The sequence below is a fragment of the Mycobacterium sp. genome, from assembly GCF_047975165.1.
In the GTDB taxonomy this organism is placed as follows: domain Bacteria; phylum Actinomycetota; class Actinomycetes; order Mycobacteriales; family Mycobacteriaceae; genus Mycobacterium.
The window spans coordinates 1-45,672 of record NZ_JBKECZ010000088.1; the positions used below are offsets into that span (position 1 = coordinate 1).

The 45,672-nt window shown below is 68.3% G+C and carries 43 protein-coding genes and 1 pseudogene; 28 read left to right on the forward strand and 16 right to left on the reverse strand.

The window, feature by feature from the left end; genetic code table 11:
* The 3 genes from ACK5M9_RS09180 to ACK5M9_RS09190 form a co-directional block, all read right to left on the reverse strand.
* A partial coding sequence (locus ACK5M9_RS09180) for a PPE family protein (RefSeq protein ID WP_416892860.1) occupies positions 1-708 on the reverse strand: 708 nt, incomplete at its 3' end.
* Positions 709-831: 123 nt separating this feature from the next.
* Positions 832-1,725 carry a nicotinate-nucleotide--dimethylbenzimidazole phosphoribosyltransferase gene (locus tag ACK5M9_RS09185; RefSeq protein WP_416892861.1) on the reverse strand — a complete coding sequence of 298 codons (894 nt, stop codon included), beginning with the start codon at positions 1,723-1,725 and terminating at the stop codon, positions 832-834.
* A 56-nt stretch (positions 1,726-1,781) separates the two neighbouring features.
* Entirely contained in the window at positions 1,782-2,414 is a 633-nt protein-coding gene (locus ACK5M9_RS09190) for a DUF3043 domain-containing protein (RefSeq protein WP_416892891.1), read from the reverse strand.
* 226 nt (positions 2,415-2,640) lie between these two features.
* Here ACK5M9_RS09190 and ACK5M9_RS09195 point away from each other — a divergent pair, with 226 nt between their 5' ends.
* Positions 2,641-3,717 (forward strand): glycerate kinase, encoded by a 1,077-nt coding sequence (locus tag ACK5M9_RS09195; RefSeq protein ID WP_416892892.1) that lies wholly within the window; start codon positions 2,641-2,643, stop codon positions 3,715-3,717.
* 83 nt (positions 3,718-3,800) lie between these two features.
* Complete coding sequence (locus ACK5M9_RS09200; protein WP_416892862.1) at positions 3,801-4,157, forward strand: HesB/IscA family protein; 357 nt, start codon at positions 3,801-3,803, stop codon at positions 4,155-4,157.
* Between the two features lie 63 nt (positions 4,158-4,220).
* Here ACK5M9_RS09200 and ACK5M9_RS09205 read toward each other — a convergent pair whose 3' ends face one another.
* A complete protein-coding gene (locus ACK5M9_RS09205) occupies positions 4,221-4,844 on the reverse strand; it encodes a hypothetical protein (RefSeq protein WP_416892863.1) in 624 nt (207 codons plus the stop codon).
* A 240-nt stretch (positions 4,845-5,084) separates the two neighbouring features.
* Between ACK5M9_RS09205 and ACK5M9_RS09210 the strand changes: the two genes are divergently transcribed.
* Positions 5,085-6,074: a carbohydrate kinase family protein gene (locus tag ACK5M9_RS09210; protein ID WP_416892864.1), complete on the forward strand. Its 990-nt coding sequence runs from the start codon at positions 5,085-5,087 to the stop codon at positions 6,072-6,074.
* A gap of 153 nt (positions 6,075-6,227) precedes the next feature.
* On the opposite strand, the gene asnB is transcribed toward ACK5M9_RS09210, so the two are convergent.
* Entirely contained in the window at positions 6,228-8,228 is a 2,001-nt protein-coding gene (gene asnB, locus ACK5M9_RS09215; RefSeq protein ID WP_416892865.1) for an asparagine synthase (glutamine-hydrolyzing), read from the reverse strand.
* 246 nt (positions 8,229-8,474) lie between these two features.
* On the opposite strand from asnB, the gene ACK5M9_RS09220 reads away from it, so the two are divergent.
* The 4 genes from ACK5M9_RS09220 (at position 8,475) to ACK5M9_RS09235 (ending at position 11,679) form a co-directional block, all read left to right on the forward strand.
* On the forward strand, positions 8,475-9,497 hold the full coding sequence (locus ACK5M9_RS09220) for a cytochrome c oxidase subunit II (protein WP_416892893.1): 1,023 nt from the start codon (positions 8,475-8,477) through the stop codon (positions 9,495-9,497).
* 8 nt (positions 9,498-9,505) lie between these two features.
* Entirely contained in the window at positions 9,506-9,925 is a 420-nt protein-coding gene (locus ACK5M9_RS09225) for a cytochrome c oxidase subunit 4 (RefSeq protein ID WP_416892866.1), read from the forward strand.
* A gap of 180 nt (positions 9,926-10,105) precedes the next feature.
* Complete coding sequence (locus ACK5M9_RS09230) at positions 10,106-11,038, forward strand: MmpS family transport accessory protein (RefSeq protein WP_416892867.1); 933 nt, start codon at positions 10,106-10,108, stop codon at positions 11,036-11,038.
* A complete protein-coding gene (locus ACK5M9_RS09235; RefSeq protein WP_416892868.1) occupies positions 11,038-11,679 on the forward strand; it encodes a DUF2561 family protein in 642 nt (213 codons plus the stop codon). The genes ACK5M9_RS09230 and ACK5M9_RS09235 overlap by 1 nt, the downstream gene beginning before the upstream one ends.
* A 189-nt stretch (positions 11,680-11,868) precedes the next feature.
* Here ACK5M9_RS09235 and ACK5M9_RS09240 read toward each other — a convergent pair whose 3' ends face one another.
* The 4 genes from ACK5M9_RS09240 to ACK5M9_RS09255 are packed head-to-tail and all read right to left on the reverse strand — an operon-like array spanning position 11,869 to position 16,211.
* On the reverse strand, positions 11,869-13,515 hold the full coding sequence (locus ACK5M9_RS09240) for a cytochrome b (RefSeq protein ID WP_416892869.1): 1,647 nt from the start codon (positions 13,513-13,515) through the stop codon (positions 11,869-11,871).
* On the reverse strand, positions 13,512-14,699 hold the full coding sequence (locus ACK5M9_RS09245) for a ubiquinol-cytochrome c reductase iron-sulfur subunit (protein ID WP_416892870.1): 1,188 nt from the start codon (positions 14,697-14,699) through the stop codon (positions 13,512-13,514). The genes ACK5M9_RS09240 and ACK5M9_RS09245 overlap by 4 nt, the downstream gene beginning before the upstream one ends.
* Positions 14,696-15,559, reverse strand: coding sequence for a c-type cytochrome (locus tag ACK5M9_RS09250; RefSeq protein WP_416892871.1), 864 nt, complete (start codon positions 15,557-15,559; stop codon positions 14,696-14,698). The genes ACK5M9_RS09245 and ACK5M9_RS09250 overlap by 4 nt, the downstream gene beginning before the upstream one ends.
* A 40-nt stretch (positions 15,560-15,599) precedes the next feature.
* Positions 15,600-16,211, reverse strand: coding sequence for a cytochrome c oxidase subunit 3 (locus ACK5M9_RS09255; RefSeq protein WP_416892872.1), 612 nt, complete (start codon positions 16,209-16,211; stop codon positions 15,600-15,602).
* 143 nt (positions 16,212-16,354) lie between these two features.
* On the opposite strand from ACK5M9_RS09255, the gene trpD reads away from it, so the two are divergent.
* Entirely contained in the window at positions 16,355-17,446 is a 1,092-nt protein-coding gene (gene trpD / locus ACK5M9_RS09260; RefSeq protein ID WP_416892894.1) for an anthranilate phosphoribosyltransferase, read from the forward strand.
* Here the strand turns inward: trpD and ACK5M9_RS09265 are convergent.
* A pseudogene (locus ACK5M9_RS09265) lies at positions 17,384-19,369 on the reverse strand (DEDD exonuclease domain-containing protein); the annotation flags it as partial. The gene trpD and the pseudogene ACK5M9_RS09265 sit on opposite strands and share 63 nt — an antisense overlap.
* Before the next feature lie 163 nt (positions 19,370-19,532).
* Between ACK5M9_RS09265 and ACK5M9_RS09270 the strand changes: the two are divergent.
* The 4 genes from ACK5M9_RS09270 (at position 19,533) to pimB (ending at position 23,157) form a co-directional block, all read left to right on the forward strand.
* Complete coding sequence (locus ACK5M9_RS09270; protein ID WP_416892895.1) at positions 19,533-19,802, forward strand: hypothetical protein; 270 nt, start codon at positions 19,533-19,535, stop codon at positions 19,800-19,802.
* Positions 19,803-19,976: 174 nt separating this feature from the next.
* Entirely contained in the window at positions 19,977-21,131 is a 1,155-nt protein-coding gene (gene ripC / locus ACK5M9_RS09275) for a peptidoglycan hydrolase RipC (protein ID WP_416892873.1), read from the forward strand.
* A 47-nt stretch (positions 21,132-21,178) separates the two neighbouring features.
* A complete protein-coding gene (locus ACK5M9_RS09280; protein ID WP_416892874.1) occupies positions 21,179-22,018 on the forward strand; it encodes a hypothetical protein in 840 nt (279 codons plus the stop codon).
* Positions 22,015-23,157 (forward strand): GDP-mannose-dependent alpha-(1-6)-phosphatidylinositol monomannoside mannosyltransferase, encoded by a 1,143-nt coding sequence (pimB, locus tag ACK5M9_RS09285; RefSeq protein ID WP_416892896.1) that lies wholly within the window; start codon positions 22,015-22,017, stop codon positions 23,155-23,157. The genes ACK5M9_RS09280 and pimB overlap by 4 nt, the downstream gene beginning before the upstream one ends.
* Positions 23,158-23,333: 176 nt before the next feature.
* Here pimB and ACK5M9_RS09290 read toward each other — a convergent pair whose 3' ends face one another.
* Positions 23,334-25,136: an AMP-dependent synthetase/ligase gene (locus tag ACK5M9_RS09290; RefSeq protein WP_416892875.1), complete on the reverse strand. Its 1,803-nt coding sequence runs from the start codon at positions 25,134-25,136 to the stop codon at positions 23,334-23,336.
* Between the two features lie 190 nt (positions 25,137-25,326).
* On the opposite strand from ACK5M9_RS09290, the gene ACK5M9_RS09295 reads away from it, so the two are divergent.
* From ACK5M9_RS09295 to ACK5M9_RS09315, 5 genes are all read left to right on the forward strand, one after another.
* Positions 25,327-25,716, forward strand: a complete 390-nt coding sequence (locus ACK5M9_RS09295) for a polyketide cyclase / dehydrase and lipid transport (protein WP_416892876.1) — start codon at positions 25,327-25,329, stop codon at positions 25,714-25,716.
* 129 nt (positions 25,717-25,845) lie between these two features.
* Entirely contained in the window at positions 25,846-26,280 is a 435-nt protein-coding gene (locus ACK5M9_RS09300; RefSeq protein ID WP_416892877.1) for an SRPBCC family protein, read from the forward strand.
* The gene (locus ACK5M9_RS09305; protein ID WP_416892897.1) at positions 26,277-27,557 is read left to right on the forward strand and encodes an ArsA family ATPase; all 1,281 of its coding nucleotides are present in this window, start codon (positions 26,277-26,279) and stop codon (positions 27,555-27,557) included. The genes ACK5M9_RS09300 and ACK5M9_RS09305 overlap by 4 nt, the downstream gene beginning before the upstream one ends.
* Positions 27,554-27,976 (forward strand): hypothetical protein, encoded by a 423-nt coding sequence (locus ACK5M9_RS09310; RefSeq protein ID WP_416892898.1) that lies wholly within the window; start codon positions 27,554-27,556, stop codon positions 27,974-27,976. The genes ACK5M9_RS09305 and ACK5M9_RS09310 overlap by 4 nt, the downstream gene beginning before the upstream one ends.
* A 97-nt stretch (positions 27,977-28,073) precedes the next feature.
* Positions 28,074-28,841 (forward strand): lysophospholipid acyltransferase family protein, encoded by a 768-nt coding sequence (locus tag ACK5M9_RS09315; protein WP_416892878.1) that lies wholly within the window; start codon positions 28,074-28,076, stop codon positions 28,839-28,841.
* A 152-nt stretch (positions 28,842-28,993) separates the two neighbouring features.
* Here the strand turns inward: ACK5M9_RS09315 and ACK5M9_RS09320 are convergent, their stop codons facing one another.
* A complete protein-coding gene (locus ACK5M9_RS09320) occupies positions 28,994-30,271 on the reverse strand; it encodes a glycosyltransferase 87 family protein (RefSeq protein ID WP_416892879.1) in 1,278 nt (425 codons plus the stop codon).
* Positions 30,272-30,330: 59 nt separating this feature from the next.
* On the opposite strand from ACK5M9_RS09320, the gene ACK5M9_RS09325 reads away from it, so the two are divergent.
* From ACK5M9_RS09325 to ACK5M9_RS09335, 3 genes are read left to right on the forward strand one after another with little or no spacing between them, the layout of a single operon-like run.
* A complete protein-coding gene (locus tag ACK5M9_RS09325; RefSeq protein WP_416892880.1) occupies positions 30,331-30,822 on the forward strand; it encodes a polyadenylate-specific 3'-exoribonuclease AS in 492 nt (163 codons plus the stop codon).
* A gap of 36 nt (positions 30,823-30,858) precedes the next feature.
* On the forward strand, positions 30,859-32,247 hold the full coding sequence (locus ACK5M9_RS09330; RefSeq protein ID WP_416892881.1) for a class II 3-deoxy-7-phosphoheptulonate synthase: 1,389 nt from the start codon (positions 30,859-30,861) through the stop codon (positions 32,245-32,247).
* 55 nt (positions 32,248-32,302) lie between these two features.
* On the forward strand, positions 32,303-32,707 hold the full coding sequence (locus tag ACK5M9_RS09335; RefSeq protein WP_416892882.1) for an Rv2175c family DNA-binding protein: 405 nt from the start codon (positions 32,303-32,305) through the stop codon (positions 32,705-32,707).
* A gap of 21 nt (positions 32,708-32,728) precedes the next feature.
* Here the strand turns inward: ACK5M9_RS09335 and ACK5M9_RS09340 are convergent, their stop codons facing one another.
* Positions 32,729-34,288: an alpha-(1->6)-mannopyranosyltransferase A gene (locus ACK5M9_RS09340; protein ID WP_416892883.1), complete on the reverse strand. Its 1,560-nt coding sequence runs from the start codon at positions 34,286-34,288 to the stop codon at positions 32,729-32,731.
* A 4-nt stretch (positions 34,289-34,292) separates the two neighbouring features.
* Positions 34,293-35,342, reverse strand: a complete 1,050-nt coding sequence (locus tag ACK5M9_RS09345; protein ID WP_416892899.1) for a polyprenyl synthetase family protein — start codon at positions 35,340-35,342, stop codon at positions 34,293-34,295.
* 236 nt (positions 35,343-35,578) lie between these two features.
* Here ACK5M9_RS09345 and ACK5M9_RS09350 point away from each other — a divergent pair, with 236 nt between their 5' ends.
* The gene (locus ACK5M9_RS09350) at positions 35,579-36,469 is read left to right on the forward strand and encodes a mycobacterial-type methylenetetrahydrofolate reductase (RefSeq protein ID WP_416892884.1); all 891 of its coding nucleotides are present in this window, start codon (positions 35,579-35,581) and stop codon (positions 36,467-36,469) included.
* Between the two features lie 52 nt (positions 36,470-36,521).
* Here ACK5M9_RS09350 and ACK5M9_RS09355 read toward each other — a convergent pair whose 3' ends face one another.
* Together ACK5M9_RS09355 and ACK5M9_RS09360 are read right to left on the reverse strand one after the other, a co-directional pair.
* A complete protein-coding gene (locus tag ACK5M9_RS09355; protein ID WP_416892900.1) occupies positions 36,522-37,136 on the reverse strand; it encodes an LppM family (lipo)protein in 615 nt (204 codons plus the stop codon).
* Between the two features lie 164 nt (positions 37,137-37,300).
* Positions 37,301-37,936 carry a GNAT family N-acetyltransferase gene (locus tag ACK5M9_RS09360; protein WP_416892901.1) on the reverse strand — a complete coding sequence of 212 codons (636 nt, stop codon included), beginning with the start codon at positions 37,934-37,936 and terminating at the stop codon, positions 37,301-37,303.
* A gap of 293 nt (positions 37,937-38,229) precedes the next feature.
* Here ACK5M9_RS09360 and ACK5M9_RS09365 point away from each other — a divergent pair, with 293 nt between their 5' ends.
* From ACK5M9_RS09365 to ACK5M9_RS09395, 7 genes are all read left to right on the forward strand, one after another.
* Positions 38,230-38,634: a DUF3040 domain-containing protein gene (locus tag ACK5M9_RS09365; protein ID WP_416892885.1), complete on the forward strand. Its 405-nt coding sequence runs from the start codon at positions 38,230-38,232 to the stop codon at positions 38,632-38,634.
* Positions 38,635-39,036: 402 nt separating this feature from the next.
* Positions 39,037-39,468 carry a division/cell wall cluster transcriptional repressor MraZ gene (gene mraZ / locus ACK5M9_RS09370; RefSeq protein ID WP_416892886.1) on the forward strand — a complete coding sequence of 144 codons (432 nt, stop codon included), beginning with the start codon at positions 39,037-39,039 and terminating at the stop codon, positions 39,466-39,468.
* Position 39,469: 1 nt separating this feature from the next.
* Positions 39,470-40,663, forward strand: coding sequence for a 16S rRNA (cytosine(1402)-N(4))-methyltransferase RsmH (rsmH, locus tag ACK5M9_RS09375; protein WP_416892887.1), 1,194 nt, complete (start codon positions 39,470-39,472; stop codon positions 40,661-40,663).
* The gene (locus ACK5M9_RS09380; RefSeq protein WP_416892888.1) at positions 40,660-41,802 is read left to right on the forward strand and encodes a hypothetical protein; all 1,143 of its coding nucleotides are present in this window, start codon (positions 40,660-40,662) and stop codon (positions 41,800-41,802) included. Before rsmH ends, ACK5M9_RS09380 begins: the two co-directional genes overlap by 4 nt.
* Positions 41,799-43,775, forward strand: a complete 1,977-nt coding sequence (locus ACK5M9_RS09385) for a peptidoglycan D,D-transpeptidase FtsI family protein (protein ID WP_416892889.1) — start codon at positions 41,799-41,801, stop codon at positions 43,773-43,775. The genes ACK5M9_RS09380 and ACK5M9_RS09385 overlap by 4 nt, the downstream gene beginning before the upstream one ends.
* Before the next feature lie 80 nt (positions 43,776-43,855).
* Complete coding sequence (locus tag ACK5M9_RS09390; RefSeq protein ID WP_416892902.1) at positions 43,856-45,424, forward strand: UDP-N-acetylmuramoyl-L-alanyl-D-glutamate--2,6-diaminopimelate ligase; 1,569 nt, start codon at positions 43,856-43,858, stop codon at positions 45,422-45,424.
* Positions 45,421-45,672, forward strand: a 252-nt coding sequence (locus ACK5M9_RS09395; RefSeq protein ID WP_416892890.1) for a Mur ligase domain-containing protein, incomplete at its 3' end; no start/stop codon positions are given. The genes ACK5M9_RS09390 and ACK5M9_RS09395, both read left to right, overlap by 4 nt.

Sequence of the window (45,672 nt, forward strand, 5' to 3'; positions counted from 1 at the left end):
ACCACCGAGAGGAACAGGATCAAGGGGATCATTGCCAAAGCCGCCGAGGGTAGCGCCGGTGGCGATGTTCTTCGGAAGCGGCAGGTTGTTGTTACCCATGCCGAGGTTGCCGACACCTTGGTTGCCCGCACCCAAGTTGGTCAAGGCGGCTTCGGCGCTGCCGACCGCGGCGCCGATACCGGGCAGGCCCTGCAGGGCTTGGCTCCAGGAGGCGAGTTGCCCGGCCGCGGCCGAGGCGCCGCCGTAGTAGCCGAACATCGCAGCCACATCGGCGGCCCAGAATTCTTCGTAGATGCCTTCAGCGGCGGCGATCATGGGTCCGTTGAGGCCCAGGAAGTTCGAGCGCACCAGCTGCACAAACGCGTTGCGGTTGGCGGCGATCGCCTCGGGGTTGATCATCGCGGAGCGGGCGGTTTCGAACGCGCTGGCCACCGCGTTGGCCTGGGCGGAGGCGCCCAGGGCACGGGTGGAGGCGGCTTCCAGGAAGGCGGTGTAGGGGGCGGCGGCGTTGGCCATGGCGGCCGCGGCCGGGCCCTGCCAGGCCTGGCCGGTCAGGTTCGAGGTGACCGAGGAGAAGGAGCTGGCGGCCGAGCCGAGTTCCTCGGCCAGGCCGTTCCAGGCTGCGGCCGCTTGCAGCATCGGCGCCGAGCCGGCCCCGAGGAGCATCCGCAGCGAATTGATCTCCGGTGGCAATCCCACAAAACTCATGTTGGTTTCTTCCCCTAAGTCGCAAGTTCGTTCGTGGCGTAGGCGACTCTACCCGACTCCGGACGGAACGGGCCACGATTTCGGAAAAATGTGGTGCCTTCGAGGAAAATGCCAGGTCAACGATCAATATTGGCCCCATGAGGCGGCCGTCGAGGACGCCGCCGCCACCGCGGCGCGCAGGATCGGCAGTGCCACCGCCGCGCCAACACCATGGCCGCGCATCACAGACAGGTCGAGGACCGGCTCCAACGCCAAAGCGTCCAGCGCCAGGGAATGACCGGGCCCGCCGGCCCGGTGCCCCGCCTGCCACCACTGCCGCGCACCGGGCGCCAGCTTCTCGGCGACCAGTGCCGCGGCGGTGACCGCCATATCGTCGAGCAGCAGCGGGGTGCGGCGGATCGCGGCCTGCGCGCAGAAGCCCGCCATCGCGGCGACGTGGGCGCCGGCGCAGGCATCCAGCAACCCGACCGGATCGTCGAGCACCGGCGTCGCCTGAAACAGCGCGTCGCGCACCGCCGCCGTCCGGCGCGACCAGCCGGCATCGTCCACACGGTGACCGGCCCCGAAGCCGATTACGGCGACCGGCTCGGTGTTCGTCAGTGCGGCCACCAGAGTCGCGGCGGCAACGGTGGTGCCGGTGCCCGGGGCGCCTGCGATGAGCAGGTCGGCGCCCGCATCGACCTCCTCGTCGGCAATCCGCCGGCCCGCGCCGATGGCGCGAATCGTCTCCTCCCGGGACTCCTCGGATCGGGGCTCCGACGGGAGATCCGCTCCCAGGCCCGCGACCCGCACGGTCGCGCCGCCGAGGTGCGCCAGAGCGTCGATCAGCGTGGTGTCGTGACCTTCGCCGAACAGCACCACCCGGGCACGCTCGAACTGGTGCGGCGGGTGTTGCCCCTGGCAGGCCGCCACCCACACGGCCAGGTTCCCGAGCCTGCCCAGGGTGCCCGAGGCCTGGGCCGGGCCGGCGGGGGTGCCCTGGACGTCGGGGGACCCTACGGCCGGAAACCCGATCACGACGGCATCGTCGTCACGGCGCATGCCGGGGCGGGCGGCCGGGGGACGGCTGTCGGCTATCCGACACGGCTGCCACGCTCGACGTCGGGGCGGGGTGTTCGCATCCGGCGGATCTGCGAGGCCCGGCCCGCCGCATAGATGCCCAGCTTCCAATGACTTTCGGTGTTGTCCGGGAACTTCGCGTCCACCAGCTTGCCGACCTTGCGGCCGAGCACGATCCCGTCGATGGTCATCAGCAGCATCAGCAGCATCATCACCGGCGACATGTAGAGCTCCAGTCGCGGCATACCGAACATCACCGCCAGCAGCAACAGCGCCGCCGGCATGAACAACCCGAGCAGGTTGCGCCGGGCGTCCACCACGTCGCGGACGTACCGGCGCACCGGGCCCTGATCGCGCGGCAGCAGGTAGCGTTCGTCGCCGGCCATCATGCGTTCGCGGCGCTCGGCCATGCGTTCGCGGCGCTCTGCCTTGGCGGCCCGGCGCTCGTCGCGGCTGAGTTTCGGTCCGGCCAGGGACTTGCGCCGCGCCCGGGCCTGCGCGGACGTCATCGGAGCCGGGGCGACCGGGCCCTTCCTGGTCTGCCGGGCAGCGCTGCGCTTGGGGGTCGGCCGGCCCTTGGGGCTGGTGGCCCGGGCCTTCGGGGCGGCTGACTCGCCGGCACCGGCAGCCTCGCCCGGCGCCACCACCGTGTTGTCGCCGTCGGCGCCGTCGTCGGATTCCTTGTTGCGGCCCAGCAGTTTCACAGCAGCCAGGTTACTTCGCCCAGGCGTGAAGATGGACCGGACACCGCATCGTGGCAAGCCGACGCGCGGCCCCGACGCGGCTGGACCTACGCTGGCGGTGATGAACGGTTCGGGGGGGTCCGACGAGGCTGCTGGCGGCTTGGGACCCGGCAGCCTACAGCTACCGCCGATGCGGATGCTGGTGGCCCCGGACTGCTACGGCAGCAGCCTATCGGCGGTGGACGCCGCGGCCGCCATCGCCACCGGCTGGAGCCGCTCCCGGCAGGCGGACTCGTTCATCGTTGCGCCGCAATCCGACGGCGGCCCCGGCTTCATCGAGGTACTGGCCCGGCGCATCGGAGGACTGCAACGGCTGCCGGTATGGGGGCCGCTGGGCGCCGGTGTCGACGCCGCGTGGGTATTCGACGCCGACACCAGGACCGCCTACCTGGAATGCGCGCAGGCCTGCGGACTGGCGCTGCTGGGCGGCGACCCGACGCCGCAGACCGCGCTGCACGCCCACAGCCGCGGAGTCGGCCAGCTCGTCAACGCCGGCCTGGCAGCCGGGGCGCGCCGCATCGTGATCGGCCTCGGCGGCAGTGCCTGCACCGACGGCGGAGAAGCCATGCTCGACGAGCTCGGCGGCATAGACGCGGCCCGCCGACGGCTGGCCGGCGTCGAGGTGATCGCCGCCTCGGACGTCGATTACCCGCTGCTCGGGCCGTGGGGTGCGGCCAGGGTCTTCGCACCGCAGAAGGGTGCGGACGCCGAGACGGTGGCGCAGTTGGAGGCTCGGCTCCAGGAGTGGGCGCTGGTGCTGGACACCGTCGGCGGCCGGGACGTCAGTGCCGAACCCGGGGCCGGTGCCGCCGGTGGTATCGGCGCCGCGCTGCTGGCAGTCGGCGGCCGCTGTGAATCCGGGGCCGCGATCTTTGCCGAACTCACCGACTTCGCCAGCGACCTGGCCGAGGCGGACATGATCCTCACCGGGGAAGGGCGCTTCGACGAACAATCCCTGCACGGCAAAGTCGTCGGCGAGATCGCCGCCGCCGCCCGCCGCGAGGGGATTCCGGTCATCGTGCTGGCCGGGCAGGTGGAGGTGGACAAATTCACCACCCGCACGTCGGGAATCATGTCCGCACAGGCCATGTCCGAATACGCCGGATCGGTGCGATTGGCGCTGGCCGACGCGGCTAACCAATTGATGGGGCTGGCCTCGGAGGTGGCGGCGCGGCTCGGGAATACCGGGCCGCCGGGGTACCGTTGAACCGGTTGCGAAACGATCGCGCGCGGGGGCGACGACGAGTTCCCGGCGCTCAGGCAGGTAAGGACAGGCAGGTAGGAATAGCAATGACGGTGCAGAATGAGTCGACCGCCAAGACCCACGGTGTGATCCTGACCGAGACCGCCGCCACCAAGGCGAAATCCCTGCTGGACCAGGAGGGCCGCGACGATCTGGCATTGCGGATCGCGGTCCAGCCGGGCGGCTGCGCCGGCCTGCGCTACAACCTCTTCTTCGACGACCGGACCCTGGACGGGGACCTGACCGCGGACTTCGGCGGCGTGACGCTGACCGTCGACCGGATGAGCGCCCCGTATGTGGACGGCGCCTCGATCGACTTCGTCGACACCATCGAAAAGCAGGGCTTCACGATCGACAACCCCAACGCCGGCGGTTCGTGCGCCTGCGGGGACTCGTTCAACTAGAGCGGTTGGCGCACGTCCGGCTCGGGTCCGCCGGGGGAGTTGACGCCTGCCTGGCCATTACGCCTAGTGTGGCCGAGCGGTGCGCAGTACGTACGAACACACCAGGGTCTGCCCGTTCTGGGACAGTACCTGCGCGATGCCCTGCAGGTCGGGGCGAGACGGTCCGCCGGAGACGGGTGTAGCGGTCACCGTGAAGAGCACCTGGGCCTGGTACTGCGACAGGTAGACGATCTTGTCGATCGAGGTGACCTCGACAGTCGAGAACTGCTTGCGGAAGGCGTCACTGCTCAACTTGGCCAGCGCCTGGTCGGAGCGCTTGTCCTTGACCGCGCCGGCCATTCCGCACAGCGCGTTGTCGATGATGACGCCGGTGTCCTTGTTCGCCAGGGCGTCCAGGTAGGACTGGATGGCGGACCGGGCCGCCCCGTCGGAGAAGCCGCCGGTATTCGGCCCATTCGCGCGGATTCCCAAGACGATGGCCGCGATGACGGCGGCCACCAGTGCGGTCGCCAGCAGAACGCCGATGAGCAGGCGTTTCGGCTGGCGCTGCGGGTAGGCCACCGGTGCAGGGGGGGCCTGGGGGGCCTGGGGGGCCTGGGGTGCCTGGGGTGTCGGGGGCCCCGGATAGGGCCGGCCGGGGTAGGGGGGGCCGCCCGCCGCGTCTCCCGGGGGGTACGGACCTGCCATGTTCGTTCTCCTACCCTGGTCGGTGAGACGGCATCGGTCGGTGAGACGGCATCCGCGCGGACACCCCTGCGCGGACATCCCGGCTGCGCGTGAACCGGATGAATGCTGTAGGCAGGCTAGCGCACGTGCTGCCGCCGGAAGCGCTTTCGGGCTGCGGCTACTCCCCGGGCGCCGCGCCGGCGTCCATGAGAGGCTTGACGGCCTAGGCGTATTGGCTAGGCGGACAAGGACGGAGATTCAGTGACCATAGCGGTAACCGGTTCGATAGCCACCGATCATCTGATGCGCTTTCCCGGCCTTTTCTCCGAGCAGCTGCTGCCCGAACACCTGGCCAAGGTTTCGCTGAGCTTCCTGGTCGACGACCTCGTGGTGCACCGCGGGGGAGTGGCCGGCAACATCGCCTTCGCCATCGGTGTCCTCGGCGGCGACGCCGTGCTCGTCGGCGCGGCCGGCACCGACTTCGCCGACTACCGGGACTCGCTGCAGTCCCACGGCGTCAACTGTGACCACGTGCTGATCTCCGCCACTGCGCACACGGCCCGGTTCACCTGCACAACCGACGACGCCATGGCCCAGATCGCCTCGTTCTACCCGGGCGCGATGTCGCAGGCCCGGGAGATCGAGCTCGCCGATGTGGTGTCGGCCGTCGGCGCCCCCGAGCTGGTGATCATCGGCGCCAACGATCCCGAGGCGATGGTCCGGCACACCGATGAGTGCCGCACCCTGGGGTTGCCCTTCGCCGCCGACCCGTCCCAGCAACTGGCCAGGCTTTCCGGCGACGAGATCAAGCAGCTCATCGGCGGCGCCGCCATCCTGTTCTCCAACGACTACGAGTGGGACCTGCTGCTGTCCAAGACCGGATGGTCCGAAGCCGAGGTGATGGCGCAGATCGGGTTGCGGGTCACCACGCTGGGCAAGGACGGCGTCGACATCGTCGACCCGGACGGAACCACGGTGCGTGTCGGCGTTGTCCCCGAGACCAGCCAGACCGACCCGACCGGCGTCGGCGACGCATTCCGTGCCGGGTTCCTCACCGGGCGCAGCGCGGGCCTGAGCCTGGCGCGGTCCGCCCAACTGGGGTCGCTGGTCGCGGTGCTGGTGCTCGAGTCGACCGGAACCCAGCAGTGGCACTGGGACCGTACGGCCGCGGTGGCCCGGCTGGCCGGCGCCTACGGCGACGAAGCGGCCGCGGAGATCGCCGCGGTGTTGCCCCAGAGTTCGCGAGCGTAACCTGGCTGCGATTTCGAGCCCCGGATTTCGCACTGGCGTTACGCTCGCGGCGGGTGGTGGCCGGCGGCCGACTGCCGGGGGCCGACTGCCGACGGCCGGGGGCCGGGGGCCGGGGGCCGGGGGCAGGGGGCGGGCCGGCGGCCAGCGGCAACGCTACAGCTCGACCGGGTAGACCGGTTCGCTGATCCGCGGCACCACACTGTTCTCCACGAAGATCGCATGCCAGAGCATGAAGATCAGCACCGTCCACAACCGGCGGCTGTGATCCGCGCCGCCGGCCCGGTGCTCGTCGAGCATCCGGTGCACCGCGGGCAGGTCGACAAGGTGTCCGGCCTGCGAGGAGCCGACCATCCCATAGGCCCACTCCAGCAGGTCGCCGGCGCGCAGCCAATGCCGGATCGGAACCGGAAACCCCAGCTTCGGCCGGTTGAGGACGTGCGCGGGAACGATGGGTTCCAGCGCGCGGCGCAACGCATATTTGGTGGTGGCCCGGGTGATCTTGGCCCGATACGGCAACCGCGACGCCACCGCGAACACCTCGGGGTCCAGGAACGGCACCCGCAGCTCCAGCGAGTTGGCCATGGTCATCTTGTCGGCCTTGACCAGGATGTCGCCGCGCAGCCAGGTGAACAGGTCCAGGTGCTGCATGCGGGCCACCGGATCCCAGCCGGAGGATTCGGCGTAGATCGGGGCGGTGACGTCGGTGTGGGTCCAGTCCGGGCGGAATCCGGGCAGCACCTCGCGCAGTTGCGCGTCGGAGAAGCTGCGGGCATTGCCGTAGTAGCGCTCCTCGAGCGTCAGCGATCCGCGGTGCAGCAGGCTCTTGCCCCGCATCCCCTGCGGCAGCGGCCTGGACATTGTGCCCATCGACCGGCGCACCGGCCCGGGCAGGTAACCGAACGGCTTGAGCGACAACGGCTCCCGGTAGATCGTGTAGCCGCCGAACAACTCGTCGGCGCCCTCGCCCGAGAGCACCACCTTGACGTGTTTGCGGGCCTCGCGGGCGACGAAGAACAGCGGCACCAGCGCCGGGTCGGCAACCGGTTCATCGAGGTACCAGACGATCTCGGGCAGCGCGGCGACGAATTCCGTCTCGCTGACCACCTTGGCCACATGGCGGGCCCCGATGGCTTCGGCGGACGCCGCCGCGACATCGAGCTCGGAGAAGCCCTCTCGCTCGAAACCGGTGGTGAAGGTGATCAGGCGCGGATTGTGGCCGATGGCCAGAGCGGCGATCGCGGTGGAGTCGATCCCGCCGGACAGGAACGATCCGACGGTGACATCGGCGCGCATGTGCTTGGCCACCGAATCGTGCAGCACCGCGGTGATCTCGTCGTAGCGGGCCTGCTCGGAGCCCGCGGTGATCGGCACCGCGGCAAAGCGCGGCCTGAAATACCTGGTGATCACCGGGTCGCGGCCGGGCCGGACCGTTGCGTAGCAGCCCGATTCGAGCCGGCGGATTCCCAGGTGCAGCGTCTCGGGTTCGGGCACGTACTGCAGGACGGTGTAGTGCTGAACCGCCCGGCGGTCGATCGCGTCGGGGCCGACGTCCACCCCGATCAGGTCGGCGATATCCAGCAGGCACTTCTTCTCGCTGGCCACCGCGGTCCCCCCGGGACCGGTCGCGGTGAACAGCGGCTTGATCCCGAACGGGTCGCGCGCGCAGAACAGCTCGCCGGTGACGGTATCCCACACCGCGAAGGCGAACATGCCGCGCAGCCGAGGGAGGATATCGGCGCCCAGGTAGTGGTAGCCGGCGACGATGGCCTCGCCGTCCCCGTCGGTGGCGAACACGGCGCCGTGCCGGTCGCGCAGTTCGGCGCGCAACTCCAGATAGTTGTAGATCTCGCCGTTGAACACCAGCAGGTAGCGATCCGGCGTCTCCGGCGGCCCCCAGCGCAACGGCTGGTGCGAATGCGCGATGTCGATGATGGACAACCGGTTGAATCCGAACGCGACGCTGCTGCCCGAACTCTCGGCGCCCGGGTCGGTCCAGGTGCCCGGCTCGTCCGGGCCGCGGTGGCGCATCAGCGGCAGTGCGCCGGCAATCGCGGCGTCGACCCGGTCGCTGCCGGTGGCGGCGCCGGACTCAGCCGACCCGTCGGGGCCACCCGGCCCGTCCGGAGCCGCGACGAACGCCAGCAGTCCACACACGGCGCCCCAGTATGCCGCACCGCCGGTCGCCCACCGAATCCAAGCGATTTGGGCGCGAGGCAGCCCAATCGTCGCCCTCGCAGGCTAGGTGGTCTACGCTGCGTAGTATTCAACAAACGAATTAGCCAGCGGCCAGCCGGCCCAGCTTGTGATAACGGAGGCGCCAACGTGACACCTCGCGGGTTCGATCGTTCGCACAGCTTGCCTCAGCGCAGTTCAGGGGAGCATTTCGGCGGTGTGCGGGCGATGTCCCGCCGGCTGCGGCCCCTGGTGTTCGTCGCCACGCTGGGCGTGCTGGCAGTCACCCTGAGCGGATGCACCTGGCAGGACGGGCTGGCGCTCGGCTGGCCCAGGGGCATTACCCCGGAGGCCCAGCTCAACCGGCAACTGTGGATCTCGGCGGTGATCGCATCCCTGGTCGTCGGCGCCATCGTGTGGGGGCTGATCTTCTGGTCGACCACCTTCTTCCGCAAGAAGAAGAACGACACCGAACTACCGCGGCAGTTCGGCTACAACCTGCCGCTGGAGCTGGTGCTCACGGCCATTCCGTTCCTCGTCATTTCGGTCCTGTTCTATTTCACCATCATCGTGGAGGACAGGATCATCGACCTGTCCAAGGATCCCGAGGTCGTCGTCGACGTCACCGGGTTCCAATGGAATTGGAAGTTCGGATACCAGCGCGTCGCCTTCAAGGACGGCACCTTCAACTACGACGGGGCCGACGAAGCCAAGAAGCTGGCGATGACCTCCAAGCCGGAAGGCAAGGACAGCCACGGCGAGGAACTCGTCGGCGCCGTGCGCGGGCGCAACTCCGAAGACCGGACCTACATGAACTTCGACAAGGTCGAGACCTTGGGAACCAGCGACGAAATTCCCGTCCTGGTACTGCCGGCCCACAAGCGCATCGAGTTCGAGATGACCTCGGCCGACGTCGTCCACGCCTGGTGGGTGCCGGAGTTCCTGTTCAAACGCGACGTGATGCCCAATCCGGCGGCCAACAACTCGATCAACAAGTTCCAGGTCGAGGAGATCGTCAGGACCGGGGCGTTCGTCGGGCACTGCGCCGAGTTGTGCGGCACGTATCACTCCATGATGAACTTCGAGATCCGCGTGGTAGAGCCGGCTGACTTCGTCGCCTACCTGCAACAGCGAATTGCCGGCAAGACGAATGCGCAAGCGCTGGTGGCGATCAACCAGCCGCCGCTGGCGGTGACCACCCACCCGTTCGACGCCCGCCGCGGCGAATTGGCCCCGAGCCCACGAGGTTAGGACAACCCATGCACATCGAATCCAGGATATTCGAGTTCGTCGCCTTATTCTGCGTGGTGATGACCGTGGTCTACGGAGTGCTGACCGCAAGGTACGCCACCGGAGGCGTGGAGTGGGCGGGTACGACCGGGCTCGCGTTGACCGCCGGTCTGGCGTTGATCATCGCGACCTTTTTCCGGTTCGTCGCACGTCGACTCGACACCCGCCCCGAAGACTATGATGAGGCCGAAATCAGTGACGGCGCAGGGGAGTTGGGTTTCTTCAGCCCGGCGAGCTGGTGGCCGCTGCTGGTCGCGCTGGCCGCATCGGTGACGGCGGTGGGATTGGCGCTGTGGCTGTACTGGCTGGTTTTCGCGGGTGCGGTGATGGTCCTGGGTGCGGTAGCCGGATTCGTCTTCGAATACTACGTCGGAGCCGAGAAGCACTGAGTTGATCTGAAAAGGTCACAATCCGGGCATCAGTTGCCCATCGGTCCGTTCGCCGGGGCGCCTGTGTCCAGGCCTGTTGGGTAGGGTTTGCCGAGGCACCATAGGTAACCGACCGCGCACGCGAGGACGCCACAGCGAAGCCCCGCGCGCCGGTCGGGCAGATGGACAGGGTAGGCAGACATGAGTGGGCCGCATCCGCCGGGACACGAGCCCGACTCGCCGGACGAGTTGGCCGACCCCGGATCCACCGGGGACGACGCGGGTGCGGGGGATGCGGGGGGCGCGGGGGACTATCCGGCTCCGACGACTGAAACGGAGGCGTATTCGCGTGCGTATTCGGCTCCGGAATCCGAACGGTTCGTCAGCGGTGCCTTCCTGCCGGCCGATCTGGTCCTCTACGACTACGACGAATACGAGGACTTGCGTCGCCACAGGGAGGCCTCCGCCCCTCGCTGGCCCTGGGTGGTCGGCGTCGCCGCGATTGCCGCCGCGATCGCCCTGGTTGCCGCGGTGTCAATACTGGTGACCAAGGGAGATCCCGGCAAGCTCGCCGGCCCCGGCGAGACGGCGGTGTCGTCGCCGCCACCATCGCAGGGTGAGATGCAGGACGAGATCACCCCCACCGAGGAACTTCCCCTGACACTTGAGCCGCCGCCCGAGCCGCCCAACGAACCCCCACCACCACCTGAGAGGCCGACCGAACCCGTGCCGCCGCCACCCCCGCCACCACCAGCCCCGGCTCCAGCCCCAGCCCCCCCGGCGGCTGCGCCCCCAGCCCCAGCCCCAGCCCCAGCCCCAGCCCCGGCCCCGCCTCCACCGGCGGCAGCTCCGAAGCCGACCGGACCCCGCAGAGTCACCTATTCGGTAACCGGCACCAAGGCCCCGGGCGACATCATCTCCGTGACCTACGTCGACGCCTCGGGCCGGCGGCGGACCCAGCACAACGTCTATATCCCGTGGTCGATGACGGTAACCCCGATCTCGCAATCAGATGTCGGTTCGGTGCAGGCAACCAGTATGTTCCACGTCAGCCGGCTGAATTGCTCGATCGTCACCAGTGATGGAACGGTGCTGTCGTCGAACACCAACGATTCCCCGCGGACAAGCTGCTGATGGTCGGCAGGTATTCGGCATACCGGCGGGGGACGGATCCCGTCATCGATCCGGAAGTCCTCGACCGTGTGATGGTCGGGGTCTGTGCGGCGATCTGGCTGGTGCTGGTCGGAGTCAGCGTGGCCGCCGGCGTTGCCCTTGCCGACCTTGGCCGCGGGTACCATACGACACCGCGAAGCACGGCCACCTCCTGGGTGCTGTATGCGGTGATCGTTGTCTCCGCCCTGGTCATCGCCGGAGCGATCCCGGTGTTGCTGAAGGCCCGCAAGATCACCCCGGAAGGGCCGGTCGTCCGGTCGAAGGCGTTACTGGGTAGCGGGTCCGCCAGGGCGGCGGTGAAGCGTGCAGAACCCGGCACGGCCGAACCGGCGCGCGGCGAACCCGGCAAGGCTGCCGGTGCACCGGACCAATGGTCGGGCGAGGCAGTCGACCGGGTGTGGATGCGTGGAACCGTCGCGCTCACCGCCGTGCTGGGGGCCGCGCTGACCGGTGCGGCCCTGGCCACCTACTTCATGGCTGCGGGCAAGGACGGGGCTTCGTGGGTGAGCTATGGCATCGCCGGTGCGATCGCCGTGGGGATGCCGGTGACCGAGTGGTTCTACGTGCGCCAGCTGCGTCAAGGGCAGGCAGGGCGGCAGTAGCCAAGCCGGTGGGCAAGCCGCGCCCGCTTGCTCGCGAGCGTAACGCCAGGGCGAAATTCGGAGCGCGAAACCGCAGCCCCGTTACGCTCGCGAACGCCTCGTGCCCGGCGCCCGGCGCCCGGCGCCCAGCGCCCAGCACGCGGCGCCGAGCGCCCGCCGCCCAGCGCGCGGCGCCCTGGCAGGTAGCGCCTAGCTTCCCTCGCCGTTGGTCGAGTCGTCGTCCTGGCGGTCCCGCAGTGCGGTGAGTGCGCGTTGTTCGGCGGAGTGGCTTGCCTCGCGCAGCGCCGCATCCTGGGACTTCGGGTCCGCGGACAGGAAGCTGCCACTCCCTGGGGAACCGGCCGAACCCAGCTTGTTCATTCGCTTGGGCACCGGTGCACCCTGGTACTCGAGCGGGATCGGGTGGCCGTGCTCGTCGACCGGCCCGAGTGGCTGGTGCAGTTCGATGTAGGCGCCGTGCGGCAGCCGCTTGATGATGCCGGTCTCGACGCCGTGATCGAGTACCGCGCGGTCGCTGCGCTGCAACCCGACCGCCCACCGGTAGGCGATGAAATACACCAGCGGCGGCAGGATCACCATGCCGATTCGCCCGATCCAGGTGGTCGCATTCAGCGAGATGTGGAACTTGAATGCGATGATGTCGTTCATCGCGGCCAGTGTCAGCAGCATGTAGAAGCTGATCGCCATTGACCCGATCGCCGTGCGCACCGGCACGTCGCGGGGCCGCTGCAGCAGGTTGTGGTGGGCGTGATCGCCGGTGAACCGTGCCTCCAGGAACGGGTAGGCGGCCAGCAGGCCGAAGACCAGCCCCATGATCACCGCCACCCATACCGGAGAGGGAATGGTGTGGTGCCCGATGTAGAACTCCCATGCCGGCCAGATACGGGCCAGGCCTTCCGTCCACATCATGTAGAAGTCGGGCTGTGAACCGGCGGACACCTGAGATGGCTTGTAGGGGCCCAAGTTCCAGATCGGGTTGATCTGCAGCAGACCGCTCATCAGCCCGAGCACACCGGTGATCGCCGCGAAATAGGCGAGGGACTTGACCGCGAACACCGGCATCACCCGCACGCCGACCACGTTGTGCTCGGTGCGTCCGGGACCGGGGAACTGAGTGTGCTTCTGGAACCACACCAGCGCCATGTGCGCGCCGATGAGCGCCAGGATTATCCCAGGAATCAACAGGATGTGCATGGCGTATAGGCGGGGAATCAGGATCGTGCCGGGGAAGTCTCCGCCGACCAGTGCCCAGTGCAGCCAGGTGCCGATCACCGGCATGCCCAGCGTGATCGAGGACAATGCCGCGCGCAGCCCGATGCCCGACAGCAGGTCATCCGGCAGCGAGTAGCCGAAGTAGCCCTCGAACATCGCCAGGATGAGCAGCAGGGTTCCGATCACCCAGTTGGCTTCGCGGGGGCGGCGGAAGGCGCCGGTGAAGAAGATGCGTGCCAGGTGCACCATGATCGCCGCGGCGAACATCAGCGCCGCCCAGTGGTGGATCTGACGCATGAACAAGCCGCCGCGGACCTCGAATGTGATGTCGAGTGCAGACTCGTAGGCCCGGGACATCTCCACACCGCGCAGCGGCTGGTAGACACCGTTGTAGGTGACCTCGGCCATCGACGGGTCGAAGAACAGTGTCAGATAGACGCCGGTTAGCAGCAGTATGACGAAGCTGTACAGGGCGATCTCACCCAGCAGGAACGACCAGTGCGTCGGGAACACCTTGTTGAACTGGCGACGCAGCGCCCCGGCCGGGTGATACCGGGTGTCGATGGCGTTGCCCTGGGCGGCCAGGACATCTCCGATTGTCGTGGGACTGCCCTTAGGACTCATGTTGTGCGCTCCCAGAATGCCGGTCCGACAGGTTCGATGAAGTCGCCGTTGGCGACGAGGTAACCATTGGAGTCGATTGTGATGGGCAGCTGTGCCAACGCACGGGCTGCGGGACCGAAGATCGGCTTGGCGAAATGCAGCGCGTCGAACTGCGACTGGTGACAGGGGCAGAGAATCCGGTAGGACTGCTGCTCGTAGAGCGAGGACGGGCAGCCCAGGTGCGAGCACACCTTGGTGTAGGCGAACAACTCACCCCAGTTGAAGCTCTCCTGCCCCTGGCGCTTGACCACGCGGTCCATGTCGACCGGCTTGATCCGGATGAGCATCACCGGGTTGCGGATACCCATGGCGACCTCTGACAGCTTTTCGTGGGACTCCACCGTCGTGCCGTCACCGTCGGATTCCCGCCACGGGAACACCGTCTCCATGCCGCCGGCGTCGAGGTCTTCGGGGCGCATCTTGACGAACGGGGGGCCGCCGTAGGCGCCGGTGGCGCGGGCGAGATAGATCGTTTCGCCGTGGTATCGCGGCGTCCAACCGGATGTCCACAGCACGGCTTTCATGCCGTCGGCAGTCTTGACGACGGGCTTCCACGGGTTCTTGATGATGCCGCCGGCGAACGCGGCCAGGGTTCCCAGGCCGAACGCGCCCAAGCCGACCCCGAACGATAATCCGATGAGCTTGCGGCGGCCGACGGTGGAACTCTCGTAGGCGTCGGTCAGGTTCGCCACGATCGTCCTGCGATCGATCTCTGGGGAGTTGCCGTCGTGGCGCTCCTGGATGGTGATCTCTTCGGGGATGAAGCGCTTCTGGAACAGCACCGCGCCGATGGCCAGTGACAGCACGGACATCCCGAAGGTGACACCGTAGAGGGGAGTCGCCAGCGTGTACCACAGGCTTCCCGACTCGCCGAGGCCCTTGTATTCCCACGGCCAGAACAGGAAGACCAGTAGGAGCGCGATACCGAACACGCCTGCCAGCAGAAGCCAGCGGGCAACGGAACGCTCGGCGCGCTTTTCGGCTTGGGTGCCTTCGCCGGGCCAGCGCGTCTCCTTGTAGGCGATGTCGACACCGTCGATCTCGCCGCCCAGGGCCAGCAGTTCGTCGTTGGACATCGCCGCCAGTGCCGCCTCGTCGGGCAGGCCCCCCGCCGGGGTTGTTCCGCCGTGCATGTCCTCGCTCATGTGCGCGCCCCAATCCACAGTGCCAGCCCGATGGCAGCGACTATGCCGATGATCCACACCGCCATGCCTTCCGGTGCCGGTCCGAATCCACCGAGTCCGTAGCCGCCCTGGCTACGCTCCTCGGAGACGGTCCGGACATAGGCGATGATGTCCTTCTTGGCGTCGAAGGAGAGCTGGCGGTTGGAGAACTTGGGCATGTTCTGCGGCCCGGTCAGCATCGCCGTGAGGATCTGCTCCTCGTTGGCCGGCCCCAGGTCCGGTGCGAACTTCCCGGATGACAGCGCCCCGCCTTTGCCGGTGAAGTTGTGGCAGGAGGCGCAGTTGAGGCGGAAGAGGTCGCCGCCGCGGCCGAGGTCGTTGCCGCGCAGCGACCGCATGGCAAGGCTGCCGTCGGCGTTGCGCGCGACCGTCGGGCCGCCGCCGTTCGCCTGAATGTAGGCGCCCAGCGCGTCGGTCTGCGGGCCGTCGAAGATCGGTTGCTTGCGCGGCTCCTGGGCCGTCTCACCCATCGCGGGCATCCGTCCGGTGGACACCTGGAAGTAGACCGCCGCCTCGCCGACACCGATCAGGCTGGGCCCGTGGTCGGGAATCCCCTGCAGGTTGGCGCCGTGGCAGGAGATACACGAGGTGTCGTAGAGCTGCTTGCCGGTGCGCAGCAGGGCCGATCCCGACTCGTCGGCGACAGCCACCTGGGGCGTAGGTGTCAGCAGTGCCGCCAACCCGCCGGCCATGGTCAGCGCGCTCAACAGCAGTACTGCGCTGGACAATCGTCGTCGAAGGCGCCGTCGAGCGCGGTCATGACGCGGCATTTTCGGCTGGCTGCACCGCCGGCCGGATCCGGTGAACCCCAGTTTCGTCAACTGAGCACTCCTGTTCTCGGGCCTGTCTGGAGAGGGCTGGCTAACGGATGAAATAAATCACGGTAAACAGTGCGATCCACACGATGTCAACGAAGTGCCAGTAGTAGGACACGACGATGCTCGCGGTGGCCTGTGCGGGGGTGAACTTACTCATGGTGGTGCGGATCAGAAGGAAGACGAAGGCGATAAGTCCGCCGGTGACGTGCAATCCGTGGAAGCCGGTCGCCAGATAGAACACGCTGCCGTAGGCGCTCCCGGGAATGGTCGTGCCGTGCGAGATCAGGTGGTAGTACTCGTAGGCCTGGCCGATGACGAAGAACAGTCCCATCAGGAACGTGATCACATACCAGCGGCGCAGCCCGAACACGTCGCCGCGCTCGGCGGCGAACACGCCCATCTGGCAGGTGAATGACGAGGCGATGAGCACCAGCGTCACCGGAACCGCCTGGTAGAGGTTGAGTTCGGTCGGCGGTGGCGGCCAATTCCCGCCAGCCTGCGCGCGCGCTGTGAAGTAGAACGCGAACAGGCCCGCAAAGAACATGAGTTCGCTGGAGAGCCACACGATGGTGCCAACGCTGACCATGTTGGGGCGGTTCAGGGAATGAACTCGTGAGGTAATCGCGGTACCCGAAGTCCCTACAGCACTCGTCACATCCGCAAGTATGACGTGTTGTAGTTGACAATCTCTACCCGGGGCGCGAAATCAATTTTGGCGTGTTGGGCCCGGGGAACCCGGCGAGGGTGGCGATCCCGCCGTTTCGTGGGACCATCGGCGGCGTGGCTCCCTGTTCCGAGATGTCGCCCGAGGGTCCGCCGGCGCCGACGTGGCCGCAGCTTCTGGGACGGTTGACCGGGCGCCGGGACCTGGCTCCCGGCCAGGCCGGCTGGGTCATGGACCAGATCATGACCGGCGCAGCCGGGCCGGGGCAGGTCGCCGCGTTTGCGGTCGCAATGAAGATGAAGGGGCCCACCGCCGAGGAAGTCGGCGAATTGGCGAGCGTGATGCTCGACCATGCCCGCCCGCTGCCGGCCGGGGCGCCGCGCGGCGGCTCCGGCGGCTCCGGCGGCTCGGTCGACGCCGTCGACATCGTCGGTACCGGCGGCGACGGAGCCGACACCGTCAACCTGTCCACCATGGCCGCGATCGTGACGGCCGCAGCCGGCGTGCCGGTGGTCAAGCACGGCAACCGCGCGTCCTCGTCGCGGTCCGGCGGCGCGGACACGCTGGAGGCTCTCGGGGTGCGCATCGACCTGGACCCGGACCAGGTGGCCCGCAGCCTCGACGAGGTGGGAATCGCGTTCTGCTTTGCGCCGCGATTCCACCCCTCGTTCCGGCACGCCGCGGCGGTGCGCCGGGAAATCGGCATACCCACGGTGTTCAACCTGCTGGGACCGCTGGTCAATCCCGCGCGTCCCCGCGCCGGACTGATCGGCTGCGCATTCCCCGAGCTCGCCGAGGTGATGGCCGGGGTGTTCGCCGCGCGCGGATCCAGCGTGCTGGTGGTCCACGGTGACGACGGCCTGGACGAACTGACCACCACGACGACCAGCACCATCTGGCGGGTGCGCGAGGGTGCCGTGGATCGGCTGAAGTTCGACCCGGCGGAGTTCGGCTTCGCCCGCGCCCGACCGGACGAGCTGGGCGGTGGCGACGCTGCGGCCAACGCGGCCACGGTACGCGCGGTGCTGGCCGGCACCCCCGGGCCGGTGCGGGACGCCGCGGTGCTCAACGCCGCGGGGGCGCTGGTGGCGCACGCAGGACTAGCCGGCCGTGTCGAGTGGGTGCCGGCGTGGGAGGACGGTTTGCGCCGCGCCCGGGACGCCATCGACAGCGGCGCGGCCGAACAACTGCTCGCGCGTTGGGTACGGTTCGGCGAGCAACTCTGAGTCGGTCTGCTGGTAGGCCAGCTTCGCCGAGCGGGCGGTGGCCGCCCACGTCGCCCACGCTCCGGCCGAGCGCAGCGGCGATGCCCACCCCGCGTCGGACACGCCGGCGCCGGTGACCCCCACGATGCGCACCCCCGGCGCTGTCAGCCAGCGGGCGATCAACGCCGTCTCTTCGACCAGTGCCCCCGCGAGTGGACCTGGCGTCGGCAGGATGGTGTGGGCGCCGGCGCGGATGGCGTCGACGACGGGCATCGGCGGCACCCCCGCGGGCGCGGCGCCCGCCGCCGCGAGCTGGCCGTAGCGGATGACCGCGAGCTGATAGCCGCCGGCGGTGTTGAGATCGCCTGTGCCGCCGGGCTTGGCGGCGATGATCTCCGGTAGCGCGGCCAGTGACTGCAATTGCTGTCCGCGCCATATCATTTCGACGGCGGTGGCGATCTGGTCGCGGAGACGGGCGGCGCTCTCGTAGCGGCAGTTCCCGGCCAGCAGGCCGACCTGCTCGACGGCCGCGGCAACCGCGGCGTTGTCGGTGCCGTCGATCAGTGCCGCGGCCCGCCGGGGCGCTTGGGCGTATTGCGCGGCCGTCACGTTCCGGGCGCCCGGGCAGGGTGACACCTCCCGTTCGGGGCAGGCGGGACCGTGGACGGCCGACTTCCCAAGGCGTTTCGTGCACGTCCGCACCCCGGTGAATCGGGCGATCAGGGCGGCGGTTCCGGCGGCGTCGGCACGGGACCGGAACGGTCCGGCGACGGTGTCGTGGCTGCCGGTCCGCTGCGGGTTGCGGACCACCGAGAAACGGGGGAACGCCTCGTCCGTCAGCACCACCCACCACCACCGGTGCGGAAATCGCGACCGGCGGTTGTACGGCGGCGCGTGGGCCGCGAGCAGCCGTAGTTCGCGCACGCCGGCTTCGAGCCCGTGCGCGCACACGACGTGGTCGACCCGCTCGGCAAGGCCGACCATTTCCTTCATCCGGGTGCGCGGGTCCGCGCCGTTGAAGTATTGGCTGACCCGGCGCCGCAGGTCGACCGATGTCCCGATGTACAGCACCTCACCGGAGGGGCCGCGAAACAGGTAGACGCCGGGCCGGTGCGGCAGGCCCTCGGCCAGCACCCGCTTGCGGCGCTGGGCCGGGGTTACCCCGGGTAGATAGCCCTGTAGGTCGGTGAAGGTGTCAATGCCCTGGTTGCCGACTCGTTCTATCAGAGCGTGCAGGACTTCGACGGTCGCTCGGGCGTCGTCGAGCGCACGGTGGGTGGGTTGGGTCGCCACGGCGAACAGCCGGGACAAGTCGGCCAGGCGAACGCTCGGGGCTTCCTCCCGGCTGAGTACCCGGCGCGCCAACTTGACCGTGCAGAGCACCCGGGGGCGGGGCCAGCGCAGGTGACAGCGCTCGGCGGCGGCCCGCAGGAAACCGATGTCGAAGCCGGCGTTGTGAGCAACCAGTACCGAATCGCCGGCGAACTCCAGGAACATCGGCAGCACCGCATCGATTGCCGGGGCGTCGCACACCATCGCCGTGGTGATCCCGGTCAGTCGGACGATCTGCGGCGGAATGCTGCGTTGGGGGTCCACCAGGGTGGCGAATTCGCCGAGGACCCGGCCGCCGCGCACCTTGACCGCTCCGATCTCGGTGATGGCGTCGGGGGAGGTCGCTTTGTTGCCGGTTGCCCGTCCGCCGGTGGTCTCCAGGTCGACGACGACGAAGGTGGTCTCGCGCAGCGGCAGCTCTTCGCGGGCTTCACTGCCGTCCAGCCCGGCGAAGGAGTCGTCCCACCCGCCGAAGCTGAGTTGAGTCCCGCCGGTCTGGTCCATGGCGGTGACGTTAGGCGTGGGCGCCGACAGCGAGCGATTCCCACGCCGGGTTGCACTCGCCGCGCCGGGTTGCTCTCGTCGCACCGGGTTGCCGACGGAACCGGACATGTCGGTGCCCGCGGCTAGCCTGCGGGACGAGCCGGACTTGAGTGCCGGACAGGCCCGGGGACGGACCCGGACTGGTGACGCACGCGCCAGGGAAAGGCACGCGCCAGGGAGAGGATCGATTCGTATGGAGTTCAGCAGCAGCGTTGAAAAAACTGGTGACGGCCTGTCCGGCCCGTCCGGCGCAGCGGGCCTGTCCGGCCCGTCCGGCCCAGCCGGTCAGGGGGAACCGCTGGTCATCGACTGCGACAACTGTGCGGCACGCGGCCCCGGCTGCCGCGAGTGCGTGGTGACTGTGTTGCTCGGCGCGCCCGAAACGCTTTCCCGTGATGAGCAGGTCGCGCTGGAAGCCCTCGCCGAGGTCGGCTTGGCGCCGCGACTGCGCCTGGTCCCGATCCGACACGCCGGGGCACTCGCGCCGAAAGGTGTTGCCTGATAGGTCGTGTAGGGTCGACGGCGGTACGAAACCCCCGGGATCACCGAAGATCTCCGTGGCGCAGCGGAATGGCCGAATTCTGGCCAAATTCTTAGTCTTCTCGCTTGGACAAACTTCGATACCATTTCGTAATCTATTTGAGACCTAAACCAGCTCGACGTACCAGCTCGACGTATGAGCGTCGATGGCAGTTTAAGGAAGCAAATCTTGAATCTCGAAAGTCTGCGCTCGATCGCGCGCGCCACCAAGCGGTCCGCCCTCTGTTCGTTGGCGAGCCTGACGGTGCTGTCCGGTGTTTCCGCCGTTGCCCTGGCCGATCCGGCACAGGACACGCTGGCGAAACTCAACGAGTTGTCGCGGCAGGCGGAGCAGACCACCGAGGCGATGCACAGCGCGCAGCTCGACTTGAACGAGAAACTGGCGGCTCAGCAGGCCGCAGACCAGAAACTGGCCGACGACCAGGCCGCGCTGGAGGCCGCAAAGGCGCGATTGGCCACTTTCCAGACCGCGGTCAACAAGGTTGCCGCCGCCACCTACATGGGCGGCCGAACCGACAGCCTGGATGCCATGCTGACCGCCGAGTCCCCGCAGCGGCTGATCGACGGACTGTCGGTGCAGCGAGTGATGGCCCGTCAAATGTCCACCCAGATGGCCGGTTTCAAGGTCGCGGGCGTGGAGGCGGCCAAGGCCGAGGAGGTATCGGCGCAATCGGCCGCCGAGGCCAAGTCGGTAGCCGAGCAGGCCGCTGCGGTGCGAGCCGGCCTCCAACGCAAGCAGAGCCAGCTTCAGGTGCAGATTGCCGTCGTGAAGTCGCAGTACCTCGCGTTGACCGCTGAGCAGCGCACGGCACTCGCCGACCCGGGGCAGGTTCCTGACGAAGGTGCGGTTCAGACGTTGGCCGCCCCAGACCCCATGCTGCCCTGGATGCCACCGGAACCCGCCGGCATCGCCGGAGGGCCCTTCGACGGCCCCGGATTCGGCGGTGACCGCGATGCCGTCGTGCAGGCCGCACTTGCCCAGATCGGGACCCCCTACGTGTGGGGCGGCGCGGCACCCGGCGGATTCGACTGCTCCGGTTTGGTCATGTGGGCATTCCAGCAGGCGGGAATCTCGCTGCCGCACTCCAGCCAGGCGCTGGCCCATGGTGGGCAGCCGGTGTCGCTGAGCGACCTGCAACCCGGTGACGTGCTGACGTTCTATTCCGACGCTTCCCATGCCGGCATCTACATCGGGGACGGGATGATGGTCCACTCGTCCACCTTCGGTCAGCCGGTCCGGGTGGCGCCGATGGATGCTTCCGGACCGATTTACGACGCCCGCCGCTACTGACCGCCGACCGTCCCGCCGAGGCGCCGCGACGGCGCCGGCTGGCCTCGGTGCTCGCGTGCTCGTTAATAGGTGAGCTGATAGCAGGCTTAGCCCTTCGGGCTGGGCCTGCCCGCGAGGAATCGGCAGCTCTTGAGCGCCTGGCACCGACATCCCAAACCGAGACGATATCGCTGGCCGGAGACCGTCTCGTGCGATTGGTCAACGGTGGCGGGGCCGATACCGGCCATCTGCTGTCGCGGGTCGCGGCAACTTTGGACTCGGCGGTCTCGGCCGTCGACGGTTTCTGGGGAGCGCAGTGGCCACGTCAGATCACGGTGATCGCTTCCGGCTCCGATGAACAGTTCCGGACCGTCGCCGGGGGCGGTTCCGCGCAGCAGTGGTCGGACATCGCGGCAGTGACCGTGGCCGACAGCGTGGATCCGGTCAACCGGACGATGACCGGCGCTCGGATCCTGTTCGCCCCGGGTGCAGCGACCATGGACGACTCCTCGCTGCGCATAGTGTTGACGCACGAGCTGTTTCACTACGCTGCCCGGGTGGACACCGCCCTTGATGCGCCGCGCTGGCTGACCGAAGGTACCGCTGATTTCGTTGCCAGGCCCCGCGATGCGCCGTCGATGGCTGCACGTTCTTATGCGTACACGCTGCCCTCGGACAGCGAGCTGGACGCCGCGGGTGCGCAGCGTTCGCGCGCATACGACCGGGCGTGGTGGTTCGCGCGATTCGTCGCGGACTCGTACGGCCCCGCCAGGCTGCGGGAGCTCTACGTCGCGGCGTGCGGGCGCGGGCACCGGGAACTGCCCGGCGCGGTCGAAGCGGTGCTGGGTGTCGACACCGCCGTCCTGCGGGACGGCTGGGAGCGGTGGATGAAGAGAGCGGCCTGGTGAGCCGGGTTCTGTTGGTGACCAACGACTTTCCTCCCCGGCGCGGCGGTATTCAGTCCTATCTCGCAGAGTTCGTCAGCCGGCTGGTCGACGACGGATCGCATTCGCTGATGGTGTATGCGCCGAAGTGGAAGGGCGCACCGGAATTCGACGACGAAGCGCAGGCGGCGGGATACCGGGTCGTGCGGCACCCCGGCACGCTGATGCTGCCGGTCCCCTCCGTCGACACCCGGATGCGCAGCCTGATCGCCGAGCACGGCATCGATACCGTCTGGTTCGGTGCCGCGGCACCGCTGGCCCTTCTGGCGAGGCGGGCCCGGCAAGCCGGTGCGAGGCGGGTACTGGCGAGCACCCACGGCCACGAGGTGGGCTGGTCGATGCTTCCCGGGGCGCGATCGGTGCTGCGCCGGATCGGCGATGACACCGATGCGGTGACGTTCGTCAGCCGCTACACGCGATCCCGGTTCGCCCCCGCGTTCGGGCCTGGGGCGACGCTGGAGTACTTGCCGCCGGGCGTGGACAGTGGCCGGTTTCGGCCAGACCCCGCCGCCGGTGCCGAATTGCGCACGCGGTACCGGCTGGGGGAGCGGCCGACGGTGATGTGCCTGTCGCGGCTGGTGCCGCGCAAAGGGCAGGACATGCTGATCAGGGCATTGCCGTCGATTCGGCGCAGGGTCGCCGGTGCGGCGTTGGTGATTGTCGGGGGCGGGCCCCGCCTGGACAACCTGCGTACGCTGGCGCGAAATGGTGGCGTGGGTGACCATGTGACGTTTACCGGTGGAGTTTCCGGTGACGAGTTGCCGGCTCACTATGCGATGGCCGATGTGTTCGCCATGCCGTGCCGCACGCGCGGCTCGGGCATGGACGTCGAGGGCTTGGGGATCGTGTTCCTGGAGGCTTCGGCGACGGGGGTGCCGGTGATCGCCGGCAGGTCCGGCGGAGCGCCGGAAGCGGTACTCGACGGTAAGACAGGTTTGGTGGTCGATGGCACCTCGGTGGCCGAGATCGCGGACGCAGTCACCGAGCTGCTGACCGATCGCGACCGCGCGGCTGCGATGGGGGCCGCTGGGCGGGACTGGGTGAGAACAGAGTGGGGTTGGGACGCCCTGGCCGCGCGGCTGGCCGATCTTCTGCGCGGCTAGCCGGTATGGGGGGCCGGGGGCCGGGGGCCGGGGGGCCGGGGGCGGCAGTGGCGTCGACTCTGCGCTGAGGGCGTGGTCCACTCGCACTTTTGCGCCACCAGTGCAGAGTCAGCGGGGGAGGCTCGCGCCACCGGGGTGGCGCGCCTTGTCGCCGGGCGCCTTGTCGCCGAGCGGGGTCAGTCCTTCCGGTAGATCGCCTCGATCTCCGAGGCGAACTTCTGAGCCACCACTTTGCGCTTGACCTTCATCGTCGGCGTCAGCTCGCCCGTGTCCTCGGTGAAGTCGACGGGCAGGATGCGGAACTTGCGGATGGACTCGGCATGCGACACCTGAAGATTGGCGTGTTCGACGGCGGTATCGATCGCACTGAGCAGGTCCGGATCGGTGGTCAAGTCGGCAACGGTGGTGCTCTCCGGCTTGTTGTTCTGCAGCTTCCAGCCGACCAGGGATTCTGGATCGATGGTGATCAGCGCACCGATGAACGGTTGGGCGTCCCCGACGACCAGCGCCTGACTGATCAGCGGGTGCGCGCGCAACTGATCCTCCAGAACCGCGGGTGCGACGTTCTTGCCGCCGGCGGTGACGATCAGTTCCTTCTTGCGGCCGGTGATGGTGACGAAACCGTCCTCGTCGATAGCACCGAGATCCCCCGTCCGGAACCAACCGTCGGTGAACGCCTCGCGGGTGGCCTCCTCGTTGCGCCAATAGCCGCTGAACACCACCCCACCGCGTGCCAGGAGTTCCCCGTCTTCGGCGATTCGCAGGCTGTTGCCCGGCACCAGTTTGCCCACGGTCCCGATCTTGATGCCGTCAATCTGGTTCACGGTGACCGCCGCGCTGGTCTCCGTCAGGCCGTAGCCCTCGTAGATGGTCACTCCGACACCGCGGTAAAAATGGCCCAACCGGGCGCCCAGCGGTGCGCCGCCCGAGACCGCCGCTCGGCAGTCACCACCGAGGGCGGCCCGCAGCTTCTGGTAGACAAGCCGGTCGAACAGCGCATGCTTGGCGCGCAGAAGCACCCCGGGCTTGCCGCCGTCCAGCGCCCGACTCCAATCTTCGGCGGTCTGAGCAGCCGCCTTGAAGATGTTTCCCTTACCGCCGGCGGCGGCATTCTGCTCGGCGGTGTTGTAGACCTTCTCGAACACCCTCGGCACCGACACCACCACTGTCGGTTTGAATACCGCGAGCATGGGCACCAGGTTCTTGACATCGCTGGTGAATCCTGTGGTGACCTTGTTGGTGAGCGCCGCCAGCGTCAGGGCGCGGGACAGCACGTGGGCCAAGGGCAGGAAGACCAGAAATCGCTGTCCCTCGGTCAGCAGTGTCGGCAGGCATTCCTTCGTGCCGCGTATTTCGTGCAACAGGTTGGAGTGCGTCAGCTGGCAGCCCTTGGGGCGGCCCGTGGTGCCGGAGGTGTAGATCAACGTCGCCGGATCCTCGGACCTCAGCACCGCCTGCCGCGCGGTCAACTCCGCCTCAGCCACCGATTCGCCGGCCTCGGCCAGGGCCTCGAGCGCCGTCACATCCGGCCCGTCGATCGTCAGCGTCCTGCGCAGCGCCGGCAACTCCGTGTCCAGTGCGGTGATCATCGCGGCGTGCACGGGGGTTTGCGCGATCGCCACTACCGCTTCGGAGTCGCCCAGCACCCAACGCACCTGTTCGGCGGAGGAGGTCTCGTAGATGGGGACCGTGACCGCACCGATCGCCAGAATTGCGAGGTCGATAATCGCCCATTCGTAGCAGGTTGCCGAAAAGATCGATACCCGGTCGCCGGCCTGAACCCCCAGCCCGATCAAACCCAGTGCGGCGGAACGAATCTGGCCCGCCGCGTCCGCACACGCAACGTCGACCCACACGCCGTCCACCAGGCGCTGATAGATGACATAGTCGGGATCGTTGCGTTCGTGTTCGAACACCACCGCCGCGACGTTGTCGCGCTCGCCGACGTTGAAACGAGCGGGGATACTGTACTGGCGCATTTTTCGGACCTCGCTTGACCTAAGACGTTCTGCACGGGCGGGCTCTTCGTGGTCTGGCTGACAACCCCCAGCCTAGTGTGGCCGTGGGGGCCGACCGGAGACGGCTGACCGCAGGATGACCCGGGTGGCCGTGGGGCCGCGGACGGGCCTTACCGCCCACCGCGCCCACCGGGTATGTGAAGCTGGAATCGTGCACAGCATTCAGATCGCCGACCAGACCTACGTGGCTGCTGATGGTGCGCGTGTAGGGACGGCGATCGCCGATCAGGAAAAATGGCAGCTGTGGTGGCCCGATCTGCGGCTGCGGGTCACCGAGGACCGCGCCGACAAAGGCATCAGATGGACGGTGGCCGGCGCTTTGATGGGCACCATGGAAGTTTGGCTGGAGCCGTCGTTACAAGGGGTGGTGCTGCACTATTTTCTCCACGCGGAGCCCGCAGGGGTTTCGTCTGCCGAGCTCGCCAAGCTCAACCTGGCGAAAATGACACACCGCCGTCGGGTTGCGGGCAAGAAGATGGCGTTCGAGGTGAAAACGGCTCTGGAGGCCTCGCGGCCGGTTGGCGTTGCGCCGACGATTTGACCTGGTCAACGAAGGCCTCAAGACTGGCGTGCGGGAGTACCGCTTCTGCCGGGCCGTGGAGGCGGCGGGGCGGGTATTCCGGCAACCGATCGGGGCCTCCCCGCGCAGTACGGAAAGGGACAGCTACCAGTGGCCGATAAGACCGAGCAGACGATCTACATCGATGCCGACCCGGCCGAGGTGATGAAGGCGATCGCCGACCTCGAGTCTTACCCGGAGTGGATCAACGAATACAAGCAGGTCGACGTCCTTGACACCGACGACGCCGGCTATCCGAAGAAGGCGCGAATGCTGATGGACGCGACCATCTTCAAAGACACCCTGATCATGAACTACGACTGGCCGACGGACCGTCAGTCGGTGAGCTGGGTCCTGGAATCCAGCTCGCTCCTTAGGTCCCTTGAGGGCTCCTACATCCTCACGCCCAAGGATGCCGGCACAGACGTCACCTACCAGCTCGCCGTCGATCTTGCCATCCCGATGATCGGGATGCTCAAACGCAAGGCGGAGCGCAGGTTGATCGACGGCGCCCTGAAGGATCTCAAGAAGCGAGTCGAGGGCTGACGGGTCCGCACGGCCCCGCCCCCGGCCCGGCCCCCATCAGTCTTTTCGTCGGCAAAGGCGGGGTAGGGAAGTCCACCCTGGCATCGGCCACCGCGATTCGTGACGCCGGGGCGGGTTCGCGGGTGTTGCTGGTATCCACCGACCAGGCCCATTCGCTGGGCGACGTGTTGGGTATGCCGGTTCCGCCTACCGGTGCGGGCGAAGCCGTCAGAGTGCTGACGGATCTGGAAACCGCCGGCGGCGAGGGCGGCGGCGGGCTCCTCGACGCCATGGCGCTGGACACGCTGGCGCTGCTGGAGAGCCGGTGGCGCGAGGCGGTCGAGGCGGTAGACGCGCAGTTCCCCGACTCCGAACTGAGCGACATTGCACCCGAAGAACTTTCCGCACTGCCGGGGATTCAGGAAGTGCTCGGTTTGCACACCGTTGGTGAACTGGCCGCGTCCCGAAGATGGGACCGGGTGGTGGTCGACTGCGCTTCGACGGCCGACGCCCTTCGGATGTTGACACTCCCGGCAACCTTCGGGTTGTACGTCGAACGGGCATGGCCCCGGCACCGCAGGCTCAGCATCGCAAGCGAGGACAGCCCGTCGGGCGCCCTGGTGGATCTGCTGGAACGCATCAACGTCAGCATCGACCGGCTGGCGTCGCTGCTGGCCGACGGCGACCGGGTCCGGGCGCATCTGGTGCTCACCCCCGAGCGGGTGGTCGTCGCGGAGGCGACACGAACTCTGGGGGCATTGGCCTTGGCGGGTGTGCGCATCGAGGAGTTGCTGGTCAACCAGGTGCTCCTCCGCGACGAGGAATACGAATATCACGCGTTGCCCGACCATCCGGCGTTCTGCTGGTACGCCGAACGCATCGCGGAGCAGCAGGCGGTACTTGAAGAGCTCGACGGCGCCATCGGCGACGTTGCACTGGTTCTGGTCGGACATCAGGCGAGTGAGCCGGTAGGCGCCAAGGCGCTCGGTGGCCTGCTCAGTGGCGCCCAGCTGCGCGGCGGAGCCGACCCGCCCGGCCCACTGCGCCCCGTTGTCGACCGGGAGTCGGGTTCCGGGCTGGACGCGGTGTACCGCATGCGGCTCGCGGTGCCCCAACTCGATCCCGGCTCGCTGACGTTGGGACGATCCGGCGATGACCTGATCATCGGCGGCGGCGGTGTGCGCCGACGGGTTCGGTTGGCCTCGGTACTGCGGAGGTGTACGGTGCTGGACGCACAGTTGGGGGATAATGAGCTGACAGTTCGTTTCCGTCCAGATCCGGAGGTATGGCCCAAATGAGTGGGGTGCATCCCGACCTCGGCGCAGAATTGCGCCAGCTTGCGCAGGTGATCCTGGACGGTTTGGATCCCAGCCTGCGCGCCGCCGCCGCCGTGGCATCGGGCGCAGGTGCCGGCAAGTGCCAGCAGGTCTGGTGTCCGGTGTGTGCGTTGGCCGCCGTGGTCAACGGTGAGCAGCACCCGCTGGTGAATGTCATCGCCGATCACAGCGTCGCACTGATGGAATTGATCCGCGCCATGGTCGACGACACCGGCACCGCGGCTACCCAGCCACCGCGCGACGAACCGGCCGAGGCGGGTTCGGACGCCGACGCTGCCGGTGGAAACGCCGGTGAAGACAGCGGCGCCGGTGCCAACGGCAGTCTTCGCGCAACCGTGGGAGCCCGCTATCAGGCCATTCCGGTCAAGCTGCAGGCGTAAGGCATCAAAGGCCCTTCGCGGGCGAGGTGGTTGGAAGCCCGACTGGGTGGGTACAGTAAGCGCTGACACCGGTGGGCGACGGGCGAGAGGGAGGGCCATGTGGTACTACCTATTCAAGTACATCTTCATGGGTCCGCTGTTCACCCTGCTTGGCCGTCCGAAAGTCGAAGGATTGCAACACATCCCGAGGTCCGGTCCGGTCATCCTGGCCAGCAATCACCTCTCGGTCGCCGATAGTTTCTACCTGCCGCTGGTCGTGCGCCGGCGGATCTGGTTCCTGGCCAAGGCCGAATACTTCACCGGCACCGGGATCAAGGGCTGGATCAACCGCTGGTTCTACACCGTGTCGGGTCAAGTGCCGATCGACCGCACCAATGCCGACTCTGCGCAGGGAGCCCTCGATGTCGCGGAGCGGCTGCTGGGTGAGGGGCGGCTGCTGGGCATGTACCCGGAGGGCACCCGTTCGCCCGACGGCCGGCTCTACAAGGGTAAGACAGGTCTGGCCCGGCTGGCCCTGCAGACCGGGGTGCCGGTGATTCCGGTCGCGATGATCGGCACCAGCACCGTCAATCCGCCCGGGAAGAGGATGCTCCGGTTCGGCCGGGTCGGCGTACGATTCGGCAAGCCCATGGACTTCTCCCGCTTCGACGGGCTGGCCGGAAACCACTTCATCGAGCGCGCCGTCATCGACGAGGTGATGTATGAGCTGATGGGCTTGTCCGGGCAGGAGTACGTCGACATCTACGCCGCGAGCCTCAAGAACCCCGGCCCCGGCGCCGCCGCTGTCCCCGGCGGCTCAGGCTCGGGCGAGCCGGCGCCGGCTGCGGCTGACGCCACCCGCATCCCCGAGACTCGGGCCGGCTAGCTCAGGCGACCGGGACCGGTGTGCGTTCGGGTTCCGTCGAATCCGGGGCAGGCGGCCGCGAGTCGTTCGCGAGCGTAACGTGGCTGCGATTTTGCGCTCGGGATTTCGCCGTGGCGTTACGCTCGCGAGCAAGCTCGCTGTCCCCGGCTAGCTCAGGCGACCGGGACCGGTGTGCGTTCGGATTCCGTCGAATCCGCCGGCGCGACTCGGGCGGCGATGGTCGCACCGGCTGTCACGATGAATGCCAAGCCCCACCACACGTAGGACATGCCCAGCAGCTGGCGCCACCAGGATGCCGCCGTCTCATGGTGTTTGGGGAGCAGGCCGATGGGCGTCCACTTCATCAAAACGAGGCCGGCGACGGCGACGAGGCCCAGTGGCCGGTTGCGGCGTCGCCAGGCCAGCACCCCCGCGATCAGCACCGCGGGCAGCATCCAGACCCAGTGGTGTGACCAGGAAACGGGTGACACCACCAGGCCGAACAGGGCGACGCAGATTACCGCCACCTCCGGCTCGCCGGCGCTCAACGCCCGGCGCATCGCCCAGATGGTCACCGCCAGCACCAACAGGCAGGCCGCCACCCACAGCGGGAAGCGGTCGTGATCCTCCAGGCCCAGCCGGGCCAGTGCGCCCGCGATATTCTGGTCGGTGTTCAACGCCGCCTCGCCGATGCGGTCGGTGTGCCGCAGCGTGTGCGTCCAATACTCCCAGGAGTCGCGCCAGGCCAGGGCGAACCCGGCCAGCGTCGCACCGGCGAAGGTCCCCAGCGCGATCAAGGTGGCCCTGGTGTCCCGGCGCAGCAGGAAGTACAGCCCGAACACCGCCGGGGTGAGTTTGAGCGCGATGGCCAGGCCCAGCAGCATGCCGCGGGGCCAGGGGGTGCGACGGGGGAAGCAATCGGCGATCACCATGGCCATCAGGACGGCGTTGATCTGGCCGAAGGCGAAATTGGAGTTGATGGGTTCGGCCCACAGTGCGGCGGGGGCGACGATGACCGTGGCCAGCCACAACCGGCGCTGCCAGGCCGGGCCGGGCAGCAGCCTGGAGTTCTCCCACACGTCCAGCCGGGCCAGCACCAGCGTCACTGTCACCAGCAACGCCACCAGAGTCAGCGCGGTGATCGCGATACTGGCCGCCGGCATGCCCAGCCAGGCGAATGGGCTGAACACCACCGCTGCCAGCGGAGGATAGGTGAACGGCAGGTCCACGATCGGTGTGTGGAACACCACATCGCCGGTGTACAGCGGATGCCCGTCCAGCCAGGCCTTGCCGCCCATCTGATAGACGTCGATGTCGATGCGGTACGGAATATGGCCGAACAATTTCCAGCACACATAGCCCAGCCCGGAGCCCGCGACGAGCCAGAGCAGGCACCACAGGGAAGCCCGCCCGAGTCGACTGCCCACCTCGGGCGACTGCCGGTTACTCATGTCGCAGCCAGCCTAGTCGTTTTTGCCGGTGTGCATCGCCGGCGCACTATGCTGCGCCGGTGCGGTACTTCTACGACACCGAGTTCATCGAGGACGGCCGCACCATCGAGTTGATCTCGATCGGGATGGTCGCCGAGGACGGCCGCGAGTACTACGCGGTGTCCACCGAATTCGATCCCGAACGGGCGGGCCCCTGGGTGCGTTCCCACGTGCTGCCCAAACTTCCGCCGCCCGCATCGCAGCTGTGGCGCCCACGCAGCCGGATACGTGCCGACCTCGAAGAATTCCTGGGTGTCGACACGTCCGACGGCATCGAACTGTGGGCCTGGGTGGCGGCCTACGACCACGTCGCTCTCTGCCAATTGTGGGGTCCGATGCCGGCTCTGCCGAAGGCGATACCTCGATTCACCAGGGAATTGCGGCAGCTGTGGGAAGACCGCGGCGCTCCCCGGTTGCCACCACGATCGCCGGACGCCCACGATGCCCTCGTCGATGCGCGGGATCAGCTGCACCGCTTCCGGGTGATCACCGCCGAGCAGCGTTCGCCCTGATCAGGGCGGGCGCGCAGCCGCAGTTACCATGGACCGATGAACTGGACCGTCGACATTCCGATCGACCAGCTGCCGCCGTTGCCGCCGCTGCCCGCCGATCTGCGTGTCCAGCTGGACGAGGCATTGGCCCGGCCGGCCGGCCAGCAGCCCAGCTGGGATCCCCAACAGGCGGCGGCAATGCGCACGGTGCTCGAAAGCGTGCCGCCGGTGACCGTGGCTTCCGAGATCGTGCGGCTGCAGGACCAGCTGGCCCAGGTCGCCCGCGGCGAGGCATTCCTGCTCCAGGGCGGCGACTGCGCCGAGACGTTCACCGACAACACCGAACCCCATATCCGGGGCAACATCCGCACCCTGCTGCAGATGGCCGTCGTACTGACCTACGGCGCCAGTCTGCCGGTGGTCAAGGTGGCGCGCATCGCAGGTCAATACGCCAAACCGCGGTCGGCCGACATCGATGCGCTGGGGCTGAAGTCCTACCGCGGGGACATGGTCAACGGCTTCGCCCCCGACGCCGCGGTGCGCGAACACGACCCGTCGCGGCTGGTGCGCGCCTACGCCAACGCCAGCGCCGCGATGAACCTGGTGCGCGCGCTGACCTCGTCGGGCTTCTCCTCGCTGCATCTGGCGCACGACTGGAACCGCGAGTTCGTCCGGACCTCGCGGGCCGGCGCCCGCTACGAGGCCTTGGCCGGCGAGATCGATCGTGCGCTGCGCTTCATGACCGCCTGCGGTGTGGAGGACCGCAACCTCCAGGCCGCCGACATCTACGCCAGCCACGAGGCGCTGGTGCTCGACTACGAGCGCGCCATGTTGCGTCTGTCGCAGGTCGAGGACGGCGAGCCGCAGCTGTTCGATCTGTCGGCCCATACCGTCTGGATCGGGGAGCGGACCCGCCAGCTCGACGGTGCGCACATCGCGTTCGCCGAGGTGATCGCCAACCCGATCGGCGTCAAGATCGGCCCGACGATGACCCCGGAGCTGGCGGTGGAGTACGTCGAACGTCTCGACCCGCACAACAAGCCGGGACGGCTGACCCTGGTGAGCAGGCTGGGCAACAGCAAGGTGCGCGACCTGCTGCCGCCGATCGTCGAAAAGGTCCAGGCGGCCGGGCACCAGGTGATCTGGCAGTGCGACCCGATGCACGGCAACACCCACGAGTCGTCGACGGGCTACAAGACCCGGCACTTCGACCGGATCGTCGACGAGGTCCAGGGCTTCTTCGAGGTACACCGCGCCCTGGGCACCCACCCGGGGGGAATCCACGTCGAGATCACCGGCGAGAACGTCACCGAATGCCTCGGCGGGGCACAGGACATCTCCGACTCCGACCTGGCCGGCCGCTACGAGACGGCCTGCGACCCGAGGCTCAACACCCAGCAGTCGCTGGAATTGGCCTTTCTGGTCGCGGAGATGCTGCGGGATTAGCGTCCGCTCGGCGTGAGCGGAGGGTGTCGGTTCAGCAGGACTTAGACTGGTACTTGTGGGCAGCATCCCGGTCGGCGACGACGTTCTGGACCCCGACGAGCCGACGTACGACCTGTCCCGGGTCGCGGAATTGCTCGGCATACCTGTGAGCAAGGTGCACCAGCAACTGCGAGACGGCCACCTGGTTGCGGTGCGCCGGGCCGGTGGCGTGGTGGTTCCGCAGGTCTTCTTCGCCGAGTCCGGGCAGGTGGTCAAACCCCTGCCCGGCTTGCTGACGATCCTGCACGACGGCGGCTACCGAGAAACCGAGATCGTGCGGTGGCTTTTCACCCCGGATCCCTCGCTGACCCTCACCCGCGACGGGTCGCGCGAGGCAGTGAGCAACGCGCGCCCGGTCGACGCGCTGCACGCACATCAAGCCCGGGAGATCGTGCGGCGCGCCCAGGCTATGGCGTATTAGCAGGCGTATTCAGTAGGCGTATCAGCACCCCGCGCCGGCCGGCTCCCGCGGCTGCTCCTCCGGCTCCGGTTCGCGGGACAGCCCACGCCAGGCCCAGACCGCGAAAGCCGTCGCCAGCCCGACGTGCAGCCAGGAGTACATGCCGTGGGAACCGTCCGGCTTGAAGATCACCATGACCCACGTGGAGAGTCCGGCGATGACGGCCATCGCGCTGCGTGATTGCGCCAGCGGGGAGACGATGGTCAGCGGCCACGAGTAGTACCAGGGCAGTGCGGCGGGTACGAACAGCACCACGACCAGCATTGCGCAGGCGATTCCGGCCAGCGCGTCCCGGTCGTCGCGGCGGAACCGCCACCAGAGGGCCGGCAGCGACAACGCGATGACGGCGACCCCGATGAGCCGTGTGGTCTGCAGCAGGGTGTAGAAGTCCAGCGTGAACCACCCGTTGAAGAAGGCGTGGATCAGGTTGGCGGCCGCCGTCGGCACGGTGAGCCAGTTGATGATCTTCACCGAACCCGCCAGCGCGGTGAGCCAGCCCAGGCCCACGCCGGCCACCCACGACAGCACCGCGAACCCCACGACGCAGATCATCAGCGAGGACACCGCAGCGGCCACGAAGGCCGGAAGCGGCCGCCAGCCCCGGTCTGCCCGCAGTTGGCGCATCCATACCCAGCACAGGAATGGCAATGCGAGCCCGGCGGTGGCTTTGACCGCGATCCCGACGGTGAGTGTCGAGATGCCCGCGACGGGGTGCCGTTGCAGGGTCAGCGCGATGCCCGCCGTCATCAACCCCACCATCAGCATCTCGTTGTGCACCCCGCCCATCAGATGGATGAGTACCAGCGGGTTGAGAACACAGATCCACAGTGCCTTGGCGCCATCGGCGCCGACATGGCGTGCCACCCGGGGAGCGGCCCAGATCAGCAGGGCAAGACCGGGCAGCATGCACAATCGCAGCAGTATCGTGCCGGCAACCACGTTGTTGCCGACCACCGTGGTCACCAGCTTGGCCACCAGGATGAATGCCGGACCGTAGGGCGCGGTGGTGATCGTCCAGATCGGGCTCACGTCGTCCAGCAGCGAATTCGGATTGCCGACCGGACCGACCGCGTAGGGATCCAACCCGTCGCGCAGCAGCGCCCCTTGGGCCAGGTACGAGTAGGTGTCCCTGCTGAACACCGGCGCCGAGAGCAGCAGCGGCGCCAGCCAGTAGGCGGTGGTGGCTCGCATGGTGAACTCACTTGCCCCGTCGCGCAGCAGTATCCGGCCCAGGCGCAGCCAGGCGATCAGCATCAGGATCACGCCGGTCCACAGCACGATCGATGCCAGCACCAACCCGTGGCCGAAACGCAGCCAGGACAGGTGCATCGATTCCAGCGGCGGGTCGTGCTGGCGGGTGCTGCCCCCGCCCACAGCGCCCATCGTGATCAGTACGGCGGCCAGGAATCCCAGGTGAGCCGGACCGGCCTCGGGAGAGGTCCAGAACCGGACCAATCGTGAAACATGGTCCCGCGCCCTGTCTTTCAGAACATAGTTGGTGTCTGCCGTGTCAGCGACGGAGATCGGATCGGGGATGTTCATCGGCTCAGGCGGACCGGTCGGTGGCGATCCGGGCCAGCTCGGCCAGGCCGGTCTTGGCGCTGCGGCTGATGGGTGCGCAGTCCAGCGTGGCCAGCGCCCGCAGGGTCAGCTCCGCGATCCGGGCTTCGGCAGCGGCCCGTGCGCCCACCCCCTCGATGATCTCTCGCAGCCGCAGGACTTGGCCTTCGCTCAGATCGGTGCCGACAGATTGGCGCAACCGTGCTGCGGCCGCGGGGTCGGAGTCCTCGGCGAGCCGGGTTGCCTCGGCCAGTAGCACGGTGCGCTTTCCCGAGCGCAGGTCGTCGCCGGAGGGCTTGCCGGTGACCGCGGGGTCACCGAAGACTCCGAGTATGTCGTCGCGCAACTGGAACGCCACCCCGAGATCGGTCCCGAACTTTTCGAAGGCCGCGATGACGTCGGGTCTGTCGGCGGCCGCGGCCGCGCCGAACTGCAGTGGCCGGGTCACGGTGTAGCACGCGGTCTTGTAGTTGGCGACGGTCATCGCCCGGGTGACCGATTCGTCCCCGCTGACCTCGGCCAGGACGTCGAGGTACTGGCCCCCCAGCACCTCTGTGCGGATGTCGGACCACACCCGCTGCACCCGGTCGCGCGCCGAGGCGCCCAGCCGGGCCCGTGCGACGATGTCGTTGGCCCAGGCATGGGCGATATCGCCGAGCAGGATTGCCGCCGACACGCCGAACGGGTCGGCCGCTCCGCGCCAGTTGTGCTGCCGGTGAACGGCTGCGAAATGCTGGTGGGCGGTCGGTCTTCCGCGGCGGGTGGCCGAAGCATCGATGACATCGTCATGTATCAGCGCGAAGGCATGCAGCAGCTCCAGCGCGGAAAACAGCAGCAGCGCTTCGGGTTCGGGTGGTTGCTCGGCCACCGCGTCCCAACCCCAGTAGGCGAAGACCGGCCGCAGTCGCTTGCCCCCGCGCAGGGTGAAATTTTCCAGCCAGGTCGTCAGCGCGCCGTAGTCACTTCCGAGATAGCCGGATTCGCTGCGGCGGACCTGCAGGTACTGTCGCAGCTGGTCGGTGACCGCTTCGGCCACCCCTGCCACTCCCGGCACGCCGGCTGCCCCGGCCGCCCCCGCCGCCCCGGCAGATACCGGCGCAGCCGATGCTGGCTCTGCATTCAGGCTCAGCGCGGCACCCCTTTCTGCGCGGCATCCCTTGGCCCGACAGTGTATGCCGCGTGGGAGCTCGCCCCTATGCTGTGGTGGGGGTCTGGGCGCGGTGCGGGTGGCCGCCGCCGCAACTGGGAGCCGGCTGAAAGAGAAGGGGCAGTGTGACGCTCAACACCATCGCGCTCGAACTGGTGCCACCCAACGTCGAGGACGCTGCCGAGCGGGTGTTGCAAGAGGCGCACAAAGTGACGCGGTATTCGGCCGAGTCCGGCATCGCAGGGCGGATCCGCCACGTGATGATCCCGGGCATGATCGCCGAGGAGGACGATCGTCCGGTGCCGATGAAGGCCAAGCTGGACGTGCTGGAATTCTGGCAGGCCATCAAACCTGAGCTGCCCGGTGTCGGCGGCCTGTGCACCCAGGTCACCGCGTTCATGGACGAACGGGCTCTGAGCGCGCGGCTTACCGAGCTGACCGGGGCGGGGATGCAGGGAGTGGTCTTCGTCGGGGTGCCGCGCACCATGAACGACGGGCAGGGCTCCGGGGTGGCGCCCACCGACGCGCTGTCCCGCTATCGCGATACCGTCCCCAACCGCGGGGTGATCCTCATTCCCACCAGGGACGGCGAGCATGCCCGGTTCGATTTCAAGTGCAGGCAGGGCGCGACCTACGGCATGACCCAGTTGCTCTACTCCGACTCGATCGTGGGATTCCTGTCGGACTTCGCAAAGAACACCGACCACCGGCCCGAAATCCTGCTGTCGTTCGGCTTTGTGCCCAAGATCGAAAGCAAGGTCGGTCTGATCAACTGGCTGGTTCAGGACCCCGGCAACGAGGTGGTCGCCGCCGAGCAGGAGTTCATCAGGACGCTGGCCGCGAGCGAACCCGCGCACAAGCGGCGGCTCCTGGTCGACCTGTACAAACGAGTGATCGACGGAGTCGCCGAACTGGGCTTCCCGTTGAGCATCCACCTGGAGGCGACCTACGGTGTTTCCGGGGCGGCCTTCGAAACCTTTGCCGAGATGATCGACTACTGGGCACCCACTCCGTAGGGTTGGGCCGGCTGGCCGCCGCAGGGTTGGGCCGGCCCGCCGGCTATGCGTCCTAACCGCTGATTCGAGGGGAGCGGTCCCGGCTGTTCCAGGCCAACGCGGCCACCACCCCGGCGGCCGCAATCGCGAGGATGGCCATCCAGATGCTCGCCCCGGTGAAGGCCCGGGTATTGGGGTCGGCATAGTGGGACTGCGCGGTCATGGTGCTCACCACGCCGGGTCGGAGCTTCCACTGCACGACCTCGGGCTCGATACGGTCGCCGTTGCTGGACGTGACTTCTCCCGGGAACGACACAGTCAACTCGACGTCGGCATCGGGATCGGTTACCGACGTCAGATCCACGCGACCTTCCAGTATCACCAGGCTGCCGTTGCGGCGCAGGGAAAGATCGGTGCCGACCGCGTCGGGGTTCAGGTTCGCCAGCTGCGGGAGTTCGGAGAAGGTCAGGTCGGAAAAGACCGCTTGCGAGCCGACATAGCCGTTGCTGTCGTAGTTCGAGATGGCGATCTTCTCACTGAACGGCAGGTTCGTGTCCAGATGCGGACCCGGGTCTTTGTCGCTGCTGGGTTTCGAGGCGGCGACGATTTCACCGGACACCAGGTCATCGGGGGATATCGTGAGCGACACCCGGGCCCGCAGGCAGCCGGTGGCGAGCGGAACCAGCATCAGCAGCAGGACCGCGACCAGTAGGCGGCGCCCGGCTGGACCGCCGCGGATGCCGGAGCGCTGGGTCGCCGGTGGGGAAGGGTTGGCACGCACCAGGTCATCGTGCCAGATGCGGTGCGCAGATGCGTCGTGCCATCCCCATTGCCGGGCCGGGCGCAGCCGGGTCACAACGGCAGCGCCCGGCCCAGAATGGCGAATGGCCTGGGGTCGCCGGTGAAGTGGAGGCCGCGGATGACGTCGGTGAAGCCGAGTCGCCGGTACAACCGCCAGGCCCGGTTGGTTTCGGCGCCGGTCTCCGGCGTGGACAGCAGGACGGTGGCCTCGGCGCGTTGTGCGAGGAGCCGGCGGGCCAATGCCTCACCGACGCCGCGGCCCTGGGTCCGCGGGTGAATGTGCAGCTCGGTGAGTTCGAAGTAGCCGGCCATCAGCCGTTCGGCTGCCGGCGACGGAAAACCGCGTTGATGCAGGCCGGAAACAACCTGTTGGCGCCACCACTGGCCGGGTGCGCCGGGGTAGCCGTAGGCGATGCCGACGAGCGGAGCGCCGGCCAGCTCGGCCGCCGGCGGGGTCTGCCCGGTGGGGCCGGTGGTTGCGGGGTGGGTGGGTTCGGCTTGGGCGGATCCGACATCGACGGCGGCGACGGCCTGCCAACCCGGGCGCCGGGCATGTTCCAGCCACATGCCGGCCCGCTGGTTTTCGGTGCCCCGCGGGTAGCGCATTGCGTCGACGTACACGCTCAGTGCGTCGTCGAGGCGGCGCTCCATCTCGCTCGGCGGGAAATCGACGAGGAATATCGCCAACGTGCGTTGTCCTCTCATCGATTGACCGGCCGGGGCTGGTCTGTGCGCGTGCGGTCGTTCCAGTATCCGGTTCCCTGTGCGGGGGCGGGCCGGTGCCCGGTATGACCTATCGCACCCAGTGTCGCAGTGCTGCCGCAGGCCTTTTGGTCGCTGGGGCCGGTGCCGCGATAGAATCGCCGACAAAGCAGTGGTACAGCGGGAAGTCACCTCGTATCATCGGAGTTGGCTGCCCGACGGCGGGTACGCACGTGTTATCGCTTGCGATGTGACAGTGTTTCGGCAAGGAGGGACGAATGCCACTCTCCGATCATGAGCAGCGGATGCTCGACCAGATCGAGAGCGCGCTCTACGCCGAGGACCCCAAGTTCGCGTCCAGTGTCCGCAGCGGCGGCATGCGGACGCAGAGCGCGCGCCGGCGCCTGCAGGGCGCGGCGCTTTTCGTCGGCGGCCTGGGGTTGCTGGTATGCGGGGTGGCCTTGAAGGGCGCGTGGATCGCCGGTTTCCCGGTCCTCAGCGTCGTCGGCTTTATCGTGATGTTCGCCGGGGTGGTGTTTGCGGTCACCGGTCAGCGACTGCCCGGCGGTTCCGGCAGCGGGGGCTCAGCGCCGGAGATGCCGCGCCAGCGTCGTTCCAGGGGCAGTGGGGGATCGTTCACCAGCCGGATGGAGGATCGGTTCCGTCGGCGCTTCGATGAGTAGTTCCGACGGGTAACCGAGCGCGCAACGAAATCGCGGGGCAGCCGGTAGCCGGTAGCCGGTAGCCGGTAGCTGACCTGTGCTGCCCCGTTCTCTTGTTGGGGTCTCCCCGATTGCGCGGAAAATGCGCGTTGAGGCCGTCTCGTGGCGTAGTTGTTGCGAAGTTGTGCCCGATTTCCCCCACATGGCCCCACCGGGTTGTCAGGCCCTGCATAAATCACTATGAGCAGGTATTTTCTGTCTTTCGCGATGCGCTGGTTCAATGCCATCTGTCACTCTGATCCCACGGAGAGCCGGTGGGAGACACTCCGACACTCGCTGCAGGGGTTGAGTTGGGGGAAAGTGGGGGATCGTGGGGTATGGTGGCCGAAGTGTTCGGGTGAGCTGAAAGTTGGAGGTGCCGCGGTGTTTCTCGGCACGTACACACCCAAGCTCGACGACAAGGGGCGACTCACGTTGCCCGCCAGATTTCGGGACGCATTGGCAGGGGGGTTGATGGTCACCAAGAGCCAGGATCACAGCCTCGCCGTCTACCCGCGGTCGGAGTTCGAACAGCTGGCGACGAGGGCGAGCAAGGCACCCCGAAGCAATCCGGAAGCTCGGGCGTTCCTGCGTAACCTCGCCGCCGGCACCGACGAGCAGCACCCCGACGCGCAGGGCCGGATCACGTTGTCCGCCGACCACCGCCGCTACGCGGGCCTGTCCAAGGACTGCGTGGTGATCGGAGCGGTCGACTACCTCGAGATCTGGGACGCGCAAGCCTGGCACGACTACCAGCAGCTCCACGAAGAGAACTTCTCCGCGGCCACCGATGAAGCACTCGGCGACATTTTCTGAGGTGCATGCCGGTGCACCGTGGTCTCTGCCCGAACCGACCCTGGCGTACTTCCCCAACGCCAGGTGCGGGCTTTCGGACAGGGGCCTCGGTGCACCGGAGGTGCCGCGGGTAGGCCGGAAGGTCCGGCAGTGCAGCCCCGGCAGGGGAGGTATCGAAGTGCGTGACCGCGGGGCCGCCGACCCGGCGGCGGGGCCACCCTTCGGTCACCTGCCGGTGCTGGCGCGTCGGTGTTTCGAATTGCTCGCCCCGGCGCTCACGCGGCACCGCGCCGACGGCTCGGGGGCTGTTCTGGTCGATGCCACGCTCGGTGCGGCAGGGCACGCCGAGCTGTTTCTGGGCGAGTTGACGGGCCTGCGACTGATCGGGCTGGACCGCGACCCCACCGCAATCGACATCGCCCGCCGCAGGCTGGCGCCGTTTGCCGACCGGGTCACCCTGATATCGGCCCGCTACGACGAAATACCCGCGGTGCTTGCCGAATCCGGCTACCGCGCAACCCAATCGGTCGCAGCCATCCTGTTCGATCTCGGCGTCTCCTCGATGCAGCTGGATCGAGCCGATCGCGGCTTTTCCTACGCCAAACCCGCTCCGCTGGACATGCGGATGGATCCGGCGTCGTCGACCACGGCGGCGGACATCGTCAACACCTACGGCGAGGCCGAACTGGCCGAGATCCTGCGCCGCTTCGGCGAAGAGCGGTTCGCACGCCGAATCGCCGCCCGGATCGTCCGTCGCCGCGCACGCACCCCGTTCACCTCGACCACCGAGTTGGTCGAGCTGCTCTACGAGGCGATCCCGGCCCCGGCCCGGCGCACCGGAGGCCATCCCGCCAAGCGGACGTTTCAGGCGCTGCGGATCGCGGTCAACGACGAACTGGAGTCGCTGCGCGCGGCTCTGCCGGCCGCGCTGGACGCCCTCGAAATCTCCGGGCGCATCGCGGTGATGGCCTACCAGTCGCTGGAGGATCGGATCGTCAAGCGGGTTTTCGCCGATGCGACCGCATCCCGGACCCCACCGGGGCTCCCGGTCGAATTGCCGGGCCACGAGCCGGGCTTCCGGTTGTTGACGCGCGGGGCGGAACGTGCCGAGGCCGCCGAAGTGCAGCGAAACCCGCGCAGCGCACCGGTGCGGTTGCGGGCCGTGGAACGGGTGCAGTGCGAGCAGAAGCCACCGGGCGGGAAGGGCTTCGGATGAGTACACAACGTGAGACCGCGAAACGCCGCGACGCCGACCGCCGTAAACGACGCGGCGGGTCCAGTCCGAGCGCGCGCACTGCGGTCGTCTCGGGCCGGTCCCGTTCACCCAAGGCGGCTGCCCCCAACCGCGACGGGCGGGCGCCACGACAGGGGCCGCAGACCGGTCCGGCGCAGCGGCCCGCGAACCGAACGGCCCGGCCCAAGAATTCCAGCCAGGCCAAGGCCCGCGCCAAGGCGCGGAAAGCCAAAGCGCCCAAGGTCGTTCGTCCCAAACTGACGGAACGCTTGGCCCTCCGGCTGGCTCGGATCGACCTTCGGCCGCGAACGCTGCTGAGCCGGGTGCCGTTCGTCGTGTTGATCATCGGTGCTCTCGGTGTCGGCCTGGGGTTGACGCTGTGGCTGTCCACCGACGCCGCTGAGCGGTCCTATCAGCTCAGCCACGCGCGCGAACGGACGCGGATCCTGCAGCAGCAGATGGAAGCGCTCGAGCGTGATGTCCGGGAAGCCGAATCCGCTCCGGCCCTGGCCGAAGCGGCACGTCAACAGGGCATGATCCCCACCGGCGACACCGCCCATCTGGTGCAGGCTCCGGACGGAGCGTGGATAGTGGTCGGCACACCCAAGCCGGCTGACGGTGTTCCGCCGCCCCCGCTGAACACCAAACTGCCCGAGGAAAAGCCTCCGCCGCCGCCGAAGGCGCTCTCCGGGCCGGAGGTCCCCGTCCGGGTCGCCCCTGTCCCCGGTCGGGCCACCGGTCCCGGTGTCCCGCCGGTGCCCCGCAGGTCCGGACCGCAGGTGCTGCTGCGGGGACCCGATGGCTCGTCGACGCTGGGTCCGGCTGAACTTCCGGGGCAGCTTGCAGTTCCCGGCCAGTTGCCCGGCCAGTTGACCGTGCAGTCGCCGGGTCAGTCACCCGGACAGTTGCCGGGTCAGTTGTCGGGAGTTCCCGGTCGGCTACCCGAAGTGCCGGCCCGGGCGCCGGTGGCACTCCCCGACCCCGTGCACCGAAATCTGCCGCCTGCACCCACTGCACCCACTGCACCCACTGCACCCACTGCACCCGCAGTGCCGGCAGTGCCCGCGGTCCCTGTGGCGCCGCTCGCCCCCGCCCCGCCCGTGCCGGGAGCGATCAGATGAGCCGTCGCGGCCCGGTGCGCACCGACCCCAGAACCCGCGCACCCGCGCGAGCGCGAAAAGCCGGTAGGGGCGCCAAGCCTCGGGCTGCCGCAGGTCCGGTGGCGGCGCCGGTAGGCCGTTCGGCGCGGCAGCGCCGGACACGCCGGGCGGTGGAGGTGGCCGGCCGGGGCGGGGGCGCTTCGTTCGTCTTCCGTCACCGGGTCGGCAATCTGGCCATCCTGGTGTTGATGGCCGTTGTCCTTGCGCAGCTGTTCTATCTGCAGGTTTCGCACGCTTCGCAGCTCAATGCCCAGGCGGCCGGACAGCTCAAGGTCACCGATGTCCAGCGGGCGATGCGCGGGGCGATCATCGACCGGAACAACGAGCAACTCGCTTTCACCATCGAAGCCCGTGCGCTGACCTTCCAACCCAAGCGGATACGTCAGCAGCTTGCCGAAGCCAGACGGCAATCCGCCAGCGCCCCCGAACCCGGGCAACGACTCGCCGACATCGCCCGCGAGGTCGCCGGGAAGCTGGGCAACAAGCCGAACGCAACCACCCTGCTGAAGAAACTGAAGAGCGACGAAACGTTCGTCTACCTGGCACGCGCGGTCGACCCCGGCATTGCCGCCGCGATCTCGTCGAAGTTCCCCGAGGTAGGTTCCGAGCGCCAGGACCTCCGCCAATACCCGGGTGGTTCGCTGGCGGCCAATGTCGTCGGCGGTATCGACTGGGACGGCCACGGGCTGCTGGGTCTTGAGGACGCGCTGGACGGCGTCCTGGCCGGCACCGACGGTTCGGTCACCTACGACCGGGGGTCGGACGGCATCGCGATCCCGGGCAGCTACCGCAACCGACACCGGGCGGTGCACGGTTCGACGATTCAGCTCACCGTGGACAACGACATCCAGTTCTACGTCCAGCAGCAGGTGCAGCTGGCCAAGAACAACTCCGACGCCCACTCCGTCGCGGCCGTCGTCCTGGACGCCAAGACGGGCGAAGTGCTGGCGATGGCCAACGACAACACCTTCGACCCTTCCCAGGACATCGGGCGTCAAGGTGAGCGGCAGCTGGGAAATCCGGCGGTGTCCTCACCGTTCGAGCCGGGTTCGGTGAACAAGATCATCACCGCGTCCTCGGTCATCGAATACGGGCTCTCCAACCCCGACGAGGTGTTGCAGGTGCCCGGCTCCATTCACATGGGCGGTGTCACGGTGCACGATGCCTGGGACCACGGGGTGACGGCGTACACCACCACCGGGGTGTTCGGGAAATCGTCGAACGTCGGCACATTGATGTTGGCGCAGCGGGTGGGCCCCGAACGCCTTTACGACATGATCGGCAAGTTCGGACTGGGCCGGCGCACCGGTGCGGGGCTGCCCGGGGAGAGCGCCGGCGTGGTGCCGCCGATCGACCAGTGGTCGGGCAGCACGTTTTCCAACCTTCCTATCGGCCAGGGTCTTTCGATGACATTGCTACAGATGGCCGGTATGTACCAGGCGATTGCCAACGACGGGGTGCGGATGCCGCCCCGGATCATCAAGGCGACCGTGGCGCCGGACGGAACCCGGACCGAAGAGCCCCGACCCGAGGGGGTGCGGGTGGTGTCGGCCCAGACCGCACAGACCGTGCGCAAGATGCTGCGCGCCGTCGTGCAGCGCGACCCGATGGGGTACCAGCAGGGGACCGGTGCGGCGGCTTCGGTGCCGGGCTACCAGATGGCCGGCAAGACCGGCACCGCGCAGCAGATCAACCCTGCGTGCGGCTGCTATTTCGACGACGTCTACTGGATCACCTTTGCCGGAATGGCCACCGCCGACGATCCGCGATACGTAGTCGGCATCATGATGGACAATCCGCACCGCAACGCCGACGGCACGCCGGGGCATTCGGCGGCGCCGCTGTTCCACAACATCGCCGGCTGGCTCATGCAGCGCGAGAATGTTCCGCTGTCGCCGGACCCGGGACCCCCGTTGACCCTGCAAGCGATGTAGGGCGCACGGCACCTGGGTAGGGTGTCATGGCCGATCAAGCCCGATTTCGGCGATCCGTGGACGGTGGCCGGACGGAGGTGATGGTGGCCATGGCCGAGTCGATGCCCGCCGGGTTGCGCCCGGACCGCACCGTGAGTGTCGGGCTGGTCGAGCTGGCGGGCCAGGCCGGTGCCGTGCCGGCCGGCGGCCCGGACCAATCGGGTCGAACCGCCCTACCGGACGTGCCGGTCACCGGGGTGACGCTGCGCGGCCAGGATGTGACACCGGGCGACTTGTTCGCCGCGCTGCCCGGTTCGGCGACGCACGGCGCCCGGTATGCCGGCGAGGCGATCCAACGCGGCGCGGTCGCGGTACTCACCGATCCCGCCGGGGTGGCGGAACTGTCCGGGACTGCTCGTGCCGCGGTGCCGGTGCTGGTCCATCCCGAGCCCCGCGGTGTGCTGGGCGAGGTGGCGGCGACGGTGTACGGGCATCCGTCTGCCCGGCTGCACGTCGTCGGGATCACCGGAACCTCCGGCAAGACCACGACGAGCTACCTGGTGGAGTCCGGGCTGCGGGCGGCCGGCCGGGTGGCCGGGCTGGTGGGCACCATCGGTGTCCGCATCGACGGTGCCGACATCCCCAGCGCGCTGACCACACCCGAAGCGCCCGCGTTGCAGGCCCTGTTCGCCACGATGGCCGAACGCGGGGTGGACTCGGTGGTCATGGAAGTGTCCAGTCATGCGCTCGCGTTGGGGCGGGTGGACGGCACCGAATTCGCCGTCGGGGGCTTCACCAATCTGTCCCGCGACCACCTGGACTTCCATCCGACCATGGACGACTATTTCGAAGCCAAGGCGCTGTTGTTCGACCCGGGTTCGGTGCTGCGTGCCGCCCGTGCGGTGGTGTGCATCGACGACGACGCCGGCCAGGCCATGGCGACCCGGGCGGGCGATGCCGTCACGGTCAGCGTCACCGGCCGGCCCGCGGACTGGCGCGCCACCGACGTGGCACCGCACGGAGCGGTGGGACAGCGGTTCACCGCCGTCGACCCGGCCGGTGTGCGCCATCGCATCGGGATCGGGCTGCCCGGCCACTACAACATCGCCAATTGCCTGCTCGCACTGGCGATCCTGGATCAGGTCGGAGTCTCCCCGGCCCAGGCGGCACCTGGGCTGCGGGCAACTCGGGTCCCGGGGCGGCTCGAACCGGTCGACCGCGGCCAGGACTTCCTGGCCCTGATCGACTACGCGCACAAGCCGGGTGCGTTGCGAGCGGTGCTGGCCGGCCTGGTAAAGCCGGGTCGCCGGCTGGCGGTGGTGTTCGGCGCCGGCGGTGACCGCGATCCGGGCAAGCGGGCGCCGATGGGGGCGGTGGCCGCCGAACTCGCCGACCTCGTCGTCGTCACCGACGACAATCCGCGAAGCGAGGATCCCGCGGCGATTCGCCGCGCAATCCTGGCCGGTGCGCGCGGAGCCGGTTCCACCGCCGAACTGGTCGAGATAGCCGACCGCGGAGCCGCGATCGGGCATGCGGTGTCCTGGGCCCGGCACGGCGACGTGGTTGTGGTTGCCGGCAAAGGCCATGAAACCGGACAGCGCGGCGCCGACGGAGTCCGCCCGTTCGACGACCGGGTCGAGCTCGCCGCGGCCCTTCGGGCACGACCATGATCGAGCTCGCCCTGGCGACAATCGCCGAAATAGTCGGCGGCACCCTCGCCGATATCTCCCCGGAGCAGGCCGCCTCGATCACTGTCACCGGCACCGTGGAATTCGATTCGCGCACCGTCGGCGCGGGCGGGCTGTTCCTGGCGCTGCCCGGAGCCCACGCTGACGGCCACGACCACGCCGCGGCGGCGGTGGCCGCCGGCGCCGTCGCGGTGCTGGCCGCGCGGCCGGTGGGTGTGCCGGCGATCGTC

What these genes read in the sequence shown, in the direction of transcription:
- ACK5M9_RS09195 (WP_416892892.1), top strand. Translation starts at nt 2,641, where the DNA reads ATGCGGATGCTGGTGGCCCCGGACTGCTACGGCAGCAGCCTATCGGCG.
- ACK5M9_RS09200 (WP_416892862.1), top strand. Translation starts at nt 3,801, where the DNA reads ATGACGGTGCAGAATGAGTCGACCGCCAAGACCCACGGTGTGATCCTG.
- ACK5M9_RS09205 (WP_416892863.1), bottom strand. Translation starts at nt 4,844, where the DNA reads ATGGCAGGTCCGTACCCCCCGGGAGACGCGGCGGGCGGCCCCCCCTAC.
- ACK5M9_RS09220 (WP_416892893.1), top strand. Translation starts at nt 8,475, where the DNA reads ATGTCCCGCCGGCTGCGGCCCCTGGTGTTCGTCGCCACGCTGGGCGTG.
- ACK5M9_RS09225 (WP_416892866.1), top strand. Translation starts at nt 9,506, where the DNA reads ATGCACATCGAATCCAGGATATTCGAGTTCGTCGCCTTATTCTGCGTG.
- ACK5M9_RS09230 (WP_416892867.1), top strand. Translation starts at nt 10,106, where the DNA reads ATGAGTGGGCCGCATCCGCCGGGACACGAGCCCGACTCGCCGGACGAG.
- ACK5M9_RS09235 (WP_416892868.1), top strand. Translation starts at nt 11,038, where the DNA reads ATGGTCGGCAGGTATTCGGCATACCGGCGGGGGACGGATCCCGTCATC.
- ACK5M9_RS09240 (WP_416892869.1), bottom strand. Translation starts at nt 13,515, where the DNA reads ATGAGTCCTAAGGGCAGTCCCACGACAATCGGAGATGTCCTGGCCGCC.
- ACK5M9_RS09245 (WP_416892870.1), bottom strand. Translation starts at nt 14,699, where the DNA reads ATGAGCGAGGACATGCACGGCGGAACAACCCCGGCGGGGGGCCTGCCC.
- trpD (WP_416892894.1), top strand. Translation starts at nt 16,355, where the DNA reads ATGTCGCCCGAGGGTCCGCCGGCGCCGACGTGGCCGCAGCTTCTGGGA.
- ripC (WP_416892873.1), top strand. Translation starts at nt 19,977, where the DNA reads ATGAGCGTCGATGGCAGTTTAAGGAAGCAAATCTTGAATCTCGAAAGT.
- ACK5M9_RS09290 (WP_416892875.1), bottom strand. Translation starts at nt 25,136, where the DNA reads ATGCGCCAGTACAGTATCCCCGCTCGTTTCAACGTCGGCGAGCGCGAC.
- ACK5M9_RS09310 (WP_416892898.1), top strand. Translation starts at nt 27,554, where the DNA reads ATGAGTGGGGTGCATCCCGACCTCGGCGCAGAATTGCGCCAGCTTGCG.
- ACK5M9_RS09315 (WP_416892878.1), top strand. Translation starts at nt 28,074, where the DNA reads ATGTGGTACTACCTATTCAAGTACATCTTCATGGGTCCGCTGTTCACC.
- ACK5M9_RS09320 (WP_416892879.1), bottom strand. Translation starts at nt 30,271, where the DNA reads ATGAGTAACCGGCAGTCGCCCGAGGTGGGCAGTCGACTCGGGCGGGCT.
- ACK5M9_RS09330 (WP_416892881.1), top strand. Translation starts at nt 30,859, where the DNA reads ATGAACTGGACCGTCGACATTCCGATCGACCAGCTGCCGCCGTTGCCG.
- ACK5M9_RS09340 (WP_416892883.1), bottom strand. Translation starts at nt 34,288, where the DNA reads ATGAACATCCCCGATCCGATCTCCGTCGCTGACACGGCAGACACCAAC.
- ACK5M9_RS09355 (WP_416892900.1), bottom strand. Translation starts at nt 37,136, where the DNA reads ATGCTGGTTCCGCTCGCCACCGGCTGCCTGCGGGCCCGGGTGTCGCTC.
- ACK5M9_RS09365 (WP_416892885.1), top strand. Translation starts at nt 38,230, where the DNA reads ATGCCACTCTCCGATCATGAGCAGCGGATGCTCGACCAGATCGAGAGC.
- ACK5M9_RS09380 (WP_416892888.1), top strand. Translation starts at nt 40,660, where the DNA reads ATGAGTACACAACGTGAGACCGCGAAACGCCGCGACGCCGACCGCCGT.
- ACK5M9_RS09385 (WP_416892889.1), top strand. Translation starts at nt 41,799, where the DNA reads ATGAGCCGTCGCGGCCCGGTGCGCACCGACCCCAGAACCCGCGCACCC.
- ACK5M9_RS09390 (WP_416892902.1), top strand. Translation starts at nt 43,856, where the DNA reads ATGGTGGCCATGGCCGAGTCGATGCCCGCCGGGTTGCGCCCGGACCGC.